This window comes from Rhizobium pantanalense, from assembly GCF_030182525.1.
GTDB lineage: Bacteria > Pseudomonadota > Alphaproteobacteria > Rhizobiales > Rhizobiaceae > Rhizobium.
Genome location: NZ_JAQJCH010000001.1, coordinates 1,132,553 through 1,190,223 on the forward strand (window position 1 = coordinate 1,132,553; position 57,671 = coordinate 1,190,223).

Annotated in this window: 47 protein-coding genes (2 of these 47 running past the window's edge); 31 read left to right on the forward strand and 16 right to left on the reverse strand. The window is 59.4% G+C overall.

Features of this window, described 5'->3' with window-relative positions; all coding sequences use genetic code 11:
• A protein-coding gene (gene mobA / locus PH558_RS05410) for a molybdenum cofactor guanylyltransferase MobA (RefSeq protein ID WP_285202559.1) crosses the window boundary here: on the reverse strand, nucleotides 1-102 show its 5' end (the start). 549 nt of this gene lie to the left of the window's left edge; 102 of the gene's 651 nt are visible here — the first part of the coding sequence; the start codon lies at nucleotides 100-102; the stop codon falls past the left edge of the window.
• 10 nt (nucleotides 103-112) lie between these two features.
• Nucleotides 113-1,024: a DMT family transporter gene (locus tag PH558_RS05415; RefSeq protein ID WP_285202563.1), complete on the reverse strand. Its 912-nt coding sequence runs from the start codon at nucleotides 1,022-1,024 to the stop codon at nucleotides 113-115.
• Between the two features lie 356 nt (nucleotides 1,025-1,380).
• Between PH558_RS05415 and PH558_RS05420 the strand changes: the two genes are divergently transcribed.
• Entirely contained in the window at nucleotides 1,381-3,930 is a 2,550-nt protein-coding gene (locus PH558_RS05420; RefSeq protein ID WP_285202565.1) for a methyl-accepting chemotaxis protein, read from the forward strand.
• 103 nt (nucleotides 3,931-4,033) lie between these two features.
• Here the strand turns inward: PH558_RS05420 and PH558_RS05425 are convergent, their stop codons facing one another.
• Nucleotides 4,034-4,786, reverse strand: coding sequence for an MBL fold metallo-hydrolase (locus tag PH558_RS05425; protein WP_285202567.1), 753 nt, complete (start codon nucleotides 4,784-4,786; stop codon nucleotides 4,034-4,036).
• Nucleotides 4,787-4,807: 21 nt separating this feature from the next.
• Nucleotides 4,808-5,857 (reverse strand): GTP 3',8-cyclase MoaA, encoded by a 1,050-nt coding sequence (gene moaA / locus PH558_RS05430; protein ID WP_285202570.1) that lies wholly within the window; start codon nucleotides 5,855-5,857, stop codon nucleotides 4,808-4,810.
• A gap of 133 nt (nucleotides 5,858-5,990) precedes the next feature.
• On the opposite strand from moaA, the gene PH558_RS05435 reads away from it, so the two are divergent.
• Together PH558_RS05435 and PH558_RS05440 are read left to right on the forward strand one after the other, a co-directional pair.
• Nucleotides 5,991-6,365 (forward strand): gamma-butyrobetaine hydroxylase family protein, encoded by a 375-nt coding sequence (locus PH558_RS05435; protein WP_113408337.1) that lies wholly within the window; start codon nucleotides 5,991-5,993, stop codon nucleotides 6,363-6,365.
• A 30-nt stretch (nucleotides 6,366-6,395) separates the two neighbouring features.
• The gene (locus PH558_RS05440; RefSeq protein WP_095435076.1) at nucleotides 6,396-7,595 is read left to right on the forward strand and encodes a low temperature requirement protein A; all 1,200 of its coding nucleotides are present in this window, start codon (nucleotides 6,396-6,398) and stop codon (nucleotides 7,593-7,595) included.
• On the opposite strand, the gene PH558_RS05445 is transcribed toward PH558_RS05440, so the two are convergent.
• A complete protein-coding gene (locus tag PH558_RS05445; RefSeq protein WP_285202577.1) occupies nucleotides 7,589-8,074 on the reverse strand; it encodes a MarR family winged helix-turn-helix transcriptional regulator in 486 nt (161 codons plus the stop codon). The genes PH558_RS05440 and PH558_RS05445 overlap by 7 nt on opposite strands.
• Nucleotides 8,075-8,119: 45 nt before the next feature.
• Here PH558_RS05445 and PH558_RS05450 point away from each other — a divergent pair, with 45 nt between their 5' ends.
• Nucleotides 8,120-9,085, forward strand: a complete 966-nt coding sequence (locus tag PH558_RS05450) for an alpha/beta hydrolase (RefSeq protein ID WP_285202579.1) — start codon at nucleotides 8,120-8,122, stop codon at nucleotides 9,083-9,085.
• A gap of 56 nt (nucleotides 9,086-9,141) precedes the next feature.
• Nucleotides 9,142-9,750, forward strand: coding sequence for a pyridoxamine 5'-phosphate oxidase family protein (locus tag PH558_RS05455; protein ID WP_113408023.1), 609 nt, complete (start codon nucleotides 9,142-9,144; stop codon nucleotides 9,748-9,750).
• Between the two features lie 54 nt (nucleotides 9,751-9,804).
• On the opposite strand, the gene PH558_RS05460 is transcribed toward PH558_RS05455, so the two are convergent.
• From PH558_RS05460 to fumC, 3 genes are all read right to left on the reverse strand, one after another.
• A complete protein-coding gene (locus tag PH558_RS05460; protein WP_285202582.1) occupies nucleotides 9,805-10,872 on the reverse strand; it encodes a GGDEF domain-containing protein in 1,068 nt (355 codons plus the stop codon).
• A 196-nt stretch (nucleotides 10,873-11,068) separates the two neighbouring features.
• Nucleotides 11,069-12,676: a fumarate hydratase gene (locus tag PH558_RS05465; RefSeq protein ID WP_285202586.1), complete on the reverse strand. Its 1,608-nt coding sequence runs from the start codon at nucleotides 12,674-12,676 to the stop codon at nucleotides 11,069-11,071.
• A gap of 355 nt (nucleotides 12,677-13,031) precedes the next feature.
• The gene (gene fumC / locus PH558_RS05470) at nucleotides 13,032-14,423 is read right to left on the reverse strand and encodes a class II fumarate hydratase (RefSeq protein WP_095435070.1); all 1,392 of its coding nucleotides are present in this window, start codon (nucleotides 14,421-14,423) and stop codon (nucleotides 13,032-13,034) included.
• 406 nt (nucleotides 14,424-14,829) lie between these two features.
• Between fumC and PH558_RS05475 the strand changes: the two genes are divergently transcribed.
• A complete protein-coding gene (locus PH558_RS05475) occupies nucleotides 14,830-16,728 on the forward strand; it encodes a L,D-transpeptidase family protein (protein ID WP_285202589.1) in 1,899 nt (632 codons plus the stop codon).
• Between the two features lie 70 nt (nucleotides 16,729-16,798).
• Here PH558_RS05475 and PH558_RS05480 read toward each other — a convergent pair whose 3' ends face one another.
• The gene (locus PH558_RS05480; RefSeq protein ID WP_095435068.1) at nucleotides 16,799-17,473 is read right to left on the reverse strand and encodes an HAD family hydrolase; all 675 of its coding nucleotides are present in this window, start codon (nucleotides 17,471-17,473) and stop codon (nucleotides 16,799-16,801) included.
• Nucleotides 17,474-17,668: 195 nt separating this feature from the next.
• Between PH558_RS05480 and rpiA the strand changes: the two genes are divergently transcribed.
• The 5 genes from rpiA (at nucleotide 17,669) to PH558_RS05505 (ending at nucleotide 22,619) form a co-directional block, all read left to right on the forward strand.
• Nucleotides 17,669-18,370 (forward strand): ribose-5-phosphate isomerase RpiA, encoded by a 702-nt coding sequence (gene rpiA, locus PH558_RS05485; RefSeq protein ID WP_095435067.1) that lies wholly within the window; start codon nucleotides 17,669-17,671, stop codon nucleotides 18,368-18,370.
• A gap of 13 nt (nucleotides 18,371-18,383) precedes the next feature.
• A complete protein-coding gene (locus tag PH558_RS05490; protein ID WP_095435066.1) occupies nucleotides 18,384-18,938 on the forward strand; it encodes a DUF2059 domain-containing protein in 555 nt (184 codons plus the stop codon).
• A 184-nt stretch (nucleotides 18,939-19,122) separates the two neighbouring features.
• A complete protein-coding gene (gene gor / locus PH558_RS05495) occupies nucleotides 19,123-20,508 on the forward strand; it encodes a glutathione-disulfide reductase (RefSeq protein WP_285202597.1) in 1,386 nt (461 codons plus the stop codon).
• Between the two features lie 154 nt (nucleotides 20,509-20,662).
• Nucleotides 20,663-22,036, forward strand: coding sequence for a class II 3-deoxy-7-phosphoheptulonate synthase (locus PH558_RS05500; RefSeq protein WP_069613067.1), 1,374 nt, complete (start codon nucleotides 20,663-20,665; stop codon nucleotides 22,034-22,036).
• 157 nt (nucleotides 22,037-22,193) lie between these two features.
• Nucleotides 22,194-22,619: a GFA family protein gene (locus tag PH558_RS05505; protein ID WP_095436294.1), complete on the forward strand. Its 426-nt coding sequence runs from the start codon at nucleotides 22,194-22,196 to the stop codon at nucleotides 22,617-22,619.
• 3 nt (nucleotides 22,620-22,622) lie between these two features.
• Here the strand turns inward: PH558_RS05505 and PH558_RS05510 are convergent, their stop codons facing one another.
• Nucleotides 22,623-23,159 (reverse strand): DUF1003 domain-containing protein, encoded by a 537-nt coding sequence (locus PH558_RS05510; RefSeq protein WP_095435064.1) that lies wholly within the window; start codon nucleotides 23,157-23,159, stop codon nucleotides 22,623-22,625.
• Nucleotides 23,160-23,307: 148 nt separating this feature from the next.
• Nucleotides 23,308-25,239 (reverse strand): LTA synthase family protein, encoded by a 1,932-nt coding sequence (locus PH558_RS05515; protein WP_483314122.1) that lies wholly within the window; start codon nucleotides 25,237-25,239, stop codon nucleotides 23,308-23,310.
• A gap of 189 nt (nucleotides 25,240-25,428) precedes the next feature.
• Between PH558_RS05515 and PH558_RS05520 the strand changes: the two genes are divergently transcribed.
• The 3 genes from PH558_RS05520 to PH558_RS05530 all read left to right on the forward strand — a co-directional run bounded on the left by PH558_RS05520 (nucleotide 25,429) and on the right by PH558_RS05530 (nucleotide 29,880).
• A complete protein-coding gene (locus PH558_RS05520) occupies nucleotides 25,429-27,108 on the forward strand; it encodes an NAD+ synthase (RefSeq protein WP_095436293.1) in 1,680 nt (559 codons plus the stop codon).
• A 28-nt stretch (nucleotides 27,109-27,136) separates the two neighbouring features.
• Complete coding sequence (locus tag PH558_RS05525) at nucleotides 27,137-27,964, forward strand: TolB family protein (protein WP_285202602.1); 828 nt, start codon at nucleotides 27,137-27,139, stop codon at nucleotides 27,962-27,964.
• A 164-nt stretch (nucleotides 27,965-28,128) separates the two neighbouring features.
• Entirely contained in the window at nucleotides 28,129-29,880 is a 1,752-nt protein-coding gene (locus PH558_RS05530) for an ankyrin repeat domain-containing protein (protein WP_285202604.1), read from the forward strand.
• Between the two features lie 51 nt (nucleotides 29,881-29,931).
• Here the strand turns inward: PH558_RS05530 and PH558_RS05535 are convergent, their stop codons facing one another.
• On the reverse strand, nucleotides 29,932-30,684 hold the full coding sequence (locus tag PH558_RS05535; RefSeq protein ID WP_285202605.1) for a hypothetical protein: 753 nt from the start codon (nucleotides 30,682-30,684) through the stop codon (nucleotides 29,932-29,934).
• Between the two features lie 196 nt (nucleotides 30,685-30,880).
• Nucleotides 30,881-33,157, reverse strand: coding sequence for an NADP-dependent malic enzyme (locus PH558_RS05540; protein ID WP_095436292.1), 2,277 nt, complete (start codon nucleotides 33,155-33,157; stop codon nucleotides 30,881-30,883).
• A 455-nt stretch (nucleotides 33,158-33,612) separates the two neighbouring features.
• Here PH558_RS05540 and PH558_RS05545 point away from each other — a divergent pair, with 455 nt between their 5' ends.
• From PH558_RS05545 to PH558_RS05570, 6 genes are all read left to right on the forward strand, one after another.
• Entirely contained in the window at nucleotides 33,613-34,419 is an 807-nt protein-coding gene (locus PH558_RS05545; RefSeq protein ID WP_285202606.1) for a UDP-2,3-diacylglucosamine diphosphatase, read from the forward strand.
• A 168-nt stretch (nucleotides 34,420-34,587) separates the two neighbouring features.
• Nucleotides 34,588-35,805: an MFS transporter gene (locus tag PH558_RS05550; protein WP_285202607.1), complete on the forward strand. Its 1,218-nt coding sequence runs from the start codon at nucleotides 34,588-34,590 to the stop codon at nucleotides 35,803-35,805.
• A gap of 150 nt (nucleotides 35,806-35,955) precedes the next feature.
• Nucleotides 35,956-37,116: an ABC transporter permease gene (locus PH558_RS05555; RefSeq protein ID WP_095435057.1), complete on the forward strand. Its 1,161-nt coding sequence runs from the start codon at nucleotides 35,956-35,958 to the stop codon at nucleotides 37,114-37,116.
• Between the two features lie 12 nt (nucleotides 37,117-37,128).
• Nucleotides 37,129-37,992, forward strand: coding sequence for an ABC transporter ATP-binding protein (locus PH558_RS05560; RefSeq protein ID WP_095435056.1), 864 nt, complete (start codon nucleotides 37,129-37,131; stop codon nucleotides 37,990-37,992).
• Nucleotides 37,993-38,001: 9 nt separating this feature from the next.
• On the forward strand, nucleotides 38,002-39,372 hold the full coding sequence (locus PH558_RS05565; RefSeq protein WP_095435055.1) for an MlaD family protein: 1,371 nt from the start codon (nucleotides 38,002-38,004) through the stop codon (nucleotides 39,370-39,372).
• A gap of 38 nt (nucleotides 39,373-39,410) precedes the next feature.
• Nucleotides 39,411-40,025 (forward strand): ABC-type transport auxiliary lipoprotein family protein, encoded by a 615-nt coding sequence (locus PH558_RS05570; RefSeq protein ID WP_095435054.1) that lies wholly within the window; start codon nucleotides 39,411-39,413, stop codon nucleotides 40,023-40,025.
• Between the two features lie 6 nt (nucleotides 40,026-40,031).
• Here PH558_RS05570 and PH558_RS05575 read toward each other — a convergent pair whose 3' ends face one another.
• Nucleotides 40,032-40,430 carry an SRPBCC family protein gene (locus tag PH558_RS05575; protein ID WP_285202609.1) on the reverse strand — a complete coding sequence of 133 codons (399 nt, stop codon included), beginning with the start codon at nucleotides 40,428-40,430 and terminating at the stop codon, nucleotides 40,032-40,034.
• 295 nt (nucleotides 40,431-40,725) lie between these two features.
• Between PH558_RS05575 and gndA the strand changes: the two genes are divergently transcribed.
• Nucleotides 40,726-42,153, forward strand: coding sequence for an NADP-dependent phosphogluconate dehydrogenase (gene gndA, locus PH558_RS05580; protein WP_285202610.1), 1,428 nt, complete (start codon nucleotides 40,726-40,728; stop codon nucleotides 42,151-42,153).
• Between the two features lie 16 nt (nucleotides 42,154-42,169).
• Here the strand turns inward: gndA and PH558_RS05585 are convergent, their stop codons facing one another.
• Complete coding sequence (locus PH558_RS05585; protein ID WP_095435051.1) at nucleotides 42,170-43,249, reverse strand: LacI family transcriptional regulator; 1,080 nt, start codon at nucleotides 43,247-43,249, stop codon at nucleotides 42,170-42,172.
• Between the two features lie 460 nt (nucleotides 43,250-43,709).
• Here PH558_RS05585 and PH558_RS05590 point away from each other — a divergent pair, with 460 nt between their 5' ends.
• The 10 genes from PH558_RS05590 to PH558_RS05635 all read left to right on the forward strand — a co-directional run bounded on the left by PH558_RS05590 (nucleotide 43,710) and on the right by PH558_RS05635 (nucleotide 55,685).
• Nucleotides 43,710-44,948, forward strand: a complete 1,239-nt coding sequence (locus tag PH558_RS05590; RefSeq protein ID WP_285202611.1) for an ABC transporter substrate-binding protein — start codon at nucleotides 43,710-43,712, stop codon at nucleotides 44,946-44,948.
• Nucleotides 44,949-45,038: 90 nt separating this feature from the next.
• Entirely contained in the window at nucleotides 45,039-45,929 is an 891-nt protein-coding gene (locus PH558_RS05595) for a carbohydrate ABC transporter permease (RefSeq protein ID WP_113333117.1), read from the forward strand.
• 11 nt (nucleotides 45,930-45,940) lie between these two features.
• Complete coding sequence (locus tag PH558_RS05600; RefSeq protein ID WP_069613050.1) at nucleotides 45,941-46,837, forward strand: carbohydrate ABC transporter permease; 897 nt, start codon at nucleotides 45,941-45,943, stop codon at nucleotides 46,835-46,837.
• A 3-nt stretch (nucleotides 46,838-46,840) separates the two neighbouring features.
• A complete protein-coding gene (locus tag PH558_RS05605) occupies nucleotides 46,841-47,932 on the forward strand; it encodes an ABC transporter ATP-binding protein (RefSeq protein ID WP_285202615.1) in 1,092 nt (363 codons plus the stop codon).
• A 58-nt stretch (nucleotides 47,933-47,990) separates the two neighbouring features.
• Nucleotides 47,991-50,453 (forward strand): beta-mannosidase, encoded by a 2,463-nt coding sequence (locus PH558_RS05610; RefSeq protein ID WP_285202616.1) that lies wholly within the window; start codon nucleotides 47,991-47,993, stop codon nucleotides 50,451-50,453.
• A gap of 79 nt (nucleotides 50,454-50,532) precedes the next feature.
• Nucleotides 50,533-51,294 (forward strand): sugar phosphate isomerase/epimerase family protein, encoded by a 762-nt coding sequence (locus tag PH558_RS05615; RefSeq protein WP_285202617.1) that lies wholly within the window; start codon nucleotides 50,533-50,535, stop codon nucleotides 51,292-51,294.
• Nucleotides 51,295-51,305: 11 nt separating this feature from the next.
• Nucleotides 51,306-52,439 carry a Gfo/Idh/MocA family protein gene (locus PH558_RS05620; RefSeq protein ID WP_285202618.1) on the forward strand — a complete coding sequence of 378 codons (1,134 nt, stop codon included), beginning with the start codon at nucleotides 51,306-51,308 and terminating at the stop codon, nucleotides 52,437-52,439.
• 68 nt (nucleotides 52,440-52,507) lie between these two features.
• Nucleotides 52,508-53,539, forward strand: coding sequence for an L-glyceraldehyde 3-phosphate reductase (gene mgrA / locus PH558_RS05625; RefSeq protein WP_285202620.1), 1,032 nt, complete (start codon nucleotides 52,508-52,510; stop codon nucleotides 53,537-53,539).
• A gap of 79 nt (nucleotides 53,540-53,618) precedes the next feature.
• Nucleotides 53,619-55,229 (forward strand): glycoside hydrolase family 43 protein, encoded by a 1,611-nt coding sequence (locus PH558_RS05630; RefSeq protein ID WP_285202623.1) that lies wholly within the window; start codon nucleotides 53,619-53,621, stop codon nucleotides 55,227-55,229.
• A gap of 129 nt (nucleotides 55,230-55,358) precedes the next feature.
• A complete protein-coding gene (locus PH558_RS05635) occupies nucleotides 55,359-55,685 on the forward strand; it encodes an RcnB family protein (protein ID WP_285202625.1) in 327 nt (108 codons plus the stop codon).
• Between the two features lie 137 nt (nucleotides 55,686-55,822).
• Here PH558_RS05635 and PH558_RS05640 read toward each other — a convergent pair whose 3' ends face one another.
• On the reverse strand, nucleotides 55,823-57,671 hold the 3' portion of the coding sequence (locus PH558_RS05640) for an apolipoprotein A-IV repeat region-like domain-containing protein (protein WP_285202626.1). Its footprint extends 5,045 nt past the window's final position; only the last 1,849 of its 6,894 coding nucleotides appear in the window; the start codon falls outside the window, past its right edge; its stop codon occupies nucleotides 55,823-55,825.

Genomic DNA, 57,671 nt, shown 5'->3' on the forward strand with positions numbered 1-57,671 from the left:
GGCGAGTAGTGCAAAGGCCTTATTCGCGCCCATGCGGCTGGAACGGCCGCCCGCGAGCAGAACGACGGGAATATCTTCCGGGTTGGGGATGAAGTCGGACATGATATCGACCTCAGGCGGGAACGCGGGGTTCTGATTCCTGCGCGACGGGCTCGGCCGCCCGCCGTTTGCTTTCGCGATAGAAAGTATAGATGCCCGAGGCGATGACAACAGCAGCGCCGAAAACAGACCATCCGTCCGGCACTTCGCCAAAGGCGATCAGGCCGAGCAGGGCCGACCAGATGAGACTGAGATAGCGGAACGGCGCGACGAAAGAGATTTCGCCGGTGCGCATGGCCAGGATAACGCTCTGGTAGCCGATCAGCACCAGGATAGAGGCCAGCAGGATCTGCAGGAGCGATGTCGTGCTCACCGGCTGCCAGCCGCCGAAGGGGACGATGCACAATGCGCCGAATATGGAAATGGAAATAGCGGTGCAGAGCGTGACCATCAGTGACGGCACATTCTTGTCGATACAGCGTGTCGCCAGATCGCGGGCGGCGGTCGCAAACATGCAGGCGATTGCAAGGAGGGCAGCCGTCGTGAATCCGTCCCGGCCGGGCCTGATGATGATCAGCACACCGATGAAGCCGACGGCAATGGCCGTCCATCGCCTCCATCCTACAGGCTCCTTCAAAAAAATCATCGCGCCAAGCGTCACGGCAAGCGGCACTGCCTGCTGGATAGCGGAGGCATTGGCGATCGGCATCATTCCAAGGGCAGTGATGTAGGTTGCCGCTGCCAGAGCTTCGCAGGCGATACGTAGCGCAATCATTGGCTGCAGGATGACGCGCCAATTGCGCAGGGCACCCATTCGTCGAGCGAGCAGGTAGACGAAAAAACTCGTGAACAAGCCGCGGATGAAGATGATCTCGCCTGCGTTCATCGTGACGATGACCGTCTTGGACAGCGCATCGCTGCAGGAGAAGCCGGCCATGGAGGCCGCCATGAAGAGCGCGCCCTGCGTATTCTTGGTCAGTCGCATGAGAAAGATGAGTCCCCCGATATACTCGTCTGGATTAGCGCCGTTTTCGACAAATTGGAATCGGCTGTGTTTCGGCCGAGGTCGAAATCGGTTGAGTGGCAGTCAAATTCCATTGTGCATTGCGGGAGATTTGTCAGTCATCGATGTAACTTTTTCGCGCTATGGTCGCGGAATGATACAATGGTTGCATATTTTTTGCCGTTGCAAAGGCTTTTAGGTCGGGAATTAATGCTTATTCAATCTTATTTCCCGAGGCTCTCAGCGGTTTTGCATGAGGCAGAAGCACCTACCGCAGCGCAGCAGGAATGACGATCCCGCCTTCGCTGGAGATTTTTATAATCCAGTTGAGGCGCCGTATGTTTTTCATTGATCGTCTTTTGCAAGGCCGCAGGATTGTCACCAAAGTCCTTATTTTCGTGGTGCCTCTGGTGGTTCTCATCGCTGGCGTCGGCCTGGTGGGCTATCACACGGCCAATATTCTGAACGGCCATATGACCGTGACGCGCGCCACGATCGAGAATATCAGCGATTTCGAGAACCTGCAGGCCGCCCTGCAGGAATTCACCGGGTCGCCTTCGGAAGAGACACGCCAGGCGCTGGCCGACAAGATAGACGCGCAGGAACAGGGCGTGCGTCGCTTAAGCGGGTTGCTCAGTGACGATCAACGCGCCAAGATCACTCCGGTCACCGAGCTCGCCGCCAAGATGCGCACGCAGGAAGCGACGCTCTGGTCCATCAGGCAGAAGCAGGATGGCGATATCCAAGCCATCCAGAAGGCGGTGCAGAATATCGAGGCGACCGCAAAGGCCGCCGGCAAGCAGATCGACATCATCCGCAAGGATTTCAGCGACAAGGAAACCTTCGCCAAGGAGCTGCTTTACGATGCTGCGGCCTATAAGGGCCTCTCGGAAAAGATGAGCAATCTGCGCATCCAGGTGCAGATGGCTGCCGACTCCACCGAGGAGATTTCAGACGCGCGCACCTATGCGGACGCTATCCTGAAGCAGGTGACGGTTTCCCAGGCACTCGTTTCCAAGCGCGGCGCCAGCCTCGTCGCCAATGCCTCCGATGCTGCCGACAAGCTCGATGCGGTATTGAAGGGCTCCGGCACGCCGGACCAGAAGGTCGAGGCGATGGGGCCGATCTTGCAGAGCTTCGTGAAGATCGAAGGCGAGATGACCCTGCAGTCGGCCAAGAACAGCGATACCGCCGCCGATCGTTTCGTCAGCCTCGATAAGATCATCGATGGCCAAAAGGAGCTTCTGGATCATGTCGATCAGGCGCTTAGTCTCGTCGATCGCCTGATATTGCATGCCTCGCGCATGGAAAACGTTCGCGATGCAGCCTCACGCGAACCGGTACTTGCGGATCTCAAGGATCTGCAGAGCATAGCTGCAAGGATTTCGGAGCTCGGCCCGACCAACGCCACCATGCGCGATTTTGCGGCTCACATGAAGCCGCTGATCGAGGGCTTGACCAATGGATCGGCCGATCTGCTGCAGACGGCAGCCGACTGGAAGACGACGCGTGTTCAGTCCAACACCTTGCTCGCCGATGCGATGACCTCGCTGCGTGGCTTCGTTGCTCAGGCACAGGAACTTGGCAAGGAAGATAGCGAGCGTTCGGCCAATGTCTCGGTCATCGCCATGATCGTCGGCACGCTGCTTGCCATCATCGGTGGTCTCATGCTTGTGGAAACCCTGCGCGGTCCGCTGAAGCGCGTTGCCGACGTGATGACGCGCCTTGCAAGCGGCGACCTGGAAGTCGCGATCGACGGCCGCAATCGCGGCGATGAGATCGGCGACATGGTGCGCTCCGTCAGCGTCTTCCGCGATGCCGCGCTTGAAAATGTCCGGCTGGAGCGGGAAGCCGAAAGCGCCCGTGCGCTCTCTGCGGAAGAGGCTGCCCGTCGCGCCGCCGAGCGTGCCCGCATCGAGGCCGAGCAGAAGCAGGCGCTCAATGCGCTTGCCGACGTTCTCGCCAAGCTTGCCGACGGCAATCTGGAAGAGGGCATGCGCGAGGACCTTTCGGCTGATTTCGTGGAAATGGCCTTTACGTACAATCACGCCGTCGAAGCGCTGCGTGAGACCCTGACGGACGTTCGCTACACGGCCGAGGAGATCAAGGGCGGCACCGGCAATCTTGCCATGTCGGCCGACGACCTCGCTCGGCGCACCGAGCAGCAGGCGGCCGCCCTCGAGGAAAGCTCGCGGGCACTGCATCGCCTCAGCGACGTTGTGCGCTCGACCGCCGATCGTGCACGGCAGACGGCGACCTCCGTCAACGAGACGCAGGCCTATGCGACCCAATCGGGCGAAGTCGTCGCCAAGGCTGTGGGCGCGATGAGCGAGATCAACCGTTCGTCGGAGAAGATCGCCACTATCATCGGGGTCATCGACGAGATCGCCTTCCAGACCAACCTCCTTGCTCTGAATGCCGGTGTCGAGGCAGCCCGTGCCGGTGAAGCCGGCCGCGGCTTTGCTGTTGTCGCTCAGGAGGTGCGTGAACTTGCGCAACGCTGTGCCAATGCGGCGAAGGAGATCAAGGGCTTGATTTCCGCAAGCTCCACCCAGGTGCGGAACGGCGTTCATCTGGTCGAGCAGACCGGCGCAGCCCTGACCGAGATCATCAACCACGTCACGGGCGTTCAGAGGCTCGTTGCCGACATTTCGTCGGCGACCACCGAGCAATCGACCGGTATCGAGGAAGTCACCCGCGCGGTTTCCGAAGTCGAGCTGATCACGCAGCGCAACGCGGCGATGGTCGAAGAGAACAATGCGGAGATCCATGGCCTCCGTCAGCGCGTCGACATGCTGTCCGAAAAGATCGATCGCTTCCGCACCGGCGATGGCGAGGTGGAGTATGCAAGCTATGGCAGTGCGGATGCGCGCTACCGCGCTGCGTAGGGCTGCATCGATAGAAGACCATCATGAATCGAAAAGCGCCGGGCCAATGGTCCGGCGCTTTTCGATTGAAGCTTGCTATCGCGACTGATGAATTGCGAGCAAATTACTGGCCGAGATGGAGCGTCTCACCGTCAGCGGGAATGAGCAGCCGCGAGGGATCGAGACCGCCTGCCTCCGCGGTTTGGCGAAGATCCTGGCGCGTGATGGTCGCGTGATCGAGTGCTTCCATGTGAGTTGCGACGATAGTCGCTTGCGGGGCGAGGCGGCTGACTTCGAGCGTCTGTTTGTCGTCCATGACGATCAGGTCGCCATCCCAACGGGCGCCACAGGAATGGGTGACGATGATATCGGGGGAGAATTCACTGATCGTTTCGACGACCGGAGGGTAAAGCACGGTATCACCAGCCCAATAGACAGTGGGTTCGCCGGCAGCTTCCAGCGTGAGGCCGATGACCGGTCCCATTTTCTCCACCACTGGCCCGACACCGTGGCTGCCCTGCCGCGGCGTGATTGTCAGCCCTTGCCAAACGATCGACTGCGTGAGCGGCGTGACGTTTGTGAACCCCGCGTTGCGGATACGTCCTTCGTCACCGGGTTGGCAAAGAATCGGCAATGTTTTCGGCACGCGCTCCTTCGCCACGGCATCGAAATGATCGGTATGGAGATGCGATACGATCACCAGCTCGACGCCCTGGAGAATGTCGTCGATCGAACGCGGCAGTTCCGTCATCGGATTGGGAGAGCGGCCGGTGAAGGACGGGAGACTGTGGCGCGGTGCAAAATAAGGGTCGATCAGCAGAATATGGCCGCCATAGGTGACCTTCAGCGTCGCATTGCGAATAAGCTCAAGCTGCATATTTGATGTTCTCGGTGGGATTTAGCCGCCGGTGACGCTCATGTGGCGACCGACTGCCGGACGGTTGTGCGTGCGGTCGATGATGAAATCATGACCCTTCGGCTTGCGGGTGATGGCTTCGTCTATCGCGGCATGGAGCAGGGCGTCATCCTCGCTCGCGCGCAGTGCCGTGCGCAGGTCGGCTGCATCGTTCTGCCCGAGGCACATATAGAGCGTGCCCGTGCAGGTGAGCCGCACGCGATTGCAGCTCTCGCAGAAATTATGGGTCATGGGCGTGATGAAGCCGAGGCGACCGCCGGTCTCTGTGACTTCGACGTAACGGGCAGGGCCGCCCGTCTGGTAGGGAATGTCCGTCAGCGTGAACTGACCCTCGAGATCGGTGCGCAGCTGGGAGAGCGGGAGATATTGATCGGTGCGGTCTTCGTCGATTTCGCCCATAGGCATGGTCTCGATGACGGTCAGGTCCATGCCGCGACCATGCGCGAACCGGAGGAGGTCGGGAATTTCGGTATCGTTGAAGCCTTTGAGCGCGACGGCATTGAGCTTGATCTTCAGACCGGCTTTCTGCGCTGCGTCGATGCCTTCCATCACCTTGGAGAAATCTCCCCAGCGGGTGATCGTGCGGAATTTATCGGGATCCAGTGTATCGAGCGACACGTTGATGCGCCGGACGCCGCTATCGTAAAGCTCTTCGGCGTGGCGGGCGAGCTGCGAGCCGTTTGTCGTCAGGGTCAATTCGTCGAGCGCGCCATTCTGTACGCTCTCGCCGAGTTTCCGGACCAGAAACATGATGTTCTTGCGCACCAGAGGTTCGCCGCCGGTGAGCCTGATCTTGCGCACGCCCTTGGCGATGAAGGCGGAACAGAGCCGGTCGAGTTCTTCGAGCGTCAGCAGATCCTTCTTGGGCAGGAAGGTCATGTGCTCGGCCATGCAGTAGGTGCAGCGGAAATCACAGCGGTCGGTGACGGAAACGCGCAAATACGTGACCGCGCGCCCGAAAGGGTCAATCATCGGGTTCTTGTCCGCAGCCAGCGGCGAGGCGCCGCCTATCGTACCAACAATGCTATTCACTCAAATCTCCATCACACTGCTAATGTGTGCATAGGCGATTGTTGCGTCAAGGAAAATGCCTTTCAATTATGCTTGCGTGTGGACGTGTGGCGGCATAATTCTCGGAAAGACGCTGAAAGACATGGGAAAATCGATGAGTGACGTTTGGCCGACCGAATTGCGGGTCTCGAAGGATCGCCATCACCTGCTGGTGACGTTCGACAACGGTGCGAGCTTCGACTTGCCGGCCGAGATGCTGCGCGTGCTGTCCCCCTCCGCGGAGGTCCAGGGACACGGACCGGGCCAGAAGGTTACCGTACCGGGCAAGCGCAATGTCGGCATCATGTCGATGACACCGACCGGCAACTATGCCGTTCGCATCGGCTTCGACGACATGCACGACACAGGCATTTTCACATGGTCCTATCTGCGTGAGCTTGGAGAAAAGGGCCAGGAGCTTTTCGCGGCCTATGAGGCTGAGTTGAAGGAAAAAGGTCTCAGCCGCGACCCGGTTGGAAAGCCGCACTAGCAAATTCCGGTAACAACAGGGGACGCAAGCATGATCCTTGGGGGTAGGGAAAACTGGCTTCGCGCCAAGGGCAGCAAGAACGAGAGCAAGGTTTCCTTCGTCGAGCTGTTTTTTGATCTGGTCTTCGTTTTCTCGATCTCGCAGCTTGCGCATGCGCTGGCCGAGCATTTCACTCCACTAGGCGCGCTCGAAGCCATCATGCTGATCTTCGCCGTGTGGTGGGTCTGGGTTTTCACCGCCTGGGTGACGAACTGGCTCGATCCGGATCGCATGCCGGTGCGTATCATGCTGTTTACGCTGATGTTTGCGGGACTTATCCTTTCTGCCGCCATTCCCGAGGCTTTTGGCGAGAAGGCAATCTTCTTTGCCGGCGCCTACGTCTTCATGCAGGTGGGCCGCTCGCTGTTCACCGTCTACGCCCTCAAGAATGCCAGCGCAGCCAACCATCGCAATTTCCTGCGCATCACCAGCTGGCTGATCCTGTCCGGCATTTTCTGGATTTCAGGCGCGCTGATGGAAGGTGAGGCTCGTATTATGCTTTGGCTGATCGCTCTCGTCATAGAATATTCGGCCCCTGCACTCGGCTTCCAGGTACCCGGGCTTGGCAAATCGACGACGGCGGACTGGAATGTGTCGGGCGCGCATCTGGCCGAACGTTGCGCACTCTTCATCATCATCTGCCTCGGCGAAGCGGTGCTGCAGGCCGGCAAGACCTTTGCCGAGCAGCCGGTGACGCCCTTGATCGTCGCGGTGTTCGTCATTGCTTTCGTCGGTACGGTCGCCCTTTGGTGGATCTATTTTCAATTCGGTCATGAAAGGGCGGCTCATCGCATCGAACATGACGACACGCCCGGCAGCCTCGCGCGGCAGGCATTCACCTACGCGCATATTCCGATCCTCGCCGGCATTATCCTGAGCGTCGTCGGCGACGAATTCCTGTTCGCGCATCCCCGCGACGCGGCCGACATGCACGCCGCGGCTGCCATTCTGGGCGGACCGGCGGTCTTCCTGCTCGGAAATCTGTGGTTCAAAGGGGTGACCACCGGCCGGCCGCCGCTATCGCATATGGCGGGCCTTGTCGGGCTAGCGCTATTGTTGCTTACCTTGCCAATGGTCGTGGTCTATCAGCTCGGCATTCTGGCGACGGCCGTGCTCGTCGTCGTTGCGATCTGGGAATTTGCCTCGTTGAACCGGGTCGTTCCGTCCGCACGTTCGACTGGCGATCATTGATCGCCAATGGGCTCCAGCGGTTCACGCTCTTCCTGCATCAGGAGGCTGACGACGCGCTCCATATGCACAGTGATCGCTTCGCACTCTTCGATCGGCGCATCCGAGAGCATCCGGTCGATGAGCGCGGTCTGGATGGTCATGGCTTCTTCCGTCACGCGCCGCCCTTCGTCGGTCAGGTAGAGGCGGAGCACGCGCTTGTCGAGACGGTCGCCCCGCCGTTCGATCAGTCCCCGCTTTTCCATCTGCGGCAACAGCATGCTCATGTTGGAGCGGCCGACCAGTAGCTTGCGAGCGAGTTCCTGCTGGGAAATGCCTTCAAAGCGAAACAGGTTGACGAGAATGTCGAGGTGCGGCGGCTTAATGTCGAGATGCACTAGTGCCCGTCCAAGTGATTGTTGCATAAGCTGGCACGCGCGCGCCACGGCGATCCAGCTTCGAAAACGCGGGTGGTCCCAAGGAAGGGATTGATTTTTGTTCATCGTTGTACTTTATTGTTCATAGTTGAACATTATCGGATTCCCACTATGCCATCCTTTGCGCTCAAGGTCACCCGGTCGGGTCTTGCCGGTCTCGAAAGGCTGTCTCCGCGGCTGGCCGGCAAGGCAGCTTTCCGGATTTTCTGTCTGACGCCATCGCGTCGGCCGCGCGGTTCGAAGGCCAAGGCGGCGCATATGGAGGGCAGACAGCGTCTTCTCGCGGCAGAGCAGGTGATTCTGCCGTTTCCGGGCGGCCGTGCGATGGCTTACCGTTTCAACGGTGGAGCCAAGGGATCGCGCAAGCGCTATCTCGTGGTCCATGGCTGGGGCTCCAGCAGTGAATACATGTCCGAACTTGCTGCTTTCCTTGCGGATAGTGGGGCAGAAGTGATCTCCCTCGATCTTCCCGGGCATGGTCGCTCGGGCGGGCGGTTCTTGAATGTCCGTTTGGCCGTATCCGCGATTGCCGCGGTGTCGGCGCGCTTCGGAGCCTTCGATGCCGCGATCGGACATTCCTTTGGCGGTGCATCCCTGACACTGGCATCTGCAGGCTTTCTGCCTGACATCGAGCCGCTTCGGCCGGGCAAACTGGTGTTGATCGGCGCGCCAAGCGCCATGGGCTGGCTCTTTAAAGATTTCGGCCGCCTGATGCGGCTTGGGCCGGCTGCACAAGCGAGCCTAGAGGACGAGGTTCGCCTGATAACGGGCAGGACGCTTGCTTCCTATGACCAGAAGCACGGCCGGCTCGATCCGAGCCGGCCGGTTCTCGTCATCCATGCCGAGGACGACAAGGAAGTGAGCCCCGAGCATGCGCGCAGCTATGCCGCCGAGGGTGCGCATGTCCGTCTCTTCTGGGCCAACGGTTTCGGGCACCGGCGCATTGTGAGTGCCGCACCCGTGCTTGACGCCATCCAGAGCTTCCTTGCCGAAGACCTCGATGAGGAAAATCCGCTCGAAAATCGTGACGGTACGGTGCTATCGTTTTACCGAACTCCGCTGCGTCGCTCGTCATAACTATATCTGCGCCGCCTCGGATCTGAGTGGATTGCCATAGAGAAGCGTGAGGCCGCATGCACATCGTCACATCCGTCGAGCAACTGAAGCAGCTCTATGGCGACGCCGGTGAAGCGTCGATCACCAAGGTCACGAGCGTCCTGACACCGCTCTATCGCCGAATGATCGAAGCATCACCATTCATGGCGCTGGCAACGGTCGGGCCTGAGGGGCTTGATTGCTCACCGCGTGGTGACTTGGGCGGCGTTGTTCGTGTGGAGGACGAGAAAACCCTGCATTTGCCGGATTGGCGCGGCAACAACCGCGTCGACTCTCTCGCGAATATCGTGCGCGATCCGCGTATAGCGCTGATGTTTCTCATTCCGGGATCGAATACGACGATGCGGCTCAATGGCCGGGCTGTCGTCTCGATCGAGCCGGTCCTGCTCGACAGTTTCGAGATGGATGGCAGGCATCCACGCTGCGTTGTCGTCATCACGATCGAGGATGTCTATTTCCAGTGCGCGCGGGCGGTGATGCGGGCTGAGCTGTGGAATACGGAACGGTTCGTCGACCCGGCAAGTCTGCCGAGCCCAGGCATGATGCTCAAGGCTGCAAAGGCCGATTTCGACCAGGAAACCTATGATCGTGAGGCGCCGGTGCGTGCAGCGAAGACGCTATGGTAAACAAGCCACCAGCATGCCTGGGAAAGCAGCGCCGGCAGTTGGTTGGCTTTGCTTCTAATTCTTGTAGATGAGCCAACTTTTGGTGAAATCCTTCTGCATGCCGTCCTGATAGACGCTGCTGCAATTGCGGCCGGCATTTTTGGCGCAGTAGAGCGCCAGATCGGCCTTGTTATACAGCTCTCCCGAATCGGCTGCTTCCGAAGCCATGCAGATGCCGAGCGAGAGGGTGATCGGACCATAATCGACCTTGGTGCGGGAGTTCTTGAATGGCGTCGCCTCAAGAGTGCGACGTATGCGTTCGCAGACTGTTGTGACATCTTCGACGCTGGTTGCTTCCAGAATCAGGGCGAATTCTTCCCCGCCGATACGCGCAACGAACACATCGCGGCGCACATTGGCGCGGATGACAGAGGCGACGGTGGCGAGAATCTTGTCGCCCACCGGGTGGCCGAACGTATCGTTGACCCGCTTGAAGTGATCGATATCGGCAAGGACCAGCGCCGTAGTCGGCCGGGTGAGCCGGTTATCGAAGATGGAGATCAGCCGGTCCTCGAAGGCGCGGCGGTTGGAAAGCCGGGTTAGCGAATCTGTATTGGCGATGCGCTTATATTCGTCCAGCTCCTTGCGGACCAGATCCATCTCCTGGCTGCGCTCGACGACATGCTCGACGGTCTTTTCACCGTGAGCCATCGTATCGCCGGTCGCTGCGGCGAGCATATCGATGGCGCTGCGCAGCAGTTCGGCGCTGTTGTGGCTTCTGGAGCTTATGCTTTGGCTGGTTTCGCCGAGCAGGCGGTTATAGCTTTCGAGTGTTGTCTGTTCCTGACGCAGGGCGCGCAGGACGGCATCGAGTTCGCAGGCGAGGCGGGTATGCGCTTCATCGAAGACGCGACCCGCATGATGCGGAAAATATTTGGCGCCGATTGCGTCCAGCTCCTCCTGGGTGGCGTTTTTGCCCAGAGCCGCCAGTTCACGCGTGAGAGTGAGGTTGGAGCCGATATAAGCTTCATAGAAAAGTTCGTAATTGCGCGGAATAGGTGCGATCCCCATGGATCGCATGGCGTATGTAATCTGCCCTGCCACGTCGGGAATTTGCGCCTTTGGCGCAATCGCCGTACTCATCGTGAGCTCCGTAACATGTATTGGTTAAATCCCTTCTTTATCTACGCAAAGATTCTTTGAGAAAATATTAAGGACGTGATTGTGAAAAATCCTCTGTGATTACGGTTTTATTCGGAAATAATTGCAATTGAAGGATGGTTTTACAGAGGGGGTGCTGATGCACCCCTTTCGATATGTTCGATCGCAGGTGGTTTTTCTATCCCAGATTGAGTTCCTGGAAGAAATCGTTGCCCTTGTCGTCAATGACGATGAAGGCGGGAAAATCCTCTACTTCGATCCTCCAGACGGCTTCCATGCCGAGTTCCGGATATTCGAGAACCTCTACCTTCTTGATGCAATCCTGGGCAAGGCGTGCTGCCGGACCGCCGATAGACCCCAAGTAGAAGCCGCCGTATTTCTTGCAGGCTTCGCGCACGGCGCGCGAACGATTGCCCTTGGCAAGCATGACCATGGAGCCGCCGAAGGACTGGAACTGATCGACGTAGCTGTCCATGCGGCCCGCGGTCGTCGGACCGAAGGAGCCGGAAGCATAACCGGTTGGCGTCTTTGCCGGGCCGGCGTAATAGATTGGATGGTTCTTCAGGTATTCCGGCATGCCTTCGCCCTTTTCCAGGCGCTCGCGGATCTTGGCGTGGGCAAGATCGCGCGCCACGATGATGGTGCCGGTGAGGGACAGGCGCGTTTTGACGGGATGTGCCGATAGTTCCGCCAGGATATCCGCCATCGGTCGGTTGAGATCGATGCGGACCATGGATTCCGAGAGCTTGGCTTCATCGATCTCGGGCATGTACTTGGACGGATCGGTTTCGAGCTGCTCGATGAAGATGCCGTCGCGCGTGATCTTGCCCTTAGCCTGGCGATCGGCAGAACAGGAGACGCCGAGGCCGATCGGCAGCGAGGCGCCATGGCGGGGCAGGCGGATGACGCGGACATCATGGCAGAAATACTTGCCGCCGAACTGGGCACCGACGCCGAGGCTCTGCGTGAGCTTGTGGATTTCCTTTTCCATTTCGATATCCCGGAAGGCGTGCCCGCTTTCGGAGCCTTCCGTGGGAAGACAGTCGAGATATCGCGTCGAGGCGAGCTTGACCGTCTTCAGGTTCATCTCGGCCGAAGTACCGCCGATGACGATGGCGAGATGGTAGGGCGGACAGGCTGCTGTGCCGAGCGTCAGGATCTTCTCTTTCAGGAAGTCCAGCATGCGGTCGTGGGTCAGCAGCGACGGCGTGCCCTGATAGAGGAACGTCTTGTTGGCCGAACCGCCGCCCTTTGCGACGAAGAGGAATTCGTAGGCGTCGGTGCCTTCCTCATAGATATCGATCTGTGCGGGCAGATTGTTCTTGGTGTTCTTTTCCTCGAACATCTTGATCGGTGCGAGCTGCGAATAGCGCAGGTTCTTCTTCTCGTAGGCATCGAGCACGCCCTTGGCGAGCGCTCCGCTGTCGCCGCCCTCGGTCCAGACGCGGCGGCCTTTCTTGCCCATGATGATGGCGGTGCCCGTGTCCTGGCACATCGGAAGCACGCCGCCGGCGGCAATATTGGCATTCTTCAGCAGATCATAAGCTACGAAGCGGTCGTTATCGGTAGCCTCGGGATCTTCGAGGATCGAGGCGAGCTGCTTCAGGTGGCCGGGGCGCAGCAGGTGGTTGATGTCGGCAAAAGCCGTCTCAGCGAGCAGGCGGATGCCCTCGGGCTCGACGGTCAGGATTTCCTGGCCCTTGAACGTGTCGACGGAAACATAATCGCCGGAAATCTTGCGATAGGGGGTTGTGTCGTCGCCGAGGGGAAACAGATCGTCAGCCATATGGGAAACCTTTCAAGCCGGATGGCGGGATGTTTGGAAACGATCTAAATCCGGCTTGCAGCAAAAGCAATTGCTTGGCTCAGGTCGGCATTTCAAAATGGGAGATTGTCGACGGGGGATGCGCAGAACGGGTGAGTCTTTTGATGCTGAAGCTCTGTGCCCGGCCCCTCACCCTAGCCCTCTTCCCGCTTGCGGAGAGAGGGGACTTGTTCCGCATTTGCAGCACCGACTGAAGCTACTGATCTTGCGCGATAAACTCCCTCTCCCGCAGGAGCGGGAGAGGGTTGGGGTCAAGGGGCCATGCACATGGTTGCGGCATTGGAGGTCTATACCTGGCAATCGCTGAAGGAGGAACTTACTTCGGCCCGATCATCGTCTCCGGCCGGACGATGGCATCATATTCTTCCGAGGACACCAATCCGCTCGCCAGGGCTTCTTCCTTCAGGGTCGTGCCGTTCTTATGGGCCGTCTTGGCGATCTTGGCGGCGTTGTCGTAGCCGATCTTCGGGGCGAGCGCCGTTACCAGCATCAGCGAACGTTCGAGACCGGCCTTGATATTGTCCTCGCGCGCCTCGATGCCGACGACGCAATTATCCGTGAAGGAGACGGCGGCGTCGCCGAGCAACTGCACAGACTGCAGGAAATTATAGGCCATCATCGGATTGTAGACGTTGAGCTCGAAATGGCCCTGGCTGCCGGCAAAGGTGATGGCTGCATTGTTGCCAAAGATGTGGATGCAAACCTGCGTCAGCGCCTCGCACTGGGTCGGATTGACCTTGCCCGGCATGATCGACGAGCCCGGTTCGTTTTCCGGCAGCGCCAGTTCGCCGAGACCGGAGCGCGGGCCAGAGCCGAGCAGGCGGATGTCGTTGGCGATCTTGAACAGTGCAGCGGCGGCGGCATTGATGGCGCCATGGCTGAAGACCATGGAATCATGGGCGGCCAGCGCCTCGAACTTGTTCGGAGCAGTAACGAAGGGTAGACCAGTGATTTTGGCGATTTCGTCGGCGACCTTCTCGGCAAAGCCGATCGGCGCATTGAGCCCGGTTCCGACCGCAGTGCCGCCCTGGGCGAGTTCGCAAAGACCCGGCAGGGTCAGCTCGATGCGCTTGATCGACGAGGCGACCTGGGCGGCATAGCCTGAGAATTCCTGGCCGAGCGTCAGTGGCGTTGCATCCTGCGTGTGAGTGCGGCCGATCTTGATGATATGGGCGAAGTCGGCGACCTTCTTTTCCAGGGCCGCATGCAGGTGCCTGAGCGCGGGCAACAGGTGATGGACGATCTGCTCGGCGCAGGCAATGTGCATGGCCGTCGGATATGTATCGTTTGACGACTGGCTCATGTTGACATGGTCGTTCGGATGCACGGGCTTCTTCGAGCCCATGACGCCGCCGAGCATCTCGATCGCGCGGTTGGAGATCACTTCGTTGGCATTCATGTTCGACTGCGTGCCCGAACCGGTCTGCCAGACGACAAGCGGGAAATGATCGTTGAGCTTTCCGTCGATGACTTCCTGCGCCGCATCGACAATCGCCTTGCCGAGACCCGGATCCAGTTGGCCGAGCTCCATATTGGCGCGTGCGGCCGCCTGCTTGACGATGCCGAGGGCGCGCACGACCGAGAGTGGCTGCTTCTCCCAGCCGATCTTGAAATTGCCGAGCGAGCGCTGCGCCTGCGCGCCCCAATAGCGGTCGCTGGCGACTTCGATCGGGCCGAAGGTATCGGTTTCGGTGCGGTTGGACGTCATCTTCGTGGTCCTGCTTTCCATTGAGACAGATAGCAGCCATATAGGTGCGAACCGTGCTCATGAAAACATCAAAGCGTCATTCATGACTATTGTCATCATGTTTTCAGCGCGATCGTCGGGCGTGCCCTTTTTAACACGCTCGGCATATATTCGCGGAGGCACATTTTACGCCCCTCAAAAAGCCAGGGAAATTTCAATAAAAGATTAACCAATAATTTCATAATTCGGTGTGGACTAAGCGCGGAAGACGCCACTGCTTCGTCACGTGAAGTTGAGGCATTGAACGAAAGGCGGGGTCTCGTCGTTTTCAGTGTAGTGGGTGTATGATGTCTAAGACATCGCGGCCGAGTTGAAAACAGCACCGTCGAGCTCGAAGTTACCGTACGATACAGGGACTTATTAGAGAATGAAACTTGCCATCAAAGCCACAGCATCCGTCCTGGCTCTTTCCTGCTGCCTTTCCTCAATTGGCGCAACCTCCGCAAGTGCTATGACCCTCATGGATTTCATCCGTGGCGGTCAGGGCCGTCAGCAGAGCACGCAGGTTTCGGCTCCGGTTCCCGTCAACCCGGCGCAGACGCTGAACTCCGTTGAGCCTCCGCGGGCAAAGCAGCCGCTGCCGACCGTCGATGCACCGAAATACTATACTTATAAGGCCGACCAGATGCGTCTGGTGTCGACGGTGCATTTCGCCGATCCGGTTGTGACCGGCGCCGTTGCCGATGCCTCCCCGACGCCGGTCGCGGTCGACACCGAAGTCTCGCAGCGCCGCTATCTGGCGGATGCGCGGGTCATGGCGACCAACGATATCGCCAAGGCGATTGAGTCCTATTACGCCGATCCGAGCAAGCCGCTTCTCTGGGTTGCTGACCATACCGTCAGCGACAAGGCGAAGGCCGCGATGGCGGTCCTTGCCGATGCCGGTTCCGTCGGCCTCGATCCTGCCGACTATGCCGTAACACTGCCCGGCGACAATGCCGCGAATGCCGATCCGGTGCTGCGTGATCGGGCTCTCATGCAGTTCGAGCTCACGCTCTCCAGCAAGGTGCTGATGTTCGTCCAGGATACGGTTCGCGGTCGCCTCGACCCGAACAAGATCTCCGGCTATCACGACTTCAAGCGCAAGGACATCAATCTGACGGCTATGCTCGATGTATTGCGCGCCAGCCCCGATGCTGCCGCCTATCTCAACAGCCGCAGCCCGTCCAACCCGCAATTCATGGAATTGAAGGCGGAGCTTGCGAAGCTGCGTTCCGAGGCCGGAACGGACGGCAGTCACATTTCCATTTCGCTCGCCGGTACGCTGAAGCCGGGTGATAGCTCGCCGGAAATGGCCAATATCGTCAAGGCGATCGAGCATCGCGGCTCGGATGCACTGAAGACGGCTCACGCCGATCTTTTCTCCGCTTATCTGGGCACGCCGAGCTATACGCCCGAGCTCGTGTCACTGGTCGAGGACTTCCAGCGCGAAAAGGGTCTGACTGCCGACGGCGTGATCGGCCCGTCCTCCGTTCGCGCCATGGTCGGCGAGAACAACGATGTGAAGATCCAGAAGCTGGTCATTGCCATGGAGCAGCTGCGCTGGCTGCCGGACGAGCTTGGGCCGCGCTACGTCTTCATCAATCAGCCGGCCTTCATGGTCTATTACTACAATAACAATCAGGAGCAGCTGTCGATGCGCGTCGTCGTCGGCAGCAAGCAGCACCAGACCTTCTTCTTTGAAAATCAGGTGCAGACGGTCGAATTCAATCCGTTCTGGGGCGTTCCGCAGTCGATCATCATCAACGAGATGCTGCCGAAGCTGCGTTCCGATCCGAACTATCTCGATCGCATGGGCTATCAGGTCGAAGTCGGCGGCCGCGCCGTCGCATCGTCCAGCGTCGATTGGTACGGCTCGACGAAGAGCATTTCGGTTCGCCAGCCGCCGAGCAGCGATAACGCGCTTGGTGAGTTGAAGATCCTCTTCCCGAACTCGCATGCGATCTACATGCACGACACGCCGCAGAAGAGCTTCTTCAAGAAGGACATGCGCGCGCTCAGTCACGGCTGCGTCCGTCTTGCCGATCCGCGCGCGATGGCCGCCGCCGTGTTGAACACCACGGTCGACGATGTCGCCAAGCAGATCGCCACCGGCCAGAACAAGGCTGTAGCTGTGCCGCAGAAGTTCCCGATCTACATCGCCTATTTCACCGCATGGCCGAACAAGGACGGCGTGATCCAGTATTTCAACGATGTCTATGATCGCGATGCTGCCACGCAGAAGGCGCTGGATGCGACCTCAAAGGCGCGGACTGCCCAGATTTAAGTCTGTTCCGTGCAGAAAACGAAAAATGGTGGCCATGTGCCGCCGTTTTTTGTTGAAGAACTGATGCGTCTCAGGCCGCCAGCAATCCTTCGACCAGTTCCGGCGTCAGCTCGTCATAGTGATAGATGATGCGGTTTGGGCCGAGTGTTTCGACGCCCACGTCGGAATAGCCGAAGGGGACGGCGACCGAAGGCACGCCGGCATTGCGGGCAACGAGGATATCATTGATGCTATCGCCGATCATGACCGTGCGGGCGATATCGCCGCCGGCGCGCTCGACGGTGCCGATCAGATGTTCGGCATGCGGCTTGCGCACAGTGAAGGTGTCCCCGCCGGTAATGGCCTCGAAATATTGGGTCAATTCGAGCCGGTCGAGAAGCGTGCGCGCCAGCGATTCCATCTTGTTGGTGCAGACGGCTAGCTTGTAGCCTTTGTTCCGCAGTGTTGTAAGCGCGGCCAGGAGCCCGGGGTAGGGCTGTGTGACGCCGGGCATCGTCTCGGAATAATGGGTTATGAAGCGCTGTAGCAGAGCCGGCAATTCTTCCGATGTCAGCGTATAGCCATGCAGCTTGCAGGCCCGCTCGATCATCACCTGCGCGCCGTTGCCGACGAGATGCGTCACGTCGTCATAGCTGACCGGCGGAAGCTTGAGTGCGGCGATCGTATGGTTCAGGCTGACGATCAGGTCCGCATGCGTGTCCAGCAGCGTGCCGTCGAGATCGAATACGACAAGGGGAGATTTCACGAAGAATCGGCCTTTGCATAGAAAAGAGTGCGTCTTCCGGAGTTAAAAGATAGCGCGGGCAATTGCAACTGAAGTGCCGGAAAGCCTTGGCGGGAAGGGGCCGGGGATTTCTATATCATGCCGTTATTTTGGCTTTCGTTTGGCTGGAGAGCCGTGTAAACAGCAGACCAACGTAACAATGGGAGCAGGTGGCGCATGGACGCCCGCCAGATGAAAATCGAGGCTGCGAGAGCTGCGCTCGCCTATGTCGAAAGCGGCATGCGGCTCGGGATCGGCACGGGCAGCACGGCAGAGGAGTTTGTTCGCTTGCTCGCCGAAAAGGTCGCAACCGGCCTCTCGATTGAGGGTGTTCCGACGTCTGAAAGAACGGCCAGGCTCTGCAACGAACTCGGCGTGCCGTTGAAGTCGCTCGACGAGCTTCCGGAACTCGATCTCACCATCGATGGCGCCGATGAGCTGGATGGCGCGCTGACGCTGATCAAGGGTGGCGGCGGTGCGCTGCTGCGCGAGAAGATCGTTGCGGCCTCGTCAGCTCGCATGATCGTCATTGCAGACCAGAGCAAGGTCGTCGAGACGCTCGGAGCTTTTCCGCTGCCGATCGAGGTCAATCCCTTCGGCCTCGTTTCCACTCGCATCCTCATTGAGAAGGCGGCATCGCGTCTTGGGCTTTCGGGCGCGCTCGACATGCGCCGCTCTGGCGACAGCCTCTTCGTCACTGATGGGGGGCACTACATCGTCGATGCATCTTTCGGCCGTATTCCTGATGCAGAGGCGCTGTCGAGCGAGCTCTATTCGATTCCCGGCGTTGTCGAACACGGGCTCTTTATCCATATGGCGACACAAGCGATCATTGCCGGCCCCGCCGGTGCGCGCACGTTGCAGGCGAACAATACATAGGAGCACTCATCTCATGATCAAATTTGCGGGTCTTGGCCGTCTTGCCGCTGCAACCATTCTTCTTTCGGGCATTGCCTTCGGTTCCGTGAACGCTCAGGAAGTTTCTGAGGATCAGATCAAGGCTGCGCGCGCTGCGATCAACGCTCTCGGCATCACCAACCAGTTCGACAATATTCTGCCTAATCTCGCCGAGCAGCTGAAGAGCACGATGATCCAGGCAAACCCGAATTTCGGCGATGCGATCAACTCGACCGTCGATGCGACCGCCCTGGCGCTTGCTCCGCGTCGTGCCGATCTCGAGCGCGAAGCGGCCGTCACCTATGCCAAGGCCTTCTCTGCCGATGAGCTCAAGGCGATTGCCGATTTCTACAATTCGCCGGCAGGCAAGAAGCTTCTCAAGGATGGTCCGCTCGCCACCCGCGAGCTTTACAAGGCGGCCGACATCTGGAGCCAGGGCATTTCGCGCGATCTCGCAAAGCAGAGCAACGATGCCCTGCAGAAGGTCGTCAAGCAGCCGGTCGTTACGCCGGATGCCGGTGCGGCCGCTCAGCCGGCGCCGAAGCAGTAGTCAATGGCTAGCTGCCGCAGCGGTTTTGAAAGCTAGGTTTGTTGTTTTCGGTATCTGCGGCAAGCAGTTACAAATTCGAAGCCCGGATCGATTCCGGGCTTTTCTTTTTGGGTCTCGGCTCCCTATATGAGTGCCGACCCCCAATGGCGCTTCGCGCGCAACTTGATGTCTACAGGAGCGATCCATGCCTTCGTTTGATTTCGACCTCTTCGTGATTGGCGGCGGCTCCGGCGGTGTGCGCAGCGCGCGCGTGGCCGCATCGCTCGGTAAGAAGGTCGGCATCGCCGAGGAGTATCGCTATGGCGGCACCTGCGTCATTCGCGGCTGCGTGCCGAAGAAGCTCTTCGTCTATGCCTCGCAGTATAGCGAGCACTTCGAGGACGCGGCCGGCTTCGGCTGGACGGTCGGCGAGAGCAGCTTCGACTGGAATAAGCTGATCGAGGCGAAGGACAAGGAAATCGCCCGGCTGGAAGGCCTCTACCGCAAAGGGCTCGACAATGCCAAGGCGGAGATATTCGATACACGCGCGGAGCTGTTGGATGCCCACACGATCAAGCTGCTGAAGACCGGCCGGACCGTGACCGCTGAGACCATCGTCATCGCAACCGGCGGCCGGCCGAACCTGCATGCGGCGCTGCCCGGCCACGAGCTCTGCATCTCCTCGAACGAAGCGTTCCACTTGAAGGAACTGCCGAAGTCGATCCTGATCGCCGGCGGCGGCTACATTGCCGTCGAGTTCGCCAACATCTTCCATGGTCTCGGCGTCGAGACGACGCTGATCTATCGCGGCGCCGAGATATTGTCGCGCTTCGATCAGGACCTGCGCAAAGGCCTTCATGAGGCCATGGAGGAGAAGGGCATCCGCATTCTCTGCCATGACATTATCGAGAATGTCGAGAAGGCAGAGAGCAGGCTTAGTGTTCGGACGAAGAACGATAAGCTCCTGGCGGTCGATACCGTCATGCTGGCGCTCGGCCGTACGCCGAATACCGAAAATCTCGGGCTTGAGGCTGCCGGCGTTGCGATCAACGAGCAGGGCGCCATTATCGTCGACGAATATTCGCGCACTTCTGTTCCGAATATCTTCGCTCTCGGCGACGTCACCGATCGGGTACAGCTGACGCCCGTGGCGATCCACGAGGCCATGTGCTTCATCGAGACCGTCTACAAGGACAATCCGACCCGGCCGGATCACGAACTCATCCCGACGGCCGTCTTCTCGCAGCCGGAGATCGGCACGGTCGGCTTAACCGAGGAAGACGCCGCAAAGCGTTATCCGGAATTGGAAGTCTACCGCGCGCAGTTCCGGCCGATGAAGGCGACGCTTTCGGGCCGAGCCGAGAAGATGATCATGAAGCTGATCGTCAATGCCGCGGACCGCAAGGTAATCGGCGCCCATATTCTCGGCCACGATGCCGGCGAAATGGCGCAGCTTCTCGGTATCACGCTGAAGGCCGGCTGCACCAAGGACGATTTCGACCGCACCATGGCGGTGCATCCGACGGCGGCGGAAGAACTGGTGACGATGTATTCGCCGAGCTATCGCATCCGCAACGGCGAGCGCGTGTAACGCCCCCGTTTTCACGCAAATATCGGCTGCACCATAAAAGATTCGCACAGTAGTTTGCCCGCCTTTGCAAGCGGGCGGCAAAGGTTTATAAGCGCGCGTTATTTACGACGATGGGCCGCCCGAAAAAGATCGGGCGCACAAGCAGGTGAGTGAGATGGCACAGAATTGGACCCCGAGCAGTTGGCGGCAGAAACCGATCCAGCAGGTGCCGGATTTTCCGGACAAGGCAGCGCTGGCAGAGACCGAAGCGCAGCTTGCAAGCTATCCGCCGCTCGTTTTTGCCGGTGAAGCCCGTCGCCTGAAGGCCCATCTCGCCAACGTCGCAGAAGGCAACGGTTTCCTGCTTCAGGGCGGCGATTGTGCCGAAAGCTTCGCGGAACACGGCGCCGATACGATCCGCGACTTCTTCCGCGCCTTCCTGCAGATGGCAGTCGTGCTAACCTTCGGTGCGCAGCTGCCGGTCGTCAAGGTCGGCCGCATTGCCGGTCAGTTCGCCAAGCCGCGCTCGTCGAACATCGAAACGCAGAATGGCATCTCGCTGCCGAGCTATCGCGGCGATATCATCAACGGCATCGATTTCACCGAAGAAGCGCGCATTCCCAATCCGGAGCGTCAGATGATGGCTTACCGCCAGTCTGCCGCGACGCTGAACCTGCTGCGCGCCTTCGCGATGGGCGGCTATGCCAACCTGGAAAACGTGCAGAAGTGGATGCTCGGCTTCGTCAAGGACAGCCCGCAGGGCGAGCGCTACCGCAAGCTTGCCGACCGCATCGGCGAGACCATGGATTTCATGCGCGCGATCGGTATCACCGCCGAGAGCAATGCGAGCTTGCGTGAAACCGATTTCTTCACCAGCCACGAAGCGCTGCTGCTTGGCTATGAAGAAGCCTTCACCCGCGTCGATTCCACGACCGGCGACTGGTACGCCACCTCGGGCCACATGCTCTGGATCGGCGACCGCACGCGCCAGGCCGATCACGCCCATGTCGAATATTTCCGCGGCATCAAGAACCCGATCGGTCTGAAGTGCGGTCCTTCGCTGCAGGCGGACGATCTGCTTAATCTGATCGATATTCTGAACCCGCAGAACGAAGCCGGCCGCCTGACGCTGATCTGCCGTTTCGGTCACGACAAGGTTGCCGACAACCTGCCGCGCCTCATTCGCGCTGTCGAGAAGGAAGGCCGCAAGGTCGTCTGGTCCTGCGACCCGATGCATGGCAACACGATCACGCTCAACAACTACAAGACGCGTCCGTTCGAGCGCATCCTGTCGGAAGTCGAGAGCTTCTTCCAGATCCACCGTGCCGAAGGCACGCATCCAGGCGGCATCCACATCGAGATGACCGGCAAGGACGTGACCGAATGCACGGGCGGTGCTCGCGCCGTCGGTGCCGAGGACCTGCAGGATCGCTATCACACCCATTGCGATCCCCGCCTCAATGCCGACCAGGCGCTCGAGCTTGCCTTCCTGCTCGCCGAGCGGATGAAGGGCGGCCGCGACGAGAAGCGTATGCGCGCGCATGGCTGAGTGAAGCTGCATCCATGACCTATCGAACGGGCCGGCGAAAAACCGGCCCGTTTGCTTTTGGCCGGACCGATCAGCGCGGTTGAAAGATGCTTCATTTCTTTGAAATTGACCCGAATGCGGTTCTCGGGAAGGCTGCCTTGAAATAAAGGGAGCAATGATGAGCGACGAACACACGGGAGCCTGCCTTTGCGGCAGCGTACGTTTCAGGACACACGGCAAGCTGCGTGAGGTTGTTGCCTGCCATTGTTCGCAATGCCGCAAGCAGACCGGTCTCTATTACGCCGCAACCAACGTCGCGCGCGAAAATCTCGTCATCGAGGGAGAAGAGGCGATTACCTGGTATCGTGCCAGCACATTCGCGCGCCGCGGTTTTTGCAAGACTTGCGGCTCGGCCCTGTTCTGGGTCGCCGATAGCGCCGATGAAATATCGATCATGGCCGGTCTGTTTGATCAACCGAGCGGCCTCAAGATAGCCTATCATATCTATTGTGCCGACAAGGGCGACTATTACGAGATCGACGACGGACTGCCGCGATATCGGCAGGGGCGACCGGGATTGCTGACGGCCGGCCCCTCCGACTGATCTTCACATAGTGCCTTTTTCCGCAACAAGCTTGCTCAGTTTGGCGAGCTCTTCCCGCACCACGGCGAGCTCGGTCAATACCTGCATATCGATCTTCTGGTGCAGCGATAGCACTTCCAGCTCGGACTTGAGATTGACCTCATAGTCCTTGGCGGCTTCGAAACGGTCCCTTTCTGCCTGTCGATTCTGGGACATCATTATGATCGGCGCCTGGATCGCGGCGAGCATGGAGAGGACGAGGTTCAGGAAGATGAAGGGGTAGGGGTCGAAAGCGTTCGTGGTGAGAAGGATCGTGTTGACGACGCACCAGAAGACCAGAAACAGCAGGAAGGCGATGATGAAGGACCATGAGCCGCCGATGCGAGCGATGCTGTCCGCGAGACGCTGTCCCCTGGACGATTCCGCCGAGATGGCTGCATTGATATCGGTGGAAATGATTTTTCGCTCGTGCGCCTTTTTGAGAACGCGCTTTTCGATATCGCCGAGCTGATCGGCCGTCTTATCGAAATGCAGATGAACGAAGTTGGGAAGATTATGCATTGGGAGGGCTCCGAGGTCCAAGTGGCATTGAATGCAACTATTCGACCAACGGGCAAAAATGCAACGAGGGAAGGGTTTCAAACTCGATTACGCATGGAGCGTATGTGGCCACCGCAAACCGCAGTGTGAACCGTAGCCCACGGACGCCCTAGCTATTCTCATGGCCCATCAACTCCGCATGCGACGGAAAGAAGCGTTCCAGCCCATATTGGTGACCGAACATCATGTCGTGCTGCAGATAGCGATAGTCGCGCACGGTCGGGTCCAGCTCCTGCTCCTTGCGCGCCCAATCGGGGAAGGTCTGGTTGTCGCGGGTTGCCAGCTGATAGCGGTCGACGATGTTGTATTTCTTCTGCAGGCGGCCGAGAAAGCCCGTGTAGAATGGATGTTCGTAGCCGGCGGTTTTCAGCAAGTGATACGGTAGTTGTGAGGGGCTGATGGTACCGATGTCCTTGCGAACGCCCTTCTTGCTCGACCAGACGACGAGCGGCGTTTCGTGCTCCTTCTTCATGACGTCGAGCGGCGCCTTGCGGGTTGCCACCTGCTGCGGCATGTAGCCGGTGTTCGGATAGACGTTGGCGAGCGGCGGCAGATGATCGCCCCAGAGGACGATGATGGTTTCGCGGTCGCGCTTTTCGGCCCAATCCATCAGCATCTTCAGGCTGTCATCGGCTTCGCGGACGCCCTGTGCATAGGTAGCGAGCGCTGCACGGTCATCGTCGTTCAAATTGCCGGCAATACCGACGGTATTCTCAGCATAGCGGTCGGCTTCGTAAGGTCCATGTCCCTGAAGAGTGACCGCGAAGAAGAAGAAGGGACGCTCGGCGGCGTCTCCTTCGCTCATGATTTCCTTCATAAGGGAGTCGTCGGCGGCGAACATGCCGCGCTTGTCCATGGGCGGCAAAGTCTCCTGGGTATGAAATTCTTCGAAGCCGAAAGCTCGGTAGACTTCGTTACGGTTCCAAAACCAGCCGCTGAAGGGATGGAGCGCGCGCGTCATATAGCCTTCGCCGCGGAAGAAAGTGGCAAGCGACGGCAGCGGGCGGCGGACATATTGCTGATAGGGAATGCTGCCATAAGGCAGGAAGGCGTTGGAAAAGCCCGTCAGTGCCTCGAACTCGACATTGGCGGTCATGCCGCCGAATTCCGGCGAAAAGACATATCCGGATTGTCTGGCGCGGATCGTCGGCATCGGGTCCGGTGTGAAGGTGATGTTGGAAAGCCGCGTCGGATCCCAAAGGGATTCGCTCATCAGCATGATCACGTCGGGCTTTTGGCGCGGACCGGAAAGATAGCCGTAGTTTCTCGCGGGCATGGCGTCGATGGCGCCGGGGCCGTATCCGGCCGGTGACTTGACGTCCGCCATGGGCAGGTTCAGCGCGAAGGCGAGGGTGAAGCCGTTATGGTTGTAATTTTCCGTCTGATCCCAGACGATCGGAATGATGCCCAGTTTCTCGCGAAGGAGGGAATATTGAGTGGGGTCCATCTGCGAGGCGAAAAGTGCTGCCAGCGGCAGGCAGACCGAAAGCCGGCCGAAGCGCTCTTTTCGCGAAAGCGCGACCGTGTGGCTCCGGATATAGCGCCAGAACAGGATTATGGCACCGGTGCCGGCGATGATGCCGATTGCCAGTGCAATCGCCGTCCAAGGGCGATCACGCACCATGATCGGCATCAGCTCCATAATCTGCCGCCCGAACAAGAAGTCCGAAGGGTAGAGCGGATCGGAGAGAAAATTCTGCTTCTGGTTCGAAATGAAGGCCGGTATGAGCAGCAGCGGCGCGACGATCAAAGCGGATAGATGCGCGCGACCGATCAGGGCATCCAGCGCCAGCATGGCCAGCATGACAACGCCGATGGTGGCGAGGCCGGGGCGGGACGGGGAAAGGAGATAGGTCCAAGCCGAGGCGAATTCGCCCCGTGCGACCCATTCGATCGTCATGACGATGGACAGGGAGCAAAGCAGGGTCAGCGCGAGGCTCAGAAGCAGGCGCAGAGCGGCAGACTTTTGTCTTGCCGCGCTGATCTTCTGGAAAAGGGCAAGCTTGCCCGCTAAGGCGGACTCGATGACCAATGCGACCAATGCTGTCTCCAAAAGCTACAAAGTATTCATATAAGTGTCACGCTTCTGTCATGAATGCTGCATGAACCGCAAGGCTGGCTTAGTATTTTTCCGGGCAAAAATACCTCCTATGCGCGTGGTGCGATCTTTGATGCGTGTGCGGGAAGGAAGGCGGTTGCGGAAGAAAGATGGCATCGCTAAATGTATGGCATGACAGAGCAAAGCCAGATTACCAACACCATCCGCATCGCCGTCGCGCAGCTCAATCCGACGGTCGGCGACGTCTCCGGCAATCTCGCCAAGGCGCGTGACGCCCGCGCCGAAGCCGCGCGCGAAGGCGCGCAGATCGTCCTGCTGACGGAATTGTTCATTTCCGGCTATCCGCCGGAAGATCTCGTGCTGAAGCCGGCCTTCATCCGCGCCTGCTGGAAAGCGGTGGAAGCTCTCGCCGCCGATACGACCGATGGCGGCCCCGGCGTGATCATCGGCTTTCCCCGGCAGGACGAGACGGGCCGCTACAATTCGATTGCCGTGCTCGATGGCGGCAAGGTGATTGCGGTTCGTGACAAGGTAGACCTACCGAACTACGGCGAGTTCGACGAGAAGCGCGTATTCGACCAGGGCGCTATGCCCGGTCCGGTCAATTTCCGCGGCGTGCGGCTGGGTATCCCCATCTGCGAGGACATCTGGGGCGAGCTCGGTGTCTGCGAGACGCTTGCTGAGAGCGGTGCGGAAATCCTTCTCTCGCCGAATGGTTCGCCTTACTATCGCGGCAAGGTCGACGTGCGCCATCAGGTCGTGCTGAAACAGGTCATCGAGACGGGCCTGCCGATGATCTATGCCGCGCAACTCGGCGGCCAGGATGAACTGGTTTTCGATGGCGCCAGCTTCGGTTTCAACGCCGACAAGACACTGGCCTTCCAGATGAGCCAGTTCGAGACCGCGCTTGCAGTGACGACCTGGAAGAAGAACGGCGATGGCTGGCACTGCGCCGAAGGCCCGATGGCCCATATCCCGGAGGGCGAAGAGGCGGATTATCGCGCCTGCCTGCTGGGCTTCCGCGACTATGTCAACAAGAACGGCTTCAAGTCGGTCGTGCTTGGCCTCTCCGGCGGTATCGACTCGGCGATCTGCGCGGCGATCGCGGTCGACGCGCTCGGCGAAGAGCGCGTGCGCACTGTCATGTTGCCCTATCGCTATACGTCGCAGGATTCGTTGAAGGATGCGGCCGATTGCGCCAAGGCGCTTGGCTGCCGTTACGATATCGTGCCGATCGAGGATCCTGTAACGGGCTTCACTTCGGCTCTATCCGATCTCTTCGAAGGCACCGAGAGCGGCATTACCGAGGAAAACCTTCAGAGTCGCGCCCGCGGCACTATCCTGATGGCGATCTCCAACAAGTTCGGCTCGATGGTGGTGACGACGGGCAACAAGTCGGAAATGTCGGTTGGCTATGCCACGCTCTATGGAGACATGAACGGCGGCTTCAACCCCATCAAGGATCTCTACAAGATGCAGGTCTATGCGCTGTCGCGTTGGCGCAACCTGCATGTGCCGCCGGGCGCGCTCGGTCCTTCAGGCGAGGTGATCCCCCATAACATCATCGACAAGGCGCCTTCGGCGGAATTGAGGCCGAACCAGACAGACCAGGATTCACTGCCGCCCTATCCGGTGCTCGACGATATCCTCGAATGCCTGGTGGAGAAGGAAATGTCGGTCGAGGAAATCGTGGCGCGCGGCCATGATGTTGCGACCGTACATCGCATCGAGCATCTGCTCTATCTCGCAGAATACAAGCGCCGCCAGTCGGCGCCGGGCGTGAAGATCACCAAGAAGAATTTCGGTCGCGACCGTCGCTATCCGATCACCAATCGGTTCCGCGATCGCTGATCGCGCCTCCGACAAAGGAAGAGGACGAATGCGCAGCTCGGTCGAGATCTATAACATTCGCACGGGTGAGAACCGGGTTGTTTGGCAGACGGATGAACTGGTCGAGGCACCGAACTATTCGCCCGACGGACGCTATCTGCTGCTGAACGGCGACGGTCTGCTTTACCGTTTATCGCTGGATGGCGACGCCGGGATCGTGCAGGTCGATACCGGTTTCGCCACCCGATGCAACAACGATCACGGCATCTCGCCCGACGGCTCGCAGATTGCCATTTCCGACAAGACGGAGCACGGCAAGGCTTGCATCTATGTTCTGCCAGCAGAGGGCGGCACTCCAAGGCAGGTGACGACCAATCTGCCGTCCTACTGGCATGGCTGGTCGCCGGACGGAAAGCGCTTCTCCTATTGCGGCATCCGCAACGATGTCTTCGACATCTATACGATCTCGATCGATGGCGGCGAGGAGACGCGCCTGACGCATGGGGAGGGCCGCAATGACGGGCCTGATTTCTCCGCTGATGGCCAATGGATCTACTTCAATTCGAGCCGCACCGGTCTGATGCAGATCTGGCGCATCCATCCCGATGGCACCGGCCTGGAGCAGGTGACCCACGACAATTATGGCAACTGGTTCGCCCATCCGTCGCCTAGGAACGACAAGGTGGTGCTGATCTCCTACGATCCCGAGGTCTTCGATCATCCGCGCGATCTGAATGTCCGCATGCGGCTGATGGATATGGATGGCGGCAATCTGACGACGCTGTTCGAGCTCTTTGGCGGGCAGGGATCGATCAACGTGCCGAACTGGTCACCGGATGGTGATGCGTTTGCCTATGTGCGTTACCAGCCGGCCTGACCTCTGGACAGATCGCAACCGCCGCGATAGATCTGGATGCGTTCTCAGGGCGCATCCGATCCGCGGGAAGGGCCAAGCCCACCTGATGCATATAAAGTGAGACTGCCACACCTCTTTTCAGTCTGTGGGCGCGGATACCGGACGTAAATGGAAGGAGGTCTATCGTGACCACGCGCTCTTTGGCTGTCGACGCCACTCTCGATTCCCTGAAAAAGCAGGCCAAGTCTTTCCTCAAGGCCGTACAAGCCGGTGATGCTTCGGCGTGCAGCCGCGTTGCGCCCTATTTTGCCAACGTCGCCGATGTGGGATTGCAGGACATTCAGCTCGTTCTTGCCCGCGAATTCGGCTTCTCCAGCTGGACGAAGCTCAAGGCGCATCTGGAGAGCGGCGACCGCAAGCATATTCCAGGGGACCAGCTCGCCAACCGTTTTCTGTCGCTGGCGACGGTCTCGTACTTTGCCAATATTCCCGCCGATCCCGCACGCTTCGATGAGGCGCTAAGACTGCTTGAAGCCCATCCGGAGATTGCCGACGAAAGCATTCACATCGCTGCTGCGCTCGGCGATGCCGACCGCGTAGGTCGCTGGCTCGATCGTCAGCCACAGCTTCTCGATCGAAAAGGCGGGCCGCATGATCTAACTCCGCTGATGTGCGCCGCATACGCTCGCGTGCCGGGTCGATCCAGCCTGCCGGCGGCCCGCGAGCTGGTCAGGCGCGGGGCCGATGTCAACGCCTTCTTCCTCGATGCCGGTCAGTATCGCTTCACGGTTTTGACCGGCGTCTTCGGCGAAGGCGAGGCGGGGAAGGAGCGCCAGCCGCCGCATCCGGAATGCGAGGCATTCGCGCGGCTGCTGCTCGACGCCGGCGCCGAAGCCAATGACAGCCAGGCGCTCTACAACCGCATGTTCGAACGGGACGATACTTGCCTGAAATTGCTGATCGAATATGGCTTGTCCGTTAGGGATAAGAACAATTGGCTCGTACGCGAAGACGGCAAATTCGTCGAGAACACGCAGACCGTTTTCGACTATCAACTTGCCTGGGCGCTGGAACATCGTATGGGCGAGCGGGTGCGCCTGCTCGTGGGAAATGGTGCTGATTTTCATAAGCCTGTCAATGGGAGAACGCCCTATGAGTGGGCGCGGCTAGGGAACGACAAGGATCTTGCGTTGTATCTCGTTCAGCAGGGAGCAGTGGCGGTTCGCCTTAAGCCCGAGGATTGGTTCTATATCCAGATTCAGCAAGGGGCCCGAAACGAGGCCGCTGATCCGGCAATAGTCGTCGAAAATGTAAAGAGAATTGCGCGGGACCTCGATATTCCTGAGGCGATGCGCCAGGCTCATCCTGCCATGCTGCACGAGGCTGCTGGCAAAAATGATTTGCGCGCCGTTGGTCTCATGTTGGCGCTGGATTTTAACGTCAATGCCATGACAAGCCGAACGCCGCTGCATGAAGCCGCGCTGCATGGCCATATGGAGATGGCGAAGCTGCTGATCGAGCATGGAGCGGACACCACCATTCGCGATCCCAATTTTCATGCGCCGCCGATCGGTTGGGCCGAATATAATGGCAAGAACGAGATGGTCGAGTTTCTGAAGGCCTATCCGCTCGATATTTTCGCGGCGGCCGCCTTCGGCCAGATCGATCAGCTGGCTACTATTCTCGATAGGTATCCGGAACAGGTGAATATCCGCTTCGGAGACTTCCGCCCGTATGGGCAGTCCAGCGATCGCGATTGGATGACACCGCTCGGCTTTGCCATTGTCAATCGTTGCGGTGAGGCGGTGCGCCTCCTGCTAACGCATGGGGTGGATCGTTCGGTCAGGGATGCCTCGGGACGATCTTACCGCGATCTTGCGCAGGAGACCGGTGATGAGTCCATCATCTCCCTGTTGCGTCAGTCGGGATCGGCATAAAACCTCGAAAGGAGGGCGGCCAGGCGGAGATGAGAAACGTCTGGCCGCGCATTATTGCGTCGGCTGCGGCCCGGCCTCTTTTGGATGCTTGAGGTCGATGCTGCCCTGGTCGGTCGCGAGGAATTGCGGGCCGACCTGGCGCACCTTATGGGCCGAGGGATCGTAGGGGCGATCTGGCGGAAATTGCTGCGGCTGCGCCTGTGTTACCTTGGGAGCAGGCGCGGGCGCCTGCTTTTGTTCCAGGCTGGAATTCTTCTGGAGCCTTGGCGTCTCGATGACGGTGATGGAGCTTTCAGGCTTCGCCAGGGACTGCTCCTGCGGTGCATAGGCATCCATCTTCGTATGGGTATCGATGACGATATCCGGCGTTGCCGAAGCCGGCAGGCTGCAGCCGTTGCGCTGCATCGTATCCAGCAACTGCCGGCGCTGCATGGCAACGGCGTCGACGCGACCGACGCTCTGCTCGCGCTGATCCATCAGCAGGGAGAGATCCCGCCGCATCTGATCGATCGATTGCCTGATGTCATCGCAGACGCCCTGGCTGTCCTGGCCGCCAAATACGCCATCTTCGCCTTCGACGCAGCCCTGGTTGCGCAGATCGCTCATTGTCCGGCGGACCATCAGGTTCTGTTGCACGATGGCGCGCGAGAGCTGGCGTGTTTCCTGGCTGGCGCCGATCACTTCACTGATGTCGACATAGCGGCCGCGCAGTTCGTCGCAGAGATCGACCTGTGCAAGGACGGCCGATGTGGTCGTCAGCAGGGAAAAGAAGGCAATGGAAGCTTGTTTTATGCCGCGGTTCACGGTTCTGCTCTCGAAAGCGGTTTTAAGTCGCTGAAGATTACACGCTGCAGCTTAACAACGTATCCATGAAAAAGCACGGATTTCGAGAGGATTTTCGTGAAATTGCAGCTCGCAGCTGCCGATAACCGGGGGATAGGCGACACCGCGAATGCATGAAACGCGATGCCGTTCTGGCTGTGGGCTGCGAGACGCGATATTAGGCGATCTGCGAGGCTTCGACGACGGCGAGCGCCGCCATGTTGACCACGCCGCGGGAAGTGACCGACGGCGAGAGAATGTGGGCCGGAAGCGCCGTACCGAGCAGGATCGGACCGACGTGCAGACCATCGGTCATGGTCTTGACCACGCCGAGCGTGATGTTGGCCGCATCGAGATTGGGGAAGACCAGTAGATTGGCTTCGCCGGAAAGCGCGCTGTCCGGCATCACATGCCGGCGTAGGCTCTCGGAAATGGCGCTGTCGCCATGCATTTCGCCGTCCACTTCCAGATCCGGCGCTGCTTTGCGGATGAGAGCCAGCGCTTCGCGCATCTTGGTGGCGCTTTCCGACTCCCGTGAGCCGAAGTTGGAATGCGAGACGAGGGCGGCGCGGGGCTCGATGCCGAAGCGCTTGATTTCCTCGGCCGCCAGCCAGGTCGACTCAGCGATTTCCTCGGCGGTCGGATTAAACGTCACATAAGTATCGGTGTAGAAGGTGGCGCCGCGCTGCGAAATGAGCAGGCTCAGTGCGGAGAAATCGCGAACATCAGGCCGCTTGCCGATGACCTGGCGGACGATGCGCAAATGACGCTCATAACGGCCTTCGAGGCCGCAGATGAGCGCATCGGCTTCCCCGCGCTTCAGGGCAAGGGCGCCGATGACGGTTGCGTTGGTACGAACGATCGTCCGTGCGGCTTCCGGGATAACGCCGGCGCGACCGACCAGCGAGAAATAGAGCTCGACGTATTCACGGAAGCGCGGATCGTCTTCGGGATTGATGACGGCGAAATCCGTATGAGGGCGGATCTTCAGGCCGTAGCGCTTCAGGCGCGTCTCGATGACAGAAGGACGACCGATGAGGATCGGGACGGCCGTACCTTCTTCAAGAAGAACCTGGGCGGCGCGCAGCACGCGCTCATCTTCGCCTTCGGAAAAGACGACGCGCTTGCGCTCGGCTATCTTCGCAGCCGCAAAGATCGGCTTCATCACGAAGCCCGAGCGGAAGACGAAGCGGTTGAGCTCGTCCATGTAGGCGTCGAAATCCTTGATTGGGCGCAGGGCGACGCCGCTGTCTGCGGCTGCCTTCGCCACAGCTGGCGCAATGCGCAGGATCAGGCGCGGGTCGAAGGGCGAGGGGATCAGGTAATTGGGCCCGAAGACCGGAGTTTCACCGGTATAGGCGCGAGCGGCGACATCGGAAGGTTCTTCGCGAGCAAGCGCGGCGATGGCCCGCACGGCGGCCATCTTCATCTCTTCGTTGATCGTCTTGGCGCCGCAATCGAGCGCGCCGCGGAAGATATAGGGGAAGCAGAGGACGTTGTTGACCTGGTTCGGGAAGTCCGAGCGGCCGGTGCAGATCATCGCATCGGGGCGGGCGGCACGGGCGAGATCCGGCATGATTTCCGGCGTCGGGTTGGCGAGCGCCATGATCAGCGGCTTTTCGGCCATCTGCGCCAGCAGTTCGGGCTTCAGCACGCCGGCGGCGGACAGGCCGAGAAAGACGTCGGCGCCCGGAATGGATTCAGCAAGCACGCGCTTGTCGCTGTCCTGGGCGTAGACGGATTTCCACTCGTCCATCAGGACGTTGCGGTCCTTGTAGACCAAGCCTTCGATATCGTGGACCCAGATGTTTTCGCGCTTGGCGCCGAGAATGACAAGCAGGTTGAGGCAGGCGAGTGCGGCCGCACCCGCGCCGGAGGCGACGATCTTGACTTCTTCGATCTTCTTGCCGGCCAGTTCCAGTCCGTTGAGGATGGCGGCGGCGACGATGATGGCGGTGCCGTGCTGATCGTCGTGAAAGACCGGAATTTCCATCTTCTCGCGCAGGCGGCGCTCGACGTCAAAGCATTCCGGCGCCTTGATGTCTTCCAGATTGATGCCGCCGAAGGTCGGCTCGAGCGCCGAAATGGTATTGACCATCTCATCGACCGTCGGTGCTGCGATTTCGATGTCGAAGACGTCGATGCCGGCGAATTTCTTGAAGAGAACGGCCTTGCCTTCCATGACGGGCTTCGAAGCGAGCGGGCCGATATTGCCGAGCCCGAGCACTGCCGAACCGTTCGAAATGACTGCTACGAGATTGGCGCGGGACGTATAGTCGGCTGCCGTCTCGGGGTTGTCGCGGATGGCGATGCAGGGCGCAGCGACGCCAGGGGAATAGGCGAGTGCCAGATCACGCTGATTGCCCAGCGGTTTGGTCGCCTGAATTTCGAGCTTGCCGGGGCGTGGATAACGATGGAAATAAAGCGCTTGCTCGTCGAAGTTTCCGCTCGCCATGTTCTTGGCTGCTTTCGAAGTGTCGTTCGTATCCAACTTGCGTCTCCATTCCTGCCTGCGCTTTGAGTCTTCTGCATACATCAATCGCTTCGCCTTCACAGTATGGAATTGAGGTCACAAGGCGTTTTTGTCGTGGCAAAACTGAATTGCCGTTTTTGCAATGATCGCGCGATATCCCCTTCCGCAAAAAGGTTGCGATCGCGTCATCTTTGTAAGAATGGCGTGAAGGTGCACGGATGGACGGCTTATGCAAGTGGCGCGGCGCGGGCCATGTTTCGCCTTGGTATCGCCAGCTTTACAAGCGATCGTCCTGACCTCGCAGTCGCCCCGAGACTCGGTTGAACCTTGCCGCCGGGCCGCCAAGCACAGGGTTTGTCATCTTCCTGAAACACGAGTCTGGTTTTGGAATAGCCAAGGTAGGATAGGGCACGGACATAAAGTTCGTGAATGAAAACATGGACCCCCGGCATTTCCGAACGCTATTCATTTCTGACGTGCACCTCGGCTCGAAGGCCGCCAAGGCGGATTACCTGCTCGATTTTCTCCGTTATCACGAGGCCGATACCATCTTCCTGGTCGGCGACATCGTTGATGGCTGGCGGCTGAAGCGAAACTGGTACTGGCCCCAGGATTGCAACGACGTCGTACAGAAGCTCCTGCGCAAGGCGCGCAAGGGTACGCGCATCGTCTATATCCCCGGCAATCACGACGAATTCCTGCGTGACTTCCCCGGAATGCACTTCGGCGGTATCGAGGTGGCACAGCGCGCCATGCACGAAACGGCCGACGGCAAGAAATATCTCGTGCTGCATGGCGATGAATTCGACGTCGTCGTCCGCAATGCCCGCCTGCTCGCCTATCTCGGCGACTGGGCCTATGACATGGCCATCCTGATCAATGTCGGCCTTGCTGCGGTGCGCCGCCGCCTGAACATGCCCTATTGGTCCTTCTCGGCCTGGGCGAAGCTGCAGGTCAAGCACGCCGTCAATTTCATCGGCGAGTTTCAGCGTGTCGTCGCCGAAGAGGCCAAGCGTAACGATGCCGATGGTGTCATCTGCGGGCACATCCACCATGCGGTCATTGAGGATCTCGACGGCGTGCGCTACATCAATACCGGCGACTGGGTGGAAAGCTGCACGGCAATCGCCGAGCATGAGGACGGCACGTTCGAGCTGATCACCTGGCGGACTATTCTCGAGACGCAGCCGGTGGATTCTCCGGTCGGAGAATTGCCGCGGCCGATCGGTGCCCAGGCGGCGTAATTCCTACGCCCCTTCACGCAGCCGATAATGGCTTGTCATAATTATTGATCGCTGCGGGACGGCCCTGGCTTCGGATTTTTCCGAAACGTTACGGTTTTGGCCATTTCTCGCCATAGTCGTACTCTCGATAGCATGATAGGGACAAATAAGTTCCCCTTCAGGTCTGTCATGATTCCCGCGATCAAGTCCTTCCAGGGCGAGGGTGCGCCTCCATATTTCCGCTTGCGCACTGCCTTGTCCTACTGCGCTCCGTTGTTCGTCAACGGAATTGCCCTGCCGTTTTTCCCTGTCTGGCTGGCGGGGCTGAATTTCAACGATCACGAGATCGGCCTGGTGCTCGCCATTCCCATGGTGGTGCGCGTCCTCGTGACGCCCATTATCGCGGTGCTCGCCGATCATATGAGCGAGCGGGCCGATGTATTGTTATGGTCGGGTGCCTTGTCACTGCTGACCGCAATCGCGCTTTACTGGACCAGCGACTTCTGGCCGGTGCTTCTGGTCTACGGCATTCAGGGCGCCACCTACGCGCCTTATGTGCCCGTGGTTGAGTCGATTGCCATGTCGGGCGTGCGCCGTTGGGGTTTCGATTATGGTTCCATGCGGGTCTGGGGCTCGATCACCTTCATTCTGTCGACCCTTCTCGGTGGCCAGCTGATCGGCATATGGGGCGGCACGACAGTATTGCCCGTGATGGTGGCGGGGTTCATTCTGACGACGCTGATGGGCTTTTTCGCGCCGCGTATCGGGCCGACGCGCCGGCGCAACCAACCGATCAATCTGCAATCACCGACCGGAAATCTGCGCTCGCCACAATTGCTCATCACCATGATCGGCGTGTCGATACAGCAATCGAGCCATGCGATGCTCTATACCTTTGCATCGATCTACTGGCATAAGCTCGGCTTTTCCGGCGCCGAGATCGCCATACTGTGGAGCATCGGCGTTGCCGCCGAGGTGATGGTTTTCTTCCTGTCGAAGAAGCTCGGTCGGCGGTTCAGCGCCTGGACGTTGATCTTTTTCGGCGCGACTATGTGTATTCTGCGCTGGATCCTGTTTCCGATCAATTTCGGCTTCCTCGGCTATTTCATCCTGCAATGTTTTCATTCCTGCACCTATGCCTGCGTCCACACAGGCATTCAGCGTCGCATCGTGGCGTCGGTCCATGAGACGCAGGAATCATCGGCTCAGGGCGCCTATTATTTCTACAATGGCATGTTCCTGGGATTGATGACGCTTGCATCCGGTTATCTCTACGCCTGGCTTGATCTGGCGAGTTACTATGTCATGGCCGGCATCGCCGCCTTTGGGCTTGCCATGGTCATTTTTGCCTATGGGCTGCAGGCGAGAAAGCCGGCAATCGGCGGAGGCGCTCACGGCGTATCCTGACGCGGTGCAACAAATTCATTTGGATATCAAAAAGCCGTGACATATGTTGGCGCCGGCGCGAGATGGAAATTCCATGCATAGTCGGTGTATTAAGCACTGACCATGCGGGCTCACCGAGTCGGCGTATGTTGTGCCAGATTTGAAAGACGCATGAGTTTGAAAGCAGCCGAGCAAAGGTCCGATGCACCGAAGATCGATGATGCGCCCGAGGGCGCAGGCCATCGCTATCGGCTGGAGGGCAATTGGCGCAGCGCCAATGTGCACGGCGTGCTGCGCCAGATCGAGCAGCTGTCGAAGCGCAGTTCCGGCGGCGAAGTCGTGATCGATCTTTCCGGTCTTTCCGACGTCGATACGGCCGGCGCGCTGCTGATCCGCCGGCTGAAGGAAAGCCAGGAAGCGCATAAGGCCCATGTCACGATCGAGGGCTCCAATCCGCATATCGATGAATTGCTGACCGCGTTCGATGCGCATCCGGACGATGAGGCGGCGGCTGCAAAGCCGAGGACATCATTGGCGGAGCGCATATTGGCGCCCATCGGCAAAACCGTCTACGAGATCTGGGGCAATCTCGTTGCCGCCATGTATATTCTGGGCTCCGCCGTGCGTGGCGCGCAGCTCAAATTCGGCCGCGGCAGTGGTGTTTCGCCGGCCTCGATCATCAATCAGATCGACCACATGGCGGTGCGCGCCGTTCCGATCATCCTGCTGATGTCGTCGCTGATCGGTGCGATCATCGCTCAGCAGGGTGCTTTCCAGCTGCGCTATTTCGGCGCGGAAATCTTTGTGGTCGATCTCGTCGGGATCCTGCAATTGCGCGAAATCGGCGTGCTTCTGACCGCGATCATGATCGCCGGCCGTTCCGGCAGCGCAATTACCGCCGAAATCGGCTCCATGAAAATGCGCGAGGAAGTGGATGCGCTGAAGGTCATGGGTCTCAATCCCATTGGTGTTTTGATTTTCCCCCGATTGGTGGCGCTGACGGTTGCTCTGCCGCTGCTGACCGTCATTGCCAACTTCGCTGCGCTTTTTGGTGCCGCGCTGGTGTCCTGGGCATATTCCGGTATCACGTTTGCAACCTTTATCTCGCGACTGCATGAGGCCGTCAGTCTTTCGACGGTCATTTCGGGTATGATCAAGGCGCCTTTCATGGCGCTGGTTATCGGCATCGTCGCGGCGGTCGAGGGTTTGAAGGTGGGAGGCAGTGCCGAGTCTCTTGGTCAGCACGTGACGTCATCGGTGGTGAAGTCGATCTTCGTCGTTATCCTCATGGACGGGCTCTTCGCCATGTTCTACGCAGCAATCGATTTCTGAGGGACGATAAGGATGAGCGCGCTTCACTCGGAAATCCCGTTGGAAAAGGATGAGCAGGGCAGGGACATCGTGCTGTCGGCACGGGATGTCACCGTCGGCTTCGGATCGAAAATCGTCCTCGACAAACTGAACCTCAATATCTATCGCGGCGAAATTCTCGGTTTCGTTGGTGCTTCCGGGGCGGGTAAGTCCGTGCTGCTGCGCACAGTGCTGCGGCTATTGCCGCGCCGCTCGGGCAAGATCGAGATTCTCGGCGAAGATTACGACAAGCTCGACGAAGAGGACCGCAATCGCCTCGACATGCGGCTCGGCGTTCTCTTCCAGCAAGGCGCACTGTTTTCCTCACTGACGGTCAAGGAAAACATCCAGGTGCCGATGCGGGAATATCTGGACCTGCCCAAGGAGATGATGGACGAGCTGGCGCTGATGAAGATCCGCATGGTGGGTCTCGCTGCTGATGCCGCCGACAAATATCCTTCCGAACTTTCCGGCGGCATGATCAAGCGCGCGGCGCTTGCCAGAGCTCTGGCGCTCGACCCCGACCTCGTTTTCCTCGATGAGCCGACATCGGGTCTCGATCCGATCGGTGCGTCGGAATTCGATGAACTGATCGCCAAGCTGCGCGACACGCTCGGCCTGACCGTTTATATGGTGACTCACGACCTCGACAGCCTGTTTTCCGTCTGTGACCGTATTGCTGTCCTCGGACAGAAGCGGGTATTGGTGGAAGGTACGGTTGAGGACATGCTCGCCTGTGATGATCCCTGGGTGCAATCCTACTTCAGGGGCAAACGCGCACGTTCGATCGTGCCGCGCGAGGACATCAAGGGGCACAACGACGACAAAGGCGCAAGCGCCCACGGCCGCGAGAAGTGACTGGAGACAATGGAAACCAAAGCCAATTATACGATCGTTGGGTTCTTCACGCTGCTCGTCATCGCGGCTGCCTTCGGTTTCGTCTACTGGATGGCCGAGTATGGCCGCGGCGGCCCGATGGTCGAGCTTGTCGTGCGCATTCCGGGTTCCGCAAATGGTTTGAGCGTCGGCTCGCCGGTTCGCTTCAACGGTATTCAGGTCGGTTCTGTGCAGGGTCTGTCGATCGATGCCGATGATCCGAACTATTCGCTTGCCTTCACGCAGGTACGTGCCGATGCGCCGGTCTACACCTCGACCAAGGCCATTCTTGAGATCCAGGGTCTGACCGGAGCAGCCTATATCGAGCTTTCCGGCGGACGCAATGGTGACGAGAATATTTTGAAGCGTTCGATCGATACGGGTAAGCGGGCGGTGTTGCTTGCGGACCAATCGAGCGTGACCAATCTGTTGACGACGGCCGACAAGATCCTGAACCGCGCCAATGATACGATTGGCGACATTCAAGGCTTTGTCTCGGATTCGCGGGGGCCGTTGACGGATACCGTGCGCAATGCGCAGAAATTCTCGAAGGCCATCGCCGACAATTCCGACAATATCGACAAGTTCCTGGCAAGCGTCGGGCAGCTTTCCGATACCTTCAAGACAGTTTCGGTCCGTGTCGACTCGACGCTGGATGCGATTGAAAAGCTGGTGCGCGCGGTCGATGCGCAGAAGGTCAACGACGTGATCGCCAATGCTGACAAGATCACGGCCAATGTTGCCGACGCGACGACTGACCTGAAGGCAACGATCGCGAGCTTCAAGCAGACGGCCGACACCTATACGACGTTCGGTCAGAATGCACAAAAGACGCTGGACCGCGTCGATGCGATCGTCGCGCAGATCGATCCGGCCAAGATCAAGGGATCGGTTGACGATATTGCCGACGTGACGAAACAGGCGCGCACGGCGGTCGCATCGATCCGCGACGTCGCCAATTCCGTGGCCGCGCATCAGCAGGATATCGATCAGACGATCGCCAATGCGCGCGACATCTCCACCAAGCTCAATGCGGCTTCCGGGAAGGTCGACGGCATCCTGACCAAGGTCAATTCCCTGCTCGGCGACGACAGCACCAAATCGCTGTTCGCAGAAGCCAAGGACACGCTCGAATCGTTCAAGAAGATGGCGGACAATCTCAATTCCCGCATTGGGCCGATCGCCGACAACTTGCAGAAATTTTCCAGCAGCGGCTTGCGCGATGCCCAGACCCTCATCAACGACATGCGGGGCACGGTTGACAACCTAAACAGTACAATCACTAATTTCGACCGCAATCCGCAGCGATTGATCTTCGGCGGGGATACGGTCAAAACTTATGACGGCCGCGCGCGGCATTGATGAAGAGCGATATCTGGTCTCCAGGGGATAAGCGAAATATGGTCGGTTGCGTGTCGAGTGAGCGTCGTCAGGTGTGGAAAGCTGTGATCGCGTTGCCGTTGCTTGCAGCCTTGCTGGGGGGCTGTGGAACCTCCTCCAACAACGATACCTACGATCTTTCCGCGTCAGCGAAGGCGAATGGACCTTCGGTCAAAAGCCGCCAGATCCTCATCCCACCACCGACCGCGCTGCAGGCGCTGGACAGCAATCAGATTGTCATTCGCGTCTCGCCCTCGGAAATTCAATATCTCGGCAAATCGCAATGGAGCGACAAGCTGAGCAAGATGGTGCAATCGAAACTGGTCGAAGCCTTCGAAAACACCGGCAAGCTCGGCGGCGTCGGCGTGCCAGGGCAGGGGCTTGCGATCGACTATCAGATCGTCACCGATATCCGCTCTTTCGAGATCAATGCGTCCGGCGGCCACAAGACGGCAATCGTCGAAATCTCCGAAAAGATTCTGAACGATCGCACCGGCACGGTGAAGGCCCAGAACGTGTTCCGGAAGGTCGTGCCGGTCAGCGGCGGCAGCAATCCTGATTTCGTCCGTGCGCTCGATGCCGCATTTGCCGGTGTGACGGGCGAACTCGTCGATTGGACGTTGCGCTCGCTGTAAGGGCGATCAGCGCTCCATCAATTCCTTCAGTGTCTTCAGATCGCGCATGACATGCGCGGCATCGGCTGCGAATTGTGCTTCCTCCATGCCTGGTAGCTGGAGCACGGTGAACATGACCTCGCAACCGTCACCGTTCGGTACGACGCGCAAGGCATTGTAGACCTGCAGATCGGATTCCAGCGTTACCCAATGATCGATAACGCCGAAGTCATTGCGAGGCGCGAAGCGCACGCGTGCAGTTCCAAGCATGCCTTCAGCGATCCAGTCGTCCCCATCCTGCGTCAGTCCCGATGCCAGGCCAGAGGCCCAGAAAGGCATGTTTTCCGGGCGGCTGGCGTAGTCGTAGACCTCCCTCCAGTCGCGAGCGATCGAGATATGTACGATCTTCGCGCTCATGGTCGACATGATGGTTTCCTCCTCTATATCACCCTCACGGGGCTGCGATCGGCAGAAAAAACGTTAGTTCGGAAACGGATGAATCGCGAATTCCGCAACATTGTTGCACAGTCCTGCAAAGAGAACGATTCACGGCTTTCGAAGACTTGCCGTTTTCTGTCCGGAGTGCAACAACAGCCCCCAACGCAGGGCTGTCGCCGGTCGCGTCGAGCGTCGGTGGCATTGCGTCATATCGGATGTTGCTGTGTCTTCCGGGTCTTCAGGGTGGGGCCGGGCGCAGCCAACGGCTCATTGGAGGATTGTCGTGGAAAAGGCAGAAATCGGGCTGATCGGTCTCGCGGTAATGGGATCGAATCTGGCGCTCAACATCGCCGAGAAAGGCAACAAGATCGCAGTGTTCAACCGTACACCTCAGGTAACGGATGAATTCTATGCGAATGCGGGCGCACTCAAGGACAAGATCATTCCCTGCAAGACAATCGAGGAATTCGTCGAGGCGATCCGTCCGCCGCGGCCGATCATCATCATGATCAAGGCCGGTGAGCCGGTCGACCAGCAGATGGCGGCGCTGCAGCCGTATCTGGACAAGGGCGACATCATGATCGACGCCGGCAATGCCAATTTCCGCGATACGATCGCTCGCTTCGATCGTCTGAAGGATACCGGCCTGACTTTCATTGGCATGGGCGTATCCGGTGGCGAGGAAGGTGCGCGTCACGGCCCCTCCATCATGGTTGGCGGCACGGAAGAGTCCTACAAGCGCGTCGAGAAGGTGCTGACCTCGATCGCTGCGAAATACAACAACGATCCATGTGTTGCCTGGCTCGGCAATGACGGCGCTGGACATTTCGTCAAGACCATCCATAACGGCATCGAATATGCCGACATGCAGATGATCGCCGAAATCTACGGTATTCTGCGCGACGGCCTCGGCAAGAGCGCCGCCGAGATCAGCTCGATCTTCGGCGACTGGAACAAGGGTCGCCTCAACTCTTACCTCATCGAGATCACCGAGAAAGTTCTGGCTGCGAAGGACCCGGCAACCGGCAGCGCCATGCCTGACGTCATCCTCGACAAGGCTGGCCAGAAAGGCACTGGCAAGTGGTCTGCCATCGAAGCACAGAACATGGGCATTCCGGCAACTGCGATCGAGGCTGCCGTTGCAGCCCGCAGTCTCTCGGCCATCAAGAGCCAGCGCGAAGCAGCCGAGAAGATTTTCGGCACGCCGGACTATAAGTTCCCGATCGCATTCGGTCCCGATCTGCTCAAGGATCTCGAGCTTGCGCTCTTCGCCGCCAAGATCGGCGCCTATGCCCAGGGCTTTGCCGTCATGGCCGAGGCCTCGAAGGAGTTCAACTGGTCGCTGCCGATGCCTGTCATCGCCAAGATCTGGCGTGCCGGCTGCATCATCCGTTCGCAGTTCCTCGACGAGATCACCAGCGCCTTCACCAAGACCCCGGATGCGGCGAACCTGATCGTCACCCCGGCCTTTGCCGAGATGGTCAAGGAATCGATCCCGTCGCTGCGCCGCATTGTTTCGGCAGCAACGGGATCCGGTCTACCGGTTCCCGCGCTCGCTTCGGCGCTGACCTATTTCGATGCCTATCGTCAGGCGCGCGGCACCGCCAACCTGATCCAGGCCCAGCGCGACTTCTTCGGCGCGCACGGTTTCGATCGTGTCGACGGCAAGGACATCCATCACGGCCCATGGGGCAGCGGCGCTCAGGGCTGACGGGCTTACTTTCGATTCAATAAGGAAAGCTCGCCGGACCCGTTCGGTGAGCTTTTTCCGTTGCCAGCTCGTCCGGCCAGACGGGCGGGCTGATGCTTTGCAGCAGTTCCGGTTCCACACCGTCGATACGGGCGATGACCGCCTTGGCGAGTTCCCGGCCCGCGTGGCGGAAATCCTCCGATACCGTGATGATCTCGGGCCTGATCCAACTGAGGACGTCCGTCGATTGCTTGGCGACCATGTCGATATCGCGACCCAGGCGGAAGCCGGCTGCCTCGATGCCGGCATTGACGGCAATCGCGCCGCCGCTGCTGGAGCAAACGATCCCGTCAGGTGCATACGGTGAGCGCATCAGCGCCTCGACTGTATCCTTGATATCGGCCAGCGCGTTGTCAGTCGTAATCCTCAAGGGGATTTCTTCGGCGCCATATTGGTGCAAGCCGGTCTGGAAGCCGATGCGGGTGTGCGAATAATAGGTCAGCTTGCTGGAGGGCTGCAGCAGCGCCAGACGACGTCGACCTCTTGCGACCAGTGCCCGCACAGCCTCATGCGCGAAGGCCTCGTTGTCGAAGTCATGGAAGGGGTGGATGATGCCCATATCCGTTCGCCCATGCGTTGAGAAAGGCATGCCGCGCTCATGCATGAGCTCGACGCGCGGATCATCCGGCTCCGTACGCGATATGATGACGCCATCGGCCGAGCCGGTGTCGAGAATGTAGCGCACCGGCACCAGCGGGTCCTTGCTATGCGAATGCGGCGTGATGACCAGGTGATATTGCGTGCCGGCGAGAACTTCGGAAATGCCGAAAACGATGTGGCTGGTGAAGCCCATGATTTCTTCGTCGATGCTCAGCACCAGGGCGATCACATTGGTCTTGCCGGTTCTCAGGCGCACGCCCGCGCGGTTCGGTTGATAACCCAATTGTCGGGCGACCATGCGCACCCGTTCCTTGGTCTCGGCGCCGATATCGGGGGCATCCTTCAATGCGCGAGAAACGGTGGTGATCCCTAACCCCGTCATGAAGGCGATTGTTTTCAATGTCGGCCGTTCGGGAGTGGATGGCGCTCCGCTCCCGGACATTTTCTTATTATCCATTTCGCTCACGCTTGCCTCCCGGCCGCCTCCCGCAGCCAATCCGCTTATATTGCCCACTAGCCCGCCGCAAGCATAGACGCCATGCGGTTTCGCCAATGCAATGAGAAAAACTGTAACGATACAGTTGAAAAGTCGAGCCTTATTTTGGCGATGATTTTCATGTCCATTCCCTTGGTTGTATTCGTGATCCTTGTCTCGAAAATTGAGCTGGCCAAGATCATGCAGGAGGGCCGCATGAGTCCGTCCCTGAGATAAAGCGTTAAATATCAGACAGTTGTAAGGAACCTGCAGACTTTTGCGCGACGGTTGTTGCGATGGAATGGAGTTATCTTCCACAGGCAAAATGTAATCAATGATTGTATATTCACGCAGTCATGAAAAATTTATGGTCAGGCGGTTGCGCGTTGAAAATGATTCGAATACGTTTTTCCGGCAACGTTTCAGTGAGGGAGGAGAACTCATGAATATTCGTTTGATGGCTGCCACTTTGCTTGCATCTGTCGCGATTCCCGCTTTCTCAGCAAATGCGACCGATCTCGAGGTAACGCATTGGTGGACATCGGGCGGCGAAGCAGCTGCCGTGAAGGTTCTGGCTGATCAGTACAACGCGCGTGGCAACAATCACTGGGTCGACGGCGCCATCGCCGGGTCTGGTTCCACGGCAACGCCGCTGATCGTCAGCCGCATCCTGGGCGGCAATCCCATGGGTGCAACGCAGCTCAACACGGGGCGCGACGCCGAAGAGTTGGTCAAGGCCGGCCTGATGACCGATCTGACCGACCTTGCCGAGAAAGAACACTGGAAGGACATTATTCGTCCGGCTAGCCTCCTCAACTCCTGCACCTATGAGGGCCGTATCTATTGCGTGCCGCTCAACATCCATTCCTGGCAGTGGATGTGGGTCAACCGTCATGTCTTCGAAGACAACGGCATGAAGGTTCCGGCCAACTGGGATGAATTCGTGGCAGATGCGCCGAAGCTGCGCGAGAAGGGCATCACCCCGCTTGCGACCGGCGCTCCTTGGCAGGTCGACGGCATCCGCAACGTCATGCAGATCGGCATCGGCGGCAAGGAAACCTATCTGGCGATCTACCAGAAGAAAGATGCAGACGCTGTGAAGAGCCCCGAAAACCGCAAGGTCTGGGACGCTTTCTCGCAGGCTCGCGATCTGGTGGATGAGAGCTATTCCGGCCGCGACTGGAACGTCGCCACCAATATGGTCATCACAGGCAAGGCCGCCGCGCAGATCATGGGCGACTGGGCGCAGGGTGAGTTTGGCGTTGCCAAGCAGGTGGCCGGCAAGGATTATGATTGCCTTCCGGGCCTCGGCTTCCACGGCCTGCTCGATACCGGCGGCGATAGCTTCTACTTCCCGAAGAACAGCAATCCCGACATCACCAAGGCGCAGCTCGAGCTTGCCAGCATGCTGGTTTCCAAGGAAACCCAGGTCAAGTTCAACCTCGCCAAGGGCTCCCTGCCGGTGCGTGGCGATATCGATCTGAGCGCGGCCAGCAGCTGCATGAAGAAGGGTCTGGAAATCTTGAAGAATCCGGACAACGTGGTGCCGGGCGTCACCCAGCTGATCGACCCGGATACGCGCGGCCAGATGACCGATCTCGGACTGCAATTCTTCTCGTCGAAGATGACCGTGGATGAGGCGATCGAAAAGCAGGCCGCCATCTTCAAGCAGGCGCAGTAAGCAAGACGACCATCTATCAATCGCGATGGCCGGCATCGGGGCGGGGGAGGGATCTCGCCTGTCCTGTGCAGGTCACCAACGGAGGTATCGATGGCTAACGCTGTCCGGCCACTGGGTCTGTTCCGCAACCTCAATGCGAAGATCGCCGCCATTCCGATGGTGCTGACGGTGATCGTCGTCTTCGTCGGTTGCACGCTCTGGACCGTCATCTATTCGTTCACAGATTCAAGGCTGCTGCCGAGCTCCAACTTTGTCGGCTTGGCGCAGTATCAGCGCCTGTGGGGCACCGATCGTTGGAACATCTCGATCGGCAATCTTGCGACATACGGCATTCTCAGCCTGGTTTTCGCTTTCGTCGTCGGCTTCTTTCTGGCCGTGTTGATGGACCAGAAAATCCGCTTCGAGAATACGTTCCGAACCATTTTCCTTTATCCCTTCGCTCTGTCATTCATCGTGACCGGCCTCGTATGGCAGTGGATCCTCGATCCTGCGCTCGGGCTGCCGAAGCTGATGCAGGATATGGGCTTTACGAGTTTCAACTTCGCTTTGCTCGGCAATCAGAAGACCGTGCTTTATGCGCTCGTCATTGCCGGCCTCTGGCAGGGCACCGGCCTTGTCATGGTGCTGATGCTGGCAGGCCTCAGAGGGATTGATGGCGAGATCTGGAAGGCGTCGCGCGTTGACGGCATTCCAGCCTGGCGGACCTATATCTTCGTCGTCATTCCGATGATGCGCGGCGTCTTCGTCACCACGCTCGTCATCGTCGCTTCAGGCATCGTGCGCGTCTACGATCTCGTCGTCGCAATGACATCAGGCGGGCCGGGCTTCGCGTCCGAAATGCCGGCCAAATATGTCTATGACTTCATGTTCCAGCGCTCCAATCTCGGTCAGGCGCTTTCCGCCTCCACCGTCATGCTGGTGACCGTGTTCATCTTCGTCGTGCCGTGGGCTCTCATCGAGTTCCGCCAGAAGCGCCGGTAAGGGAGGAAACCATGGCACTTGCCGCTACAATCGAACCTTCGGGCACCAAGCCTAGGCGCCGCTTTGCCCCGCGCACGATCATGCTCTATGGCATTCTCGGGCTGGCCGCGCTCTACTATCTCCTGCCGCTCTATGTGATGGTCGTCACTTCGCTCAAGGGCATGCCGGAAATCCGCATGGGCAATATCTTTGCTCCGCCCATGGAAATCACCTTCGAGCCTTGGGTGAAAGCCTGGTCCCAAGCCTGCACCGGCCTTTATTGCCATGGCATCCAGGTCGGCTTCTGGAATTCGGTGAAGATCCTCGTTCCGAGCGTCATCGTCTCGATCGCCATTGCGTCGGTCAACGGCTATGCGCTCGCCAACTGGCGGTTCAAGGGATCGGAAATCTTCTTCACGATCCTGCTGTTCGGCGCCTTCATTCCCTATCAGGTCATGCTCTATCCGCTCGTCATGGTGCTGCGCGAGCTTGGGCTGTTCTCGACGCTCGGCGGCATCGTCCTCGTGCACACGATCTTCGGCATGCCGATCAACACGCTGTTGTTCCGCAACTACTTCGCCTCGCTTCCGCCTGAACTCTTCAAGGCGGCGCGCGTCGATGGCGCGGGCTTCTGGCAGATCTTCCTGCGCATCATGCTGCCCATGTCACTGCCGATCTTCGTCGTCGGCATGATCATCCAGATTACCGGCATCTGGAACGACTTCCTGTTCGGCGTCATTTTCGCCGGCACGCAGAACTATCCGATGACCGTGCAGCTGAACAACGTCGTCAACGCCGTGCAGGGCGTCAAGGAATACAACGTCAACATGGCCGCAACGCTGCTGACCGGCGCGGTGCCGCTTATCGTCTATTTCGTGTCCGGGCGGCTCTTCGTCCGCGGCATCGCCGCCGGTGCAGTGAAGGGGTGATCCATGAACAGTAGCGTTTCCATCAAAGACCTTTCGCTGAATTTCGGTGCGGTCAACGTTCTGAAAAATCTCAATCTCGAGATCAACGACGGCGAGTTCCTGGTGCTTCTCGGCTCGTCGGGCTGCGGTAAGTCGACCTTGCTGAACTGCATTGCCGGCCTGCTCGATATCAGCGAGGGACAGATCTTCATCAAGGGCAAGAACGTCACCTGGGAAGAGCCAAAGGATCGCGGCATCGGCATGGTGTTCCAGTCCTATGCGCTCTATCCGCAGATGTCGGTCGAGAAGAACCTCTCCTTCGGCCTGCGCGTCGCCAAGGTGCCGCAGGACGAGATCAACAAGCGCATTGCGCGGGCGGCCGAGATCCTGCAGATCGAGCCGCTCCTTAAGCGCAAGCCGGCGGAACTCTCCGGCGGCCAGCGTCAGCGCGTCGCGATCGGCCGCGCCCTGGTGCGTGATGTCGACGTCTTCCTCTTCGACGAGCCGCTGTCGAACCTCGATGCCAAGCTGCGCTCGGAGCTGCGTGTGGAAATCAAGCGGCTGCACCAGTCGCTGAAGAACACGATGATCTACGTCACCCACGACCAGATCGAGGCGCTGACGCTTGCCGACCGCATCGCGATCATGAAGAACGGCGTCATCATGCAGCTCGATGATCCCACGACGATCTATAACGCGCCGCGCAATCTCTTCGTCGCCGGTTTCATCGGGTCGCCATCGATGAACTTTCTCAAGGGCGAGCTGGTCAACCGCGAAGGCAAGGTCGTATTCGCGACCAACGACGTGCTGTTTTCGCTTGATGGCTACAAGGCCGGCGAGGCTCTTCAAGCGGGCCGCAAGGTCGTGCTCGGCGTTCGTCCCGAGCACATCAAGGTCAATGAAGCGACCGCTCCCGGCGCGGAGGTTCACAATGCCACGGTGGATATCGAGGAGCCGATGGGGGCCGATAATCTGCTGTGGTTGAAGCATGCCGGCCATACGATGTCGGTTCGCGTCAACGGTGCCCGGCGCTTTGGCCCCGGTTCAGCCGTAAAGCTTAGCTTTGATATGTCGCTCGCATCGCTCTTTGATGCGCAGACAGAACTCAGAATATGATCCCATGCCCGGAGGCGGTCTGACCGCCTCCTTCTTTGCAGCGGTCCGGGGAGGTCCGATGTCGTCTTCGATCAATGATAATCTCGCCATCGATCTCGTCGGTTCGTGGAGGCTGACCTCTCCCGACAGCGATCATTCTCTCTCCATGTCTCTACCCGGTGATATCCACTCCGCGCTGTATGCGGAAGGGCTTATTCCCGATCCCTATTTCGCGCGCAACGAAGAAGTCGTGCAATGGGTTGCCCAGCAGGATTGGGAGCTGACGCGCAGCTTCACGCTCGATGATATCGGCGGCGACTGGTATCTCGATATCGACTATCTTGACACCGTCGCCAGCGTCTATGTCAACGATGCGCTCGTGCTGGAGGCCAACAACTGCTTCCAGCGCTATCGCCCTGATGTCTCGAAGGCGCTGAAGACGGGCGAAAATACCATTCGCATCGTCCTGCATTCGAGCATTTCGGCCGGCGCTGCCCTACAGGCGAAACAGCCTTTCTACATTCCCTACAGCACCGGTAATTCCCCGATCCCGAACGGCAACATGTTGCGCAAGCCGCAATGCCATTTCGGCTGGGACTGGAACATCGCGATCGCGCCCCTCGGTCTCTACGGCACCATCGCGCTGAAGAAGCTCGAGATCGCCCGTATCGAGAATGTCATCACGCAACAGATTCACAATGACGACGGCTCGGTCGACCTCAAGGTGACGGTAGCGCTATTTGCCAAGGGAACGGGGATTACGCGCCTCTGTTTCTCGCTTGACGACGAGCGTGTGCGCCTCGATGTCGGCGTCAATGCCGGCGAGACCTCAATCACCCACTTCTTCCACATCGACAAGCCCAGGCTCTGGTGGCCTGCCGGCAATGGCGAACAGGCGCTCTATACGCTTTCGGTGGAAACCAATTTCGAAACCGTCACCCGACAGATCGGCCTGCGCACGGTGGAGCTGATCACCACCGAGGATGAAGCGGGCAGCCGCTTCGCCTTGAAGGTCAATGGCCGCGAAATCTTTGCCCGTGGCGCGAACTGGATTCCCGCCGACGCGCTGTTTTCACGCTCCAACCCGGCGGCGACCGAGGATCTGCTGCAATCGGCCGTCGATGCCAATATGAATGCAATCCGCGTCTGGGGCGGCGGCTTCTACGAGCATGACTGGCTCTACGACACCTGTGACCGCCTGGGCCTGATGGTGTGGCAGGATTTTATGTTCGCCTGCAATCTCTATCCGTCGACGGGTGATTTCCTCGAGAATGTCGAGGAGGAGGTTGGCTATCAGGTTCGCCGACTTGCGACGCATCCCTCCATCGTTCTCTGGTGCGGCGACAATGAGCTGGTGGGCGCTCTCACCTGGTTCGAGGAATCCCGCAAAGATCGGGATCGATATCTCGTCTCCTACGATCGCTTGAACAGGACGATCGAGACGGCGATGAAGAAGGCGCTGCCGGATGCGATCTGGTGGCCATCGAGCCCGGCTTCGGGCTATCTCAATTTCGGGGATGCCTGGCATGCCGATGGCTCCGGTGACATGCATTATTGGTCTGTCTGGCACGAGAACAAGTCCTTCGACAATTATCGTTCCGTGCGGCCGCGCTTCTGCTCGGAGTTTGGTTTCCAGTCCTATACCTCGCTACCCGTCATCAAGACCTATGCCGAGGCGAAGGATATGAATATCGCCTCTCCGGTCATGGAGCTGCACCAGAAGAATGCCGGCGGCAACGAGCGCATCGCCGGCACGATGTTCCGCTATTTTCGCTTCCCGAAGGATTTCCCGAATTTCGTCTATCTGAGCCAGGTCCAGCAGGGCCTCGCCATCAAGACGGCGGTGGAATATTGGCGGTCGCTGAAGCCGCATTGCATGGGTACGATCTACTGGCAGCTCAACGACACCTGGCCGGTAGCTTCGTGGTCGAGCCTGGATTACGGCGGCCGGTGGAAGGTGATGCACTATCTCGTGCGGCGCTTCTTCCAGCCCGTATCCGTCGCGGCAATTCCCTCGGAAGACAATAAGACAATCCGCTTCTCCCTGGTCAACGATACCAATGCCGATGTGATGGTCGATATTTCGGTATCGCTGCTGAAGCTCGATGGCGAGCGCGTGCCGCTGAGCACGGCGCATGCCGTGTGCACGCCGGATGCGGCCGTGACGGCATTATCGATCGACGCGGATCAGATACCGGCGGATTGCCTGCTGGCGTGGCGCTTCACCGCATCGAACGGCATGGGCGGCGAAGGGCATTATGTCCATGGGACCTATAAGGCGCTCGAGCTTCAGCCCGCCGGCCTGACGGTGCTGCGGGAGGAGAAGGAGGAAAGCGGAACGGTGGAACTCACTGTCACCGCAAAGAGACTTGCGCTATTCGTGATGATCGAGAGCGAGGCGGAAGGACGTTATTCCGACAACGCCTTCGATCTTGCTGCCGGCGAAAGCCGCCGCGTCGTGTTCACGCCCACCAAGCCGCTCGCAAGCGGCGTGCCCGAATTCCGCATCTACGATTTGCAATCCAGCCAGTCGGTGGATTGAGCCATCGCGTCGCAGTGGCGGCGCTTTCGGGGCCCCAAGCCCCAAGATAGACGGCCCGAGGGCCATTGGAGGACTATTGATGACGAAACTTGGATTTCAGCTTTATAGCGCCCGCAATTTCCAGCCCTATTCGGAGATTTTCGTAAAGCTCGGCCAGGCTGGTTACGCCGAAGTCGAAGGCTTTGGCGGCATCTATGCCGATCTGGACGAGACCGGCCTTAAGAATCTGCGCGCCGAACTCGATAAGAACGGCCTGCGGATGGCAAGCGGCCATTTCAGCCCGGATTTTCTCGATGGCGAAGTGCAGAAGTCGCTCACCATCGCCAAGACCTTGGGCATGGATTCGATCTATGCGCCCCATATCGGCGCCGATCAGCGCCCGAAGGATGCCGCCGGCTGGTTCGCATTCGGCAAGCGCCTGCATGAAATGAGCAAGCCCTATAAGGATGCGGGCTTCGAATTCGGCTGGCACAACCACGATTTCGAATTCGTCAAGCAGGCCGACGGCTCGCTGCCCATCGAGCAGATCTTCGAAGGTGCTCCGGATATTTCCTGGGAAGCCGATATTGCCTGGGTCATCCGCGGCGGCGGCGATCCCTTTGCCTGGATCGAAAAGCTCGGTCCGCGCATCACGGCCGTTCATGTCAAGGACATCGCGCCGGCCGGCGAGAACAAGAATGAAGATGGCTGGGCCGATGTCGGTCACGGCACGGTTCCCTGGGCAAAGCTGCTCAAGGCGCTCGCCGACACCAAGGCCAAGCACTTCGTCGTCGAACATGACAATCCGAGCGATGTCGATCGCCTGATCACGCGCTCCATCGCATCCTTCAAGAGCTTTTGAGGCACTTCCACATGGCTAAGGAACTTGGCGTCGGCATCATCGGATGCGGCAATATCTCGACCACCTATTTCTCGCTTGCCCCGCTCTTCAAGGGCCTGAAGGTCCTGGCTTGCGCTGATATCAACATGGATGCGGCGCGGGCGCGCGCCGAGGAATACAAGGTCAAGGCCCAGACCATCGACGAACTGGTCGCCAATGACGAGCTCGACGTTATCGTCAACCTGACCATACCGGATGCGCATTTCCCGGTTTCCAAGCGCATCCTTGAAGCCGGCAAGCACGTCTACTCCGAAAAGCCTCTGGTGCTGACGCTGGAGCAGGGCGAAGAGCTGCGCCGCATCGCCAAGGAAAAGGGGCTGGCGGTCGGCTGCGCTCCGGACACCTTCCTCGGCGGTGCCCATCAGCTCGCCCGCAAATTCATCGATGACGGCGGTATCGGGCGTGTCACTTCGGGCTCTTGCCATGTGATGAGCCCGGGTATGGAAATGTGGCATCCGAATCCGGACTTCTTCTTCCTGCCCGGCGGCGGGCCGATCCTCGATCTCGGCCCTTACTATATTGCCAACTTGATCAACCTGATCGGTCCCGTGAAGCGTGTCGGTGCGATGACCTCGATGGCATCGCCGACCCGCACCATCACCAGCCAGCCGCGCAACGGCGAGATCATCCCGGTGAAGACGCCAACGACCATCCAGGCGCTGCTCGAATTCGTCAGCGGCGCGCGGATCACGCTGACGGCAAGCTGGGATGTCTGGTCACACCGCCATGCCAATATGGAGCTCTACGGCACCGAAGGCTCGCTCTACGTGCCCGATCCGAACTTCTTCGGCGGCACTGTCGAGGCAAGTGGCCGCGACAAGGACATCAAACCGTTGGAAAACTGGGCGCATCCGTTCGGCATCGTCAATCAGGAAAGCCCGAGCGGTTCGCGCGCCAATTATCGCACGGCCGGGCTTGCTGACATGGCGGCATCGCTGATCGACGGCCGGGATGCGCGTTGCTCGCTCGACCGCACTTTGCACGGCGTCGACGTCATGACCTCGATCCTGAAGTCTGGCGAGGAGGGCCGCTTCATCGATCTCAGTACGACCTGCACGCAGCCAGCGGCCCTCGGCATCGAAGAGGCACAAGCGCTCTTGAAGTAAGCGCGGGAAGAGCTAGTTTGCGCGCGGGTGACCAACCCGCGCGCTTTTCATCTCGAAGGAATTCCATCATGGCCTGGCAACCGGCATCCGATCGTTATTCAAAAATGAAATACAACAGGACCGGCCGTTCCGGTCTCAAACTGCCGGCGGTTTCGCTGGGGCTCTGGCATAATTTCGGCGGCGACACGCCGCATGACCGTAAGGTCGATATGTGCCGCACGGCCTTCGACCTCGGCATCACCCATTTCGACCTTGCCAATAATTACGGACCGCCTCCCGGCAGCGCCGAGACCGCGTTCGGTGAGATCCTGCGTACCGATTTCGCAGGGCTGCGCGACGAGCTCATCATCTCCTCCAAGGCCGGCTACGACATGTGGCCGGGTCCCTATGGCGAGTGGGGCAGCCGCAAGTATCTGATCGCCTCCTGCGACCAGAGCCTGAAGCGCATGGGCCTCGACTATGTCGATATCTTCTATTCGCACCGCTTCGATCCGGATACGCCGCTGGAGGAGACCTGCGGCGCGCTCGACCATATCGTCCGTTCGGGCAGGGCGCTCTATGTCGGTATTTCCTCCTACAACTCGCAGCGCACGCGTGAGGCTGCCGCCATCCTGAAGGACCTCGGCACGCCATGCCTGATCCATCAGCCGAGCTACTCCATGCTCAACCGCTGGGTCGAGGAAGACGGTCTGGTGGATACGCTCGAAGAACTCGGTATCGGCTCTATCGTCTTCTCGCCGTTGGCGCAGGGCATGCTCTCGACCAAGTATCTCGGCGGTATTCCGGACGACAGCCGCGCGGCGCAGAACCACTTCCTGAAGCGCGACTTCATCCGTCCATCTATCATCGACAATATAAGAAAGCTCGACGAGATCGCCGAGAAGCGCGGCCAGACGCTGGCGCAGATGGCGATCGCCTGGGTTCTGCGCGGCGGCCGCGTCACCTCTGCGCTGATCGGCGCGAGCCGTTCGTCGCAGATCGTCGATTGCGTCAAGGCGCTCGATAATCTCGACTTCACCGCCGAGGAGCTGAAGCAGATCGATGTCTATGCCAAGGAGGCCGACATCAATCTCTGGGCCAAGTCGGCCGAACGCGATTGATCATCCTAAAACGCCCGGAACTGGTTTCCGGGCGTTTTACCTTATTGCCGCTTGCCGTGGTCTCCGGAGGAGAGAGTTCATGATCCGCAATCCGATCCTGCCGGGTTTCAACCCCGACCCGTCCATCTGCCGTGTCGGCGAGGACTACTATATCGCCACTTCGACATTCGAGTGGTATCCGGGCGTGCAGATCCATCATTCGCGCGATCTGGTGAACTGGACCCTGGTTCGACGGCCGCTGGAGCGTGCATCGCAGCTCGACATGCGCGGCGAACCCGATAGTTGCGGCATCTGGGCGCCTTGCCTCTCCTACGCGGATGGTCTGTTCTGGCTCGTCTACACCGACGTCAAGCGCTATGACGGCAACTTTAAGGACGCGCATAATTACATCGTGACTTCGCCGACCATTGAAGGCGAATGGTCCGAGCCGGTTTATGTGAACTCCTCCGGTTTCGATCCATCCCTGTTCCACGACGACGACGGCCGCAAGTGGTTCGTCAACATGCAATGGAATCACCGCACCGAGAGCTACGGCGGCTCGCCGAAAACGCCGGCCTTCGACGGCATCCTGCTGCAGGAATGGGATCCGGCGTCCAAATCCTTGAAAGGGCCGATCAGGAACATCTTTGCCGGTACGGAGCTGGGACTGGTCGAAGGGCCGCATCTCTTCAAGCGCAACGGCTGGTATTATCTGACCACGGCGGAAGGCGGCACTGGTTACGATCATGCCGTGACCACGGCGCGCTCCCGCGACATTGCCGGGCCGTACGAACTGCATCCGAACAAATATCTGATTACGTCGAAGGACCATCCGGAAGCGGCATTGCAGCGCGCCGGCCACGGACAATATGTCGAGACGCATGACGGACAGTTCTATCATACGCATCTTTGCGGGCGGCCTCTGCCCCCGCATCGCCGCTGTACGCTCGGTCGGGAGACGGCCCTGCAGAAATGCGTCTGGAAAGGGGATGGCTGGCTCTATCTCGAGAACGGCACCAGCATTCCCGATGTCGAGGTCGCTGGTCTGAACGGTGCCCAGCGCATCGAAAAGCCACGCCGCAGCGGCTATAATTTCGATGAGCGCGAGTTGCCAAGGGATTTTCAGTGGCTGCGCACGCCGCAGCCGGAACGCATCTTCAGCGTAACGGAACGTCCTGGCCATTTGCGGCTTATCGCCCGCGAGAGCATCGGTTCCTGGTTCGAGCAAGCGCTTGTCGCCCGCCGGCAGGAGCATCACAGCTTCCGGGCCGAAACCGTCGTCGATTTCGAGCCCGACACCTACCAGCAGGTTGCCGGCCTTACCCATTACTACAATCGCTTCAAACTGCATGCCATCGCCGTGACCTTGCATGAGAAGCTCGGCCGCTGCGTCACCATCATGACCTGCCCGGGCGACTATCCGAACGGCCGTCTGAGTTTTCCGATCGAAGGCGGGGTTACCGTGCCCGATGGAAGGATCCAGCTTGCCATGGAGGTGCGGGACAACGACCTGCAATTCTACTGGCAGGCAGAGGGCAGGGGCGCATGGCAGGCGATCGGGCCTGTGCTCGACGCCGGTGTCATCTCGGATGAGGGAGGGCGCGGCGAGCATGGCTCCTTCACCGGTGCCTTTGTCGGCATGTTTGCCTTCGACACGTCCGGCCGGGCAAAGACGGCGGATTTCGACTGGTTCAACTATGATGAGCTATAAGACGTCCAGCGGAGCAGGCGCCTGGCCGAATCGATCGCGTCCATTACGGAATTGTAATTCGTCTGTCAGACTCGTTTCATGTCTGTCACGATAAGTTCGTGTGCAGATTCTGAAATGAGGAAACAACCAATGAGAAAAATCTTCGCTGTTCTTCTTGCGGCGTCCATCATCGGAATGCCGCTGGCTGCGACTGCACAAGTCAAGCCAGCTCCCGCCGGCAAGCAGGCCGTCGTCCAGAAGGAAATGGTGAAGAAGAAGGTCGTCATTCGTAGGGGCGGTTGGGTCAAGGGACGCCGCCTGTCGGCCTCCGATCGGCGGCGTGCAACGGAAATCGACTATCGCGCCTACCAATTGTCTGCACCCCCGCGCGGCTATCACTGGGTTCGCCTGAAGAACAACTTCCTTCTCGTCGGCATTACCAGCGGTTTGATTTCGAAAGTGCACGAGGCCCGATAAGCTCGGATGGAGCTACTACCAAGCAAAGCAAGGGCGGCCGAGAACCGCCCTTTTTCGTGCCCTAAAACTATGGAGTAGCCTGAAACAGAAATCCCCGACATCTCTGCCGGGGATCGCTCATTCGTTCTTTGTCTATCTCAGCTCAGGCGGCCCGCTGCGTGAGCCAGCATGGTGTAGACCTTGCCGGTATCCGATGTGAGATAGGATTGCGTAACCGTCTTGTCGCGATCGGTGCGAGCAACGTCGGTGAGTAGCTTTTCGAAATCGGCGATGTAGCGATCGACTGCGGTGCGGAATTCTGGTTCGCGGTCGTATTTGCGCTTGATCTCATCGAAGGTCTGCTGACCCTTGAGCGTATAGAGGCGTCGTGTGAACACATCGCGTTCGCCACGCTGGTAACGACGCCATAGATCAACCGAGGCGTCATGATCGATCGCGCGGGCGATATCGACCGAAAGCGAGTTCAGCGATTCCACGACATGGCGCGGGTTGCGTGCGGCAGGAGCAGGTGCCTGTTCAGCTGGCGCTTTCGGTGCCGGTTGACGGGCTGGCTGCAGACCGGCGTTTTCATCGCGCGACGCGCCACGCAGCAGATCGCTGATCCAGCCGCCGCCGGCTGCTTCCTGACGGACAGGAGCTGCTGTTTCCGCCGGACGTTGCGGCTGTGCCGCCGGGCGCTCGGCCGGGATCGACCCACGCAAGCCGAGGGACTCGATCGACGGCGGCTGCGGCTGCGGTGCCGGGCGCTGTGCGGGCTGCTGGGCGACCGGAGGCTGTTGCACCGGTTGCTGCGGAGCAGGTTGTTGCTGCCGCGGAGCTGCAGCTGCCGGGGCAGGTGCGGCGGGCTGCGGCCGTGGAGCGGGCTGCGCATCCGCCAGGGCACGGACTGCAGGCTCGGAAATTTCCAGTTGCTGCGTCGAGCGACCGACGATCTGCGAGATATCCTGCAGGGCCTTGATCTGTTCGGCAACGGCGCGACGCATGGCTGCGGCGCTTTCCTTTGCCTCTTCCGGAAGGTCGAAGGCACCGCGCTTCAGTTCGCTGCGGGTAAGGTCGAGCTCGCGGCGAATATCGCCGGCCGAGCGGCGGATCTCATCCGTCGCACCGGCGAAGCGGCCGATCGCGTCATCCACCGCAACGCGCAGGGTTTCACGCAGCTGCTGGGCAGCCGTCTCGGACGTCTTGCCAGCGTCGGCGAGCATTTGCTCGACCTCTGACAGCGAGGCCGTGAGACCGCCGCGCAGGCGATTGGTGAGATCACTGGAGCGGCGCTCGGCATTGGCGAATGTGTTTTCGACAGCCTGGTTCGCTTCCTCGCCAGCTTTCTGCAATGCGGTGCGCATGTTTTCCGCCGCATCTTCGGCGCGCTTCTCCGCATCGGAGAGAACGCGACCGATATCGCCGAAGGAAGACTGCACACTCTGGCGGAGGTTGCCGGTCACCTGGTTCGACCGCTGCTCCGCCCGATCGAAAGCCGTTTCGACCATCGAGCCGAGGGCGCGCATGGTGTTTTCGATCTCCTCCGAGCGCTGAACGAGGCCGACGGCCAAGTTCTGCAGTGCCGTTTCGCGCTCTTCCAGCGTCGATACGAGGTTCGACTGGGCAGCGCCGAGGAGCTGGGATGCTTGAGTGAGCACCTTGGAGTGATCGTCGAAACGACCGACGATGCTGCCGACCTGCGACAGGGTCTGGCCGGTGATCTCCGACAGCTTGTCGACCTTGCCTTCGAGCAAACGGCTGGAGGCGGAAACCATCTCGCCGGCCTTCGCAGCAGATTCGGCGAAGCGCGACGAGGTTGCGGTGAGGCGATCGTCGACGTTTGCGAATTCGGTGGCCGCGTTGGACAGCAGGCCGGCAATCGCCGAGTTGTTGTCCGCCAGCCGGGCAATGATGCCGTTGACGCTTGCAAGCAGGTTGTTTTCGAGTGCGCTGACCGTGTTGACCGCGTGCTCGGTGCGCGATGAGATCGCGTTGATGAGGGCGGCG

Excerpts from the sequence above, each read along its gene's own strand:
- PH558_RS05540 (WP_095436292.1), bottom strand. The coding sequence starts at position 33,157 with ATGGCGAGCGGAAACTTCGACGAGCAAGCGCTTTATTTCCATCGTTAT.
- PH558_RS05565 (WP_095435055.1), top strand. The coding sequence starts at position 38,002 with ATGGAAACCAAAGCCAATTATACGATCGTTGGGTTCTTCACGCTGCTC.
- PH558_RS05500 (WP_069613067.1), top strand. The coding sequence starts at position 20,663 with ATGGCACAGAATTGGACCCCGAGCAGTTGGCGGCAGAAACCGATCCAG.
- PH558_RS05590 (WP_285202611.1), top strand. The coding sequence starts at position 43,710 with ATGAATATTCGTTTGATGGCTGCCACTTTGCTTGCATCTGTCGCGATT.
- PH558_RS05460 (WP_285202582.1), bottom strand. The coding sequence starts at position 10,872 with ATGAGTACGGCGATTGCGCCAAAGGCGCAAATTCCCGACGTGGCAGGG.
- PH558_RS05435 (WP_113408337.1), top strand. The coding sequence starts at position 5,991 with ATGAGTGACGTTTGGCCGACCGAATTGCGGGTCTCGAAGGATCGCCAT.
- PH558_RS05420 (WP_285202565.1), top strand. The coding sequence starts at position 1,381 with ATGTTTTTCATTGATCGTCTTTTGCAAGGCCGCAGGATTGTCACCAAA.
- PH558_RS05560 (WP_095435056.1), top strand. The coding sequence starts at position 37,129 with ATGAGCGCGCTTCACTCGGAAATCCCGTTGGAAAAGGATGAGCAGGGC.
- PH558_RS05455 (WP_113408023.1), top strand. The coding sequence starts at position 9,142 with ATGCACATCGTCACATCCGTCGAGCAACTGAAGCAGCTCTATGGCGAC.
- PH558_RS05520 (WP_095436293.1), top strand. The coding sequence starts at position 25,429 with ATGACAGAGCAAAGCCAGATTACCAACACCATCCGCATCGCCGTCGCG.
- PH558_RS05525 (WP_285202602.1), top strand. The coding sequence starts at position 27,137 with ATGCGCAGCTCGGTCGAGATCTATAACATTCGCACGGGTGAGAACCGG.
- PH558_RS05475 (WP_285202589.1), top strand. The coding sequence starts at position 14,830 with ATGAAACTTGCCATCAAAGCCACAGCATCCGTCCTGGCTCTTTCCTGC.
- PH558_RS05610 (WP_285202616.1), top strand. The coding sequence starts at position 47,991 with ATGTCGTCTTCGATCAATGATAATCTCGCCATCGATCTCGTCGGTTCG.
- PH558_RS05505 (WP_095436294.1), top strand. The coding sequence starts at position 22,194 with ATGAGCGACGAACACACGGGAGCCTGCCTTTGCGGCAGCGTACGTTTC.
- PH558_RS05415 (WP_285202563.1), bottom strand. The coding sequence starts at position 1,024 with ATGCGACTGACCAAGAATACGCAGGGCGCGCTCTTCATGGCGGCCTCC.
- PH558_RS05555 (WP_095435057.1), top strand. The coding sequence starts at position 35,956 with ATGAGTTTGAAAGCAGCCGAGCAAAGGTCCGATGCACCGAAGATCGAT.
- gor (WP_285202597.1), top strand. The coding sequence starts at position 19,123 with ATGCCTTCGTTTGATTTCGACCTCTTCGTGATTGGCGGCGGCTCCGGC.
- PH558_RS05490 (WP_095435066.1), top strand. The coding sequence starts at position 18,384 with ATGATCAAATTTGCGGGTCTTGGCCGTCTTGCCGCTGCAACCATTCTT.
- PH558_RS05595 (WP_113333117.1), top strand. The coding sequence starts at position 45,039 with ATGGCTAACGCTGTCCGGCCACTGGGTCTGTTCCGCAACCTCAATGCG.
- fumC (WP_095435070.1), bottom strand. The coding sequence starts at position 14,423 with ATGACGTCCAACCGCACCGAAACCGATACCTTCGGCCCGATCGAAGTC.
- PH558_RS05445 (WP_285202577.1), bottom strand. The coding sequence starts at position 8,074 with ATGAACAAAAATCAATCCCTTCCTTGGGACCACCCGCGTTTTCGAAGC.
- PH558_RS05630 (WP_285202623.1), top strand. The coding sequence starts at position 53,619 with ATGATCCGCAATCCGATCCTGCCGGGTTTCAACCCCGACCCGTCCATC.
- PH558_RS05635 (WP_285202625.1), top strand. The coding sequence starts at position 55,359 with ATGAGAAAAATCTTCGCTGTTCTTCTTGCGGCGTCCATCATCGGAATG.
- PH558_RS05620 (WP_285202618.1), top strand. The coding sequence starts at position 51,306 with ATGGCTAAGGAACTTGGCGTCGGCATCATCGGATGCGGCAATATCTCG.
- PH558_RS05465 (WP_285202586.1), bottom strand. The coding sequence starts at position 12,676 with ATGGCTGACGATCTGTTTCCCCTCGGCGACGACACAACCCCCTATCGC.
- PH558_RS05450 (WP_285202579.1), top strand. The coding sequence starts at position 8,120 with ATGCCATCCTTTGCGCTCAAGGTCACCCGGTCGGGTCTTGCCGGTCTC.
- PH558_RS05605 (WP_285202615.1), top strand. The coding sequence starts at position 46,841 with ATGAACAGTAGCGTTTCCATCAAAGACCTTTCGCTGAATTTCGGTGCG.
- PH558_RS05615 (WP_285202617.1), top strand. The coding sequence starts at position 50,533 with ATGACGAAACTTGGATTTCAGCTTTATAGCGCCCGCAATTTCCAGCCC.
- PH558_RS05510 (WP_095435064.1), bottom strand. The coding sequence starts at position 23,159 with ATGCATAATCTTCCCAACTTCGTTCATCTGCATTTCGATAAGACGGCC.
- PH558_RS05425 (WP_285202567.1), bottom strand. The coding sequence starts at position 4,786 with ATGCAGCTTGAGCTTATTCGCAATGCGACGCTGAAGGTCACCTATGGC.
- PH558_RS05575 (WP_285202609.1), bottom strand. The coding sequence starts at position 40,430 with ATGTCGACCATGAGCGCGAAGATCGTACATATCTCGATCGCTCGCGAC.
- PH558_RS05570 (WP_095435054.1), top strand. The coding sequence starts at position 39,411 with ATGGTCGGTTGCGTGTCGAGTGAGCGTCGTCAGGTGTGGAAAGCTGTG.
- PH558_RS05545 (WP_285202606.1), top strand. The coding sequence starts at position 33,613 with ATGGACCCCCGGCATTTCCGAACGCTATTCATTTCTGACGTGCACCTC.
- rpiA (WP_095435067.1), top strand. The coding sequence starts at position 17,669 with ATGGACGCCCGCCAGATGAAAATCGAGGCTGCGAGAGCTGCGCTCGCC.
- PH558_RS05600 (WP_069613050.1), top strand. The coding sequence starts at position 45,941 with ATGGCACTTGCCGCTACAATCGAACCTTCGGGCACCAAGCCTAGGCGC.
- PH558_RS05585 (WP_095435051.1), bottom strand. The coding sequence starts at position 43,249 with ATGGATAATAAGAAAATGTCCGGGAGCGGAGCGCCATCCACTCCCGAA.
- PH558_RS05440 (WP_095435076.1), top strand. The coding sequence starts at position 6,396 with ATGATCCTTGGGGGTAGGGAAAACTGGCTTCGCGCCAAGGGCAGCAAG.
- PH558_RS05550 (WP_285202607.1), top strand. The coding sequence starts at position 34,588 with ATGATTCCCGCGATCAAGTCCTTCCAGGGCGAGGGTGCGCCTCCATAT.
- mgrA (WP_285202620.1), top strand. The coding sequence starts at position 52,508 with ATGGCCTGGCAACCGGCATCCGATCGTTATTCAAAAATGAAATACAAC.